At 41.8% G+C, this 57,671-nt stretch carries 46 protein-coding genes, 1 tRNA gene and 2 pseudogenes (2 of these 49 only partly in view); 35 read left to right on the top strand and 14 right to left on the bottom strand.

What is annotated here, in order from left to right; translation table 11 throughout:
* Nucleotides 1–2,297, bottom strand: the 5' portion of a protein-coding gene (gene leuS / locus KUL10_RS02840; RefSeq protein ID WP_110427368.1) for a leucine--tRNA ligase. The gene continues 325 nt to the left of window position 1, outside the view; the window shows 2,297 of its 2,622 coding nt (coding positions 1–2,297); its start codon is at nucleotides 2,295–2,297; its stop codon lies off the left edge, out of view.
* Between the two features lie 365 nt (nucleotides 2,298–2,662).
* Here leuS and KUL10_RS02835 point away from each other — a divergent pair, with 365 nt between their 5' ends.
* Nucleotides 2,663–4,993, top strand: a complete 2,331-nt coding sequence (locus tag KUL10_RS02835) for an AAA family ATPase (RefSeq protein ID WP_110427601.1) — start codon at nucleotides 2,663–2,665, stop codon at nucleotides 4,991–4,993.
* A 1-nt stretch (nucleotide 4,994) separates the two neighbouring features.
* On the opposite strand, the gene KUL10_RS02830 is transcribed toward KUL10_RS02835, so the two are convergent.
* Complete coding sequence (locus KUL10_RS02830; protein WP_110427367.1) at nucleotides 4,995–5,768, bottom strand: SDR family NAD(P)-dependent oxidoreductase; 774 nt, start codon at nucleotides 5,766–5,768, stop codon at nucleotides 4,995–4,997.
* Nucleotides 5,769–5,776: 8 nt separating this feature from the next.
* Nucleotides 5,777–6,073 carry a ribosome assembly RNA-binding protein YhbY gene (yhbY, locus tag KUL10_RS02825; protein ID WP_110427366.1) on the bottom strand — a complete coding sequence of 99 codons (297 nt, stop codon included), beginning with the start codon at nucleotides 6,071–6,073 and terminating at the stop codon, nucleotides 5,777–5,779.
* A 300-nt stretch (nucleotides 6,074–6,373) separates the two neighbouring features.
* Between yhbY and ftsH the strand changes: the two genes are divergently transcribed.
* From ftsH to KUL10_RS02795, 6 genes are all read left to right on the top strand, one after another.
* Nucleotides 6,374–8,320, top strand: a complete 1,947-nt coding sequence (gene ftsH, locus KUL10_RS02820) for an ATP-dependent zinc metalloprotease FtsH (RefSeq protein ID WP_110427365.1) — start codon at nucleotides 6,374–6,376, stop codon at nucleotides 8,318–8,320.
* A 162-nt stretch (nucleotides 8,321–8,482) separates the two neighbouring features.
* Complete coding sequence (gene folP / locus KUL10_RS02815) at nucleotides 8,483–9,319, top strand: dihydropteroate synthase (protein ID WP_110427600.1); 837 nt, start codon at nucleotides 8,483–8,485, stop codon at nucleotides 9,317–9,319.
* 22 nt (nucleotides 9,320–9,341) lie between these two features.
* On the top strand, nucleotides 9,342–10,682 hold the full coding sequence (gene glmM, locus KUL10_RS02810) for a phosphoglucosamine mutase (protein ID WP_110427364.1): 1,341 nt from the start codon (nucleotides 9,342–9,344) through the stop codon (nucleotides 10,680–10,682).
* Nucleotides 10,683–10,783: 101 nt separating this feature from the next.
* The gene (gene tpiA / locus KUL10_RS02805) at nucleotides 10,784–11,521 is read left to right on the top strand and encodes a triose-phosphate isomerase (RefSeq protein ID WP_110427363.1); all 738 of its coding nucleotides are present in this window, start codon (nucleotides 10,784–10,786) and stop codon (nucleotides 11,519–11,521) included.
* Between the two features lie 10 nt (nucleotides 11,522–11,531).
* Nucleotides 11,532–11,894 carry a preprotein translocase subunit SecG gene (gene secG / locus KUL10_RS02800; protein ID WP_110427362.1) on the top strand — a complete coding sequence of 121 codons (363 nt, stop codon included), beginning with the start codon at nucleotides 11,532–11,534 and terminating at the stop codon, nucleotides 11,892–11,894.
* A gap of 19 nt (nucleotides 11,895–11,913) precedes the next feature.
* Nucleotides 11,914–11,999: transfer RNA gene (locus KUL10_RS02795), tRNA-Leu, on the top strand.
* 51 nt (nucleotides 12,000–12,050) lie between these two features.
* Here KUL10_RS02795 and KUL10_RS02790 read toward each other — a convergent pair.
* Nucleotides 12,051–12,218: a DUF3012 domain-containing protein gene (locus KUL10_RS02790; protein WP_233499674.1), complete on the bottom strand. Its 168-nt coding sequence runs from the start codon at nucleotides 12,216–12,218 to the stop codon at nucleotides 12,051–12,053.
* Between the two features lie 146 nt (nucleotides 12,219–12,364).
* On the opposite strand from KUL10_RS02790, the gene KUL10_RS02785 reads away from it, so the two are divergent.
* On the top strand, nucleotides 12,365–12,838 hold the full coding sequence (locus tag KUL10_RS02785; protein WP_110427361.1) for a MarR family winged helix-turn-helix transcriptional regulator: 474 nt from the start codon (nucleotides 12,365–12,367) through the stop codon (nucleotides 12,836–12,838).
* Nucleotides 12,839–12,878: 40 nt separating this feature from the next.
* Here the strand turns inward: KUL10_RS02785 and KUL10_RS02780 are convergent, their stop codons facing one another.
* Nucleotides 12,879–13,220, bottom strand: coding sequence for an HPF/RaiA family ribosome-associated protein (locus KUL10_RS02780; RefSeq protein ID WP_110427360.1), 342 nt, complete (start codon nucleotides 13,218–13,220; stop codon nucleotides 12,879–12,881).
* Between the two features lie 131 nt (nucleotides 13,221–13,351).
* On the opposite strand from KUL10_RS02780, the gene nhaR reads away from it, so the two are divergent.
* The 5 genes and pseudogenes from nhaR (at nucleotide 13,352) to KUL10_RS02755 (ending at nucleotide 19,709) form a co-directional block, all read left to right on the top strand.
* The gene (nhaR, locus tag KUL10_RS02775) at nucleotides 13,352–14,254 is read left to right on the top strand and encodes a transcriptional activator NhaR (protein WP_110427359.1); all 903 of its coding nucleotides are present in this window, start codon (nucleotides 13,352–13,354) and stop codon (nucleotides 14,252–14,254) included.
* A gap of 279 nt (nucleotides 14,255–14,533) precedes the next feature.
* Nucleotides 14,534–16,644 (top strand): annotated as a pseudogene (gene pnp, locus KUL10_RS02770) (polyribonucleotide nucleotidyltransferase).
* 194 nt (nucleotides 16,645–16,838) lie between these two features.
* Complete coding sequence (locus tag KUL10_RS02765; protein WP_110427358.1) at nucleotides 16,839–17,153, top strand: DUF1244 domain-containing protein; 315 nt, start codon at nucleotides 16,839–16,841, stop codon at nucleotides 17,151–17,153.
* Nucleotides 17,154–17,288: 135 nt separating this feature from the next.
* Nucleotides 17,289–18,101 (top strand): lipoprotein NlpI, encoded by an 813-nt coding sequence (gene nlpI, locus KUL10_RS02760; protein ID WP_373415170.1) that lies wholly within the window; start codon nucleotides 17,289–17,291, stop codon nucleotides 18,099–18,101.
* A 15-nt stretch (nucleotides 18,102–18,116) separates the two neighbouring features.
* A complete protein-coding gene (locus KUL10_RS02755; RefSeq protein WP_110427356.1) occupies nucleotides 18,117–19,709 on the top strand; it encodes a sel1 repeat family protein in 1,593 nt (530 codons plus the stop codon).
* Here the strand turns inward: KUL10_RS02755 and cysZ are convergent.
* Nucleotides 19,706–20,458, bottom strand: coding sequence for a sulfate transporter CysZ (cysZ, locus tag KUL10_RS02750; protein WP_255417682.1), 753 nt, complete (start codon nucleotides 20,456–20,458; stop codon nucleotides 19,706–19,708). The genes KUL10_RS02755 and cysZ overlap by 4 nt on opposite strands.
* A gap of 132 nt (nucleotides 20,459–20,590) precedes the next feature.
* Here cysZ and smc point away from each other — a divergent pair, with 132 nt between their 5' ends.
* Genes smc through ligA form a run of 3 tightly spaced genes read left to right on the top strand, consistent with a single transcriptional unit; the run spans nucleotide 20,591 to nucleotide 27,601 of the window.
* A complete protein-coding gene (gene smc / locus KUL10_RS02745) occupies nucleotides 20,591–24,064 on the top strand; it encodes a chromosome segregation protein SMC (protein WP_110427598.1) in 3,474 nt (1,157 codons plus the stop codon).
* A gap of 20 nt (nucleotides 24,065–24,084) precedes the next feature.
* Nucleotides 24,085–25,554 carry a cell division protein ZipA gene (gene zipA, locus KUL10_RS02740; protein ID WP_110427354.1) on the top strand — a complete coding sequence of 490 codons (1,470 nt, stop codon included), beginning with the start codon at nucleotides 24,085–24,087 and terminating at the stop codon, nucleotides 25,552–25,554.
* A 19-nt stretch (nucleotides 25,555–25,573) separates the two neighbouring features.
* Entirely contained in the window at nucleotides 25,574–27,601 is a 2,028-nt protein-coding gene (ligA, locus tag KUL10_RS02735; protein WP_110427353.1) for an NAD-dependent DNA ligase LigA, read from the top strand.
* A gap of 5 nt (nucleotides 27,602–27,606) precedes the next feature.
* Here ligA and KUL10_RS02730 read toward each other — a convergent pair whose 3' ends face one another.
* Complete coding sequence (locus tag KUL10_RS02730) at nucleotides 27,607–28,125, bottom strand: DUF2062 domain-containing protein (RefSeq protein ID WP_110427352.1); 519 nt, start codon at nucleotides 28,123–28,125, stop codon at nucleotides 27,607–27,609.
* Nucleotides 28,126–28,165: 40 nt separating this feature from the next.
* Here KUL10_RS02730 and KUL10_RS02725 point away from each other — a divergent pair, with 40 nt between their 5' ends.
* The 5 genes from KUL10_RS02725 (at nucleotide 28,166) to kdsB (ending at nucleotide 34,471) form a co-directional block, all read left to right on the top strand.
* Nucleotides 28,166–30,604: a DNA internalization-related competence protein ComEC/Rec2 gene (locus KUL10_RS02725; RefSeq protein ID WP_110427351.1), complete on the top strand. Its 2,439-nt coding sequence runs from the start codon at nucleotides 28,166–28,168 to the stop codon at nucleotides 30,602–30,604.
* 89 nt (nucleotides 30,605–30,693) lie between these two features.
* A complete protein-coding gene (gene msbA, locus KUL10_RS02720; protein ID WP_110427350.1) occupies nucleotides 30,694–32,439 on the top strand; it encodes a lipid A export permease/ATP-binding protein MsbA in 1,746 nt (581 codons plus the stop codon).
* Nucleotides 32,440–32,441: 2 nt separating this feature from the next.
* Nucleotides 32,442–33,494 (top strand): tetraacyldisaccharide 4'-kinase, encoded by a 1,053-nt coding sequence (lpxK, locus tag KUL10_RS02715; RefSeq protein ID WP_110427349.1) that lies wholly within the window; start codon nucleotides 32,442–32,444, stop codon nucleotides 33,492–33,494.
* 10 nt (nucleotides 33,495–33,504) lie between these two features.
* Nucleotides 33,505–33,705: a Trm112 family protein gene (locus KUL10_RS02710; protein WP_110427348.1), complete on the top strand. Its 201-nt coding sequence runs from the start codon at nucleotides 33,505–33,507 to the stop codon at nucleotides 33,703–33,705.
* A 1-nt stretch (nucleotide 33,706) separates the two neighbouring features.
* Nucleotides 33,707–34,471, top strand: a complete 765-nt coding sequence (gene kdsB / locus KUL10_RS02705) for a 3-deoxy-manno-octulosonate cytidylyltransferase (protein ID WP_110427347.1) — start codon at nucleotides 33,707–33,709, stop codon at nucleotides 34,469–34,471.
* Here kdsB and rimO read toward each other — a convergent pair.
* Both rimO and KUL10_RS02695 read right to left on the bottom strand, forming a co-directional pair.
* Nucleotides 34,468–35,895, bottom strand: coding sequence for a 30S ribosomal protein S12 methylthiotransferase RimO (gene rimO, locus KUL10_RS02700; RefSeq protein WP_110427346.1), 1,428 nt, complete (start codon nucleotides 35,893–35,895; stop codon nucleotides 34,468–34,470). The two genes, kdsB and rimO, sit on opposite strands and share 4 nt — an antisense overlap.
* A gap of 144 nt (nucleotides 35,896–36,039) precedes the next feature.
* Complete coding sequence (locus KUL10_RS02695) at nucleotides 36,040–37,104, bottom strand: galactose oxidase (RefSeq protein WP_158525300.1); 1,065 nt, start codon at nucleotides 37,102–37,104, stop codon at nucleotides 36,040–36,042.
* A 387-nt stretch (nucleotides 37,105–37,491) separates the two neighbouring features.
* Here KUL10_RS02695 and KUL10_RS02690 point away from each other — a divergent pair, with 387 nt between their 5' ends.
* A complete protein-coding gene (locus KUL10_RS02690; protein ID WP_233499673.1) occupies nucleotides 37,492–37,965 on the top strand; it encodes a DUF2919 domain-containing protein in 474 nt (157 codons plus the stop codon).
* Here KUL10_RS02690 and KUL10_RS02685 read toward each other — a convergent pair.
* Nucleotides 37,962–38,369 carry a hypothetical protein gene (locus KUL10_RS02685; protein WP_110427344.1) on the bottom strand — a complete coding sequence of 136 codons (408 nt, stop codon included), beginning with the start codon at nucleotides 38,367–38,369 and terminating at the stop codon, nucleotides 37,962–37,964. The genes KUL10_RS02690 and KUL10_RS02685 overlap by 4 nt on opposite strands.
* A 29-nt stretch (nucleotides 38,370–38,398) precedes the next feature.
* Nucleotides 38,399–39,300 (bottom strand): annotated as a pseudogene (locus KUL10_RS02680) (LysR family transcriptional regulator).
* A 115-nt stretch (nucleotides 39,301–39,415) separates the two neighbouring features.
* Here KUL10_RS02680 and KUL10_RS02675 point away from each other — a divergent pair.
* Nucleotides 39,416–40,084 (top strand): hypothetical protein, encoded by a 669-nt coding sequence (locus KUL10_RS02675; RefSeq protein ID WP_110427343.1) that lies wholly within the window; start codon nucleotides 39,416–39,418, stop codon nucleotides 40,082–40,084.
* An 18-nt stretch (nucleotides 40,085–40,102) separates the two neighbouring features.
* Here the strand turns inward: KUL10_RS02675 and tcdA are convergent, their stop codons facing one another.
* A complete protein-coding gene (gene tcdA, locus KUL10_RS02670; RefSeq protein WP_110427342.1) occupies nucleotides 40,103–40,873 on the bottom strand; it encodes a tRNA cyclic N6-threonylcarbamoyladenosine(37) synthase TcdA in 771 nt (256 codons plus the stop codon).
* A gap of 126 nt (nucleotides 40,874–40,999) precedes the next feature.
* Between tcdA and KUL10_RS02665 the strand changes: the two genes are divergently transcribed.
* From KUL10_RS02665 to KUL10_RS02650, 4 genes are all read left to right on the top strand, one after another.
* Nucleotides 41,000–41,959 (top strand): glutathione S-transferase family protein, encoded by a 960-nt coding sequence (locus KUL10_RS02665; RefSeq protein ID WP_110427341.1) that lies wholly within the window; start codon nucleotides 41,000–41,002, stop codon nucleotides 41,957–41,959.
* 1 nt (nucleotide 41,960) lies between these two features.
* Nucleotides 41,961–42,791, top strand: coding sequence for a pirin family protein (locus tag KUL10_RS02660; RefSeq protein ID WP_110427340.1), 831 nt, complete (start codon nucleotides 41,961–41,963; stop codon nucleotides 42,789–42,791).
* Between the two features lie 173 nt (nucleotides 42,792–42,964).
* On the top strand, nucleotides 42,965–44,380 hold the full coding sequence (locus KUL10_RS02655) for a mannose-1-phosphate guanylyltransferase/mannose-6-phosphate isomerase (RefSeq protein WP_110427339.1): 1,416 nt from the start codon (nucleotides 42,965–42,967) through the stop codon (nucleotides 44,378–44,380).
* Nucleotides 44,381–44,449: 69 nt separating this feature from the next.
* Nucleotides 44,450–45,904, top strand: a complete 1,455-nt coding sequence (locus KUL10_RS02650) for a phosphomannomutase CpsG (protein WP_110427338.1) — start codon at nucleotides 44,450–44,452, stop codon at nucleotides 45,902–45,904.
* A gap of 95 nt (nucleotides 45,905–45,999) precedes the next feature.
* On the opposite strand, the gene KUL10_RS02645 is transcribed toward KUL10_RS02650, so the two are convergent.
* Together KUL10_RS02645 and KUL10_RS02640 are read right to left on the bottom strand one after the other, a co-directional pair.
* On the bottom strand, nucleotides 46,000–46,416 hold the full coding sequence (locus KUL10_RS02645) for a DUF3429 domain-containing protein (protein ID WP_110427337.1): 417 nt from the start codon (nucleotides 46,414–46,416) through the stop codon (nucleotides 46,000–46,002).
* Nucleotides 46,417–46,740: 324 nt separating this feature from the next.
* Nucleotides 46,741–48,018, bottom strand: a complete 1,278-nt coding sequence (locus KUL10_RS02640; protein WP_110427336.1) for a citrate synthase — start codon at nucleotides 48,016–48,018, stop codon at nucleotides 46,741–46,743.
* Between the two features lie 399 nt (nucleotides 48,019–48,417).
* Here KUL10_RS02640 and sdhC point away from each other — a divergent pair, with 399 nt between their 5' ends.
* From sdhC to sucD, 8 genes are all read left to right on the top strand, one after another.
* Complete coding sequence (gene sdhC / locus KUL10_RS02635; RefSeq protein ID WP_110427335.1) at nucleotides 48,418–48,792, top strand: succinate dehydrogenase, cytochrome b556 subunit; 375 nt, start codon at nucleotides 48,418–48,420, stop codon at nucleotides 48,790–48,792.
* On the top strand, nucleotides 48,786–49,133 hold the full coding sequence (gene sdhD, locus KUL10_RS02630; protein ID WP_110427334.1) for a succinate dehydrogenase, hydrophobic membrane anchor protein: 348 nt from the start codon (nucleotides 48,786–48,788) through the stop codon (nucleotides 49,131–49,133). Before sdhC ends, sdhD begins: the two co-directional genes overlap by 7 nt.
* Before the next feature lies 1 nt (nucleotide 49,134).
* On the top strand, nucleotides 49,135–50,913 hold the full coding sequence (sdhA, locus tag KUL10_RS02625) for a succinate dehydrogenase flavoprotein subunit (RefSeq protein WP_110427333.1): 1,779 nt from the start codon (nucleotides 49,135–49,137) through the stop codon (nucleotides 50,911–50,913).
* A gap of 14 nt (nucleotides 50,914–50,927) precedes the next feature.
* The gene (locus KUL10_RS02620) at nucleotides 50,928–51,638 is read left to right on the top strand and encodes a succinate dehydrogenase iron-sulfur subunit (protein ID WP_110427332.1); all 711 of its coding nucleotides are present in this window, start codon (nucleotides 50,928–50,930) and stop codon (nucleotides 51,636–51,638) included.
* 181 nt (nucleotides 51,639–51,819) lie between these two features.
* Nucleotides 51,820–54,648, top strand: a complete 2,829-nt coding sequence (locus KUL10_RS02615; protein WP_110427331.1) for a 2-oxoglutarate dehydrogenase E1 component — start codon at nucleotides 51,820–51,822, stop codon at nucleotides 54,646–54,648.
* A 9-nt stretch (nucleotides 54,649–54,657) separates the two neighbouring features.
* Nucleotides 54,658–56,136, top strand: a complete 1,479-nt coding sequence (odhB, locus tag KUL10_RS02610) for a 2-oxoglutarate dehydrogenase complex dihydrolipoyllysine-residue succinyltransferase (RefSeq protein ID WP_110427330.1) — start codon at nucleotides 54,658–54,660, stop codon at nucleotides 56,134–56,136.
* A gap of 182 nt (nucleotides 56,137–56,318) precedes the next feature.
* Complete coding sequence (sucC, locus tag KUL10_RS02605) at nucleotides 56,319–57,485, top strand: ADP-forming succinate--CoA ligase subunit beta (RefSeq protein WP_110427329.1); 1,167 nt, start codon at nucleotides 56,319–56,321, stop codon at nucleotides 57,483–57,485.
* Nucleotides 57,485–57,671 carry the beginning of a succinate--CoA ligase subunit alpha gene (gene sucD / locus KUL10_RS02600; protein ID WP_110427328.1) on the top strand. It continues 686 nt past the right edge of the window, so only the first 187 of its 873 coding nucleotides appear in the window; the start codon lies at nucleotides 57,485–57,487; its stop codon lies beyond the right edge, outside the window. Before sucC ends, sucD begins: the two co-directional genes overlap by 1 nt.

Raw genomic sequence — 57,671 nt, 5'->3', positions numbered from 1 at the left:
CCTTCGCGTAGCACTGCTAAATCGATATCGTCGTTAACTTCTGCTTTTTGCAAGCTATTTAAAAGTTCCATCACTCTTGCTACAGCTGTATTAAAAGTCTGTCTACGAGAAAGGTCATCTGTGACTTTTTCTATGGCCTGATGAATATCTCGGCGCAGCGCCTTTTGTTGCTTGTTAAGTAATGAAACCTCAACATTTACAAGCTTTCCTTGACTGGACTTGATGAATTCTTGAGCCAAACGCCAGAATCGACGCAAGAAGCGGTTCGCTCCCTCCACCCCTGATTCTGTCCACTCGAGCGTTTGTTCAGGTGGCGCGGCAAACATGGTAAACAATCTAATCGTATCAGCACCATACAAATCAATAACTGTTTGTGGGTCAATGCCATTATTTTTTGATTTGGACATTTTTATCATGCCCGCATGAGTCACTTTTTCACCATTAGATTTGAGGTGAGCACCAACAACACGCCCTTTCTCATCTTTTTCTACTTCAACATCTGCTGGGTTATGCCAAATTTCTTTGCCGTTTTCTGCCTTTGTAAAATAAGCATCTGCTAGCACCATTCCTTGGCATAGTAAACGTTTGAAAGGCTCATCACTTGCGACTAAATCTTCATCACGCAACAATTTATGGAAAAAGCGCGAATATAGTAAATGCAAAATCGCATGTTCTATTCCTCCAATATATTGATCAACAGGTAACCAATAGTTTGCTTCTTTGGGGTCTAACATTGCATTGTCAGGTGAAGATGCATAGCGAGCGTAGTACCAGGATGACTCCATGAAAGTATCGAAAGTGTCAGTTTCTCTTAGTACGGGTTTACCATTGTGAGTTGTTTTAGCCCATTCTGGATCTGCTTTGATTGGAGAGGTGACTCCGTCCATGACTACATCTTCAGGCAAAACTACAGGCAAATCGCTTGCATTAACTGCATGAGAGTTGCCAGCTTCATCATTTACAACTGGGATTGGCGCGCCCCAATACCTTTGTCTTGAAACACCCCAATCACGCAATCGATAATTAACACTCTTAGTGCCTTGCCCTAATGATTCAAGCTTGTTGGCGATGGCTTCAAATCCATCTTCAAACGAAAGGCCACTAAACTCGCCTGAGTTGATTAAGTTGTGCTTTTCACAATAGGCAGCCTTGCTTAAATCGAATTCGCTTTCGTCTTCGCGTTTTGGTGAAACGACTTGGATGATAGGTAAGTCGTATTTAGTTGCAAACTCCCAGTCCCTTTGATCATGCGCTGGAACTGACATGACGGCACCGGAGCCGTAACCCATTAGTACGAAGTTTGCTATCCATATTGGCATCTTTTCGCCAGTAAGTGGGTGGATGGCAAAAAAGCCTGTATCTACCCCTTTCTTTTCCATCGTTGCTAATTCAGCTTCAGCAGTTTTGGTATTCTTATTTTCTTCAATAAAAACAGCAACACTTTGATTGTTTTGAGCGGCAGCCAGCGCTATTGGATGCTGTGCAGCAACTGCCAAGTAGGTCGAACCGTATAGTGTATCTGGTCTAGTGGTATACACTTCGAGCGAATCAAGGCCGGCGATAGAGGTATGCAAGTTAAACGTTATGTCAACACCCTCAGAGCGCCCGATCCAATTTTTCTGAGCTGTTTTCACTTGCGACGGCCAATCGTCTAGTTTATCTAAGTCATCTAAAAGTTGGTCGGCATAATCGGTTATTTTAATAAACCACTGAGGAATTTCTTTTTGTTCGACAAGTGCACCAGAACGCCATCCGCGTCCATCGATTACCTGCTCATTTGCAAGCACTGTTTGATCGATTGGATCCCAATTGACCGTAGCGTTTTTCTTATATACCAACCCTTTATCAAACAAACGGGTAAAGAACCACTGCTCCCAACGATAGTAATCTTGTTTGCATGTTGCTAGCTCGCGACTCCAATCATAACCAAAACCAAGAGAATTGAGCTGTGTCTTCATGTACTCAATATTTTGATAAGTCCATTTCGCGGGTGCCGTTTTATTGTCAATCGCGGCGTTTTCTGCAGGTAAACCAAATGCATCCCAACCCATGGGTTGAAGTACATTTTTTCCTTGCATACGCTGAAAGCGACTCACAACATCACCAATTGTATAGTTGCGAACGTGACCCATATGAAGTCGGCCAGAAGGATAGGGGAACATGCACAGACAGTAGAATTTTTCTTTGCTGTCATCTTGCGTTGCTGTAAATACTTGTGATTCTTCCCAAAGTGATTGAGCGTTTTGTTCAACTATTTTTGGATCGTATTGAATTTCATTAACGTCAGTGTGCGCCATTTAGCTTTTATTCTCTTTTCTGGCCTGTTTCTTTTAACAAACAGTAATTTTAATCTAATAGCCTTATAGAATACATCGCTTGGCCTATATTGAACAATAGTCAAGCGCAATTAAACAGTAAAAGATACGCAGAGTATCGAGTGCTAGATACTGGATATACATGATTTGCCTGAAAAGCGAACAGTTGCCGCTAATTCTTGAGGATAAACACCTAGCCATAGTACGCTTGTTTGACGTAAGATTTGAAAAAAACAATAAGCTGTTGATACATGCCTCATAAAATCATACCTAAGCCAAAACAATGCAAGACCAAACAACGTTGCCAATTAAGCACGATTGACCTAACCGCTAATATTTCATCTGAAATGCTAGTTGAAGCAGATGAATTTGTTTCAAATGATGGCGCATTGATTGGTCAAGAACGCGCAAAAAAAGCGCTGAATTTTGGCCTGGGAATTGAGGCTAAAGGTTATAATTTGTATGTAATGGGCGAACAAGCAACCGGTCGTTTTACACTTGTTCAGGACTATATCAATAAAATAGCTAAAACCAAGGTATCACCAGACGATTATTGCTACTTAAATAACTTTGACGATGAACGACAACCAGTTGCACTTAAGTTAGCAAGTGGACATAGCACTTCTTTTGTGAAAGACGTCGAAAACTTGCTAGACGAAATTCTTGATACTTTTCCTGCTGTTTTCGAAAACCCTAGCTTTCAGCGTAAGAAAGCCGCCTTAGTGCGGGCAAATGAACAAAGGTATGATTTGGCGATTGATGAAGTTGAAAGCTATGCGCTTGAACGTGATATTTCGCTCATAGAAGAGAATGGGAGTATCAGTTTCTCACCGATTATCGATGGTGAACCCATTAGCGATAAAGAGTTCGCCAGTTTTGATGAGGCAAAAAGACAGTCGTATTATCAATTAATAGACAACTTAGAAACACGTTTGAATGAAGCCTTAATTGAAGTGCCTATGTGGCAACGAGAAACAGCAGAAAAAATACGCAATTTGAAGAAGAGTTCAGCTGAGCAAGCTATCAAACCTCTGGTTAAGCAATTAGAGCACAAATATAGAGACGATATTGCCGTTTTACAGTACTTGAAACAAATGAATACTCATTTAATTGATACTGTTATCGAGTTGATGGGTGACGAACCAAGCAAAGATGAAAAGGCTGACGAATACGATAAAAAAAGTGTCTTGACCGAAACATACGTTCCCAATGTTTTAATTAAAAATATCCCGCAAAATGGCGCGCCAATCGTTTACGAAGCGAACCCTAATCATCAAAATTTGTTTGGTAAAATAGAATACACAAGTGTTCAAGGGAGTGTTTATACCAATTATAGAATGATTGTTTCTGGCGCTCTGCATAGGGCAAACGGAGGTTATCTTTTACTCGATGCCGACAAATTATTGGAGCAACCCTACGTTTGGGAGTCTTTGAAACTTGCTTTAAAATCTAAGCAGCTAAAAATGGAGTTACCCCAACAAGAAGTGGGGATGTCAAATTCAATTACACAAACGCCACAATCTATACCTCTAAAGGTTAAGGTCGTGTTGATGGGTTCGAGAGAACTTTATTATGCATTGCAAGACTATGATGAAGAGTTCAAAGAGTTGGTAAGAGTTCTTGTGGACTTTGACACTGAAATTGACTTCAATCAGGCCAACGTTAATTCATTTGTTGCAGCGGCAAAAAAGCACAGCATTCAAATTGGTCTGGAATCGATCACACAATCCGCGTTGAAACGACTAGTAGAATATAGTTTTAGATTGGCAGAGCACCAAAGTAAACTATCAGCGAGAGTCGCTGATGTAATTGAGCTGATCAATGAGGCTCACTATTTTGCCTCGCAATCATTTTCTAACCTGCTTGATACTCAACACATTGAAGCGGCTCTTGAGGCGAAACGCAATAGAACAGGGCGCGCTAGCGAATCTTTGGTTCAAGAAATCAGCGAAGGGCATGTGTTAATTGATACAGATGAATTTGCAGTTGGTAAAGTTAACGGACTGACCGTTTTAGAGGTGGGTGATACCGCATTTGGAACGCCAGCTAGGATTACCTCAACAGTCTACGCCGGAGCATCGGGCGTGGTAGATATCGAGCGTGAGGTTGAGTTAGGTCAGTCTATTCATTCAAAAGGTGTCATGCTACTAACAGGCTATTTAGGAAATAAATACGCACAGAGTTTTCCTTTGACGGTGAGCGCGAATATTGCACTTGAGCAGTCGTACGGATACATTGACGGCGATAGCGCTTCATTAGGAGAGCTCATTGCCTTGATATCTGCATTAACAGATATTCCTGTCGATCAAGGGATAGCGATCACTGGGTCGATAAATCAATATGGTGAGGTTCAAGCTGTAGGCGGTGTTAACGAAAAAATAGAAGGCTTTTTCAGTCTTTGTTACTTAAGAGGACTCAACGGTAATCAGGGCGTAATTATTCCGCGTTCTAATAAACTGAATCTTGTTCTTGATAAAACTATAATTGACGCAGTAGCCAAAGGCGATTTTAATATCTTTGCAGTGTCTAATGTAGATGAGGCTATTGAAATTTTAATGAAACAAGAAGCGGGAGAGCTTAGTAGTAGAGGACGCTACCCTAAACGCTCCGTGCATTACCACGCTGTCAACCGTTTATACAATATCGCGAATATTGTAAACGGTTCGGACGAAGAGTGATTTACTTAGGCGGCATCCGTAATGCGCCGTCTAATCGAATTGTTTCTCCATTTAGATAAGCATTGTCAAGCATGTGAAGGACTAGTTTTCCAAACTCTTCTGGTAGACCCAAACGTTTCGGAAACTGAACGTTGTGAACAAGGGCATCTTGCACCTTGTCAGGCATCGCTAGAAGCATTGGTGTGCCCATTACACCAGGCGCAATTGTATTTACGCGAATCCCTAAAGGCGCTAAGTCTCGAGCCATTGGTAAACACAGCCCTATGATGCCACCTTTACTTGCCGCGTACGCAGTTTGGCCAATTTGGCCTTCATAACCTGCTACTGAAGCCGTATTTATTAGTAAGCCTCTCTCTTTTGCTTCACCAAAAGGTTCGTTCTTTGTCATCGCTTGCGCGAGTATACGGCAGACATTAAATGTACCCACTAGATTAATGTCGATAACTTGCTTAAAACTGTCTAACGGCGCGGCGTTTCCGTCTCTATCGAGTATTCGTTTAGCGGGCGCAACGCCTGCGCAGTTTACGCCTAAACGTATGACAATACCGTCATCAATTATCGCTTGCACCGCACTTTCAACGCTTGCATCGCTGGTTACATTTACTTTTGTAAAGCTTGCATTTTCTCGACCAAGAACATCAACGGCGTTCTGTCCGGCCTCTTCATTTAAATCGAACAAAGTTACATGGTAACCAGCTTGAACTAATTGGGTTGCTGTCGCAAAACCGAGGCCTGAACCGCCGCCAGTAACGATTGAGGTGATGCGTTGAGTCATAATTATCCTTACTTCTTTGGAATAGTGATTTTCTTTTCGTCACTGGTACGATAGATGACAAGAATATGACCAATTGCTTGAACTTTAAGCGATTTGGTTTCACCTACAATTGCATCCATGATCATTTCTTTTTCTTCACGATCATCGGTAGGCACCTTTACTTTAATGAGTTCGTGAAAGCTCAACGCATTCTCAATTTCTGCTAAGACGCCTTCAGTTAAGCCGTTTCCGCCAAGTTGGACTACAGGTTTAAGGGAGTGTGCAAGGCCCTTTAAATATTGCTTTTGTTTATTTGATAAATTCATTTGATATGTTTTGTAACGATTAGTTTGTGGTTTACACCTTGAAAACGAGTATTCTACTCTATATATCTATAACTTGCACAATCTCAAAACAAGGCAGTTAACTTTGCTTTGCAATAAAGAGCGTGTAAATTGATATTTTTATTGAACAAAGTTTTCAAATTCGCCGTAGCAATCAAGTATTGAACTTAAAAGTAAAAAACTTAGGTTTGAGGCGAGGTAAAATAGCAATAATAGGTACATTAACTCGTTAATGTGCTACCTTTTATAAAAGCGCTTTATTTTAAACAGAGGTGAGTAGCGTTGAGCGACATGGCAAAGAATCTCATATTATGGCTCGTCATTGCAATTGTATTAATGATGGTCTTTCAAAACATATCCGGAGGCGATACTCAGCGTACTGCGATGCCTTACTCGGTGTTCTTGCAACAAGTCGATAGAGGCGATATCCGAAAGGCAACTATCGATGACTCAAAAAACGAAATTCGTGGAGAACGTCGAAACGGCGAAACGTTTGTTACCTACATTCCATATTTAGATATGAAGCTTATGGACGAGTTACTAGAAGGTAATAAAGTCGCAATAGTCGAGGGTAAACCAGCTGAGTCGCAATCTTTACTCGCTTCTATTTTCATTTCTTGGTTCCCAATGTTGTTGTTGATTGGTGTGTGGATATTCTTCATGCGTCAGATGCAAGGTGGCGGCGGAAAGGGTGCAATGTCATTTGGTAAAAGCAAAGCGCGTCTTTTGGGTGAAGACCAGATTAAAACAACGTTTGCTGACGTTGCTGGTTGTGATGAGGCCAAAGAAGACGTGACTGAGCTTGTCGATTTTCTTCGTGATCCCAGCAAGTTTCAAAAGCTTGGCGGCAAGATTCCTAAAGGCGTGCTAATGGTAGGGCCACCAGGAACGGGTAAAACGCTTCTTGCAAAGGCGATAGCAGGTGAAGCCAAAGTGCCATTCTTTACAATCTCAGGATCTGATTTTGTTGAAATGTTTGTTGGGGTAGGCGCATCGCGTGTAAGAGATATGTTTGACCAAGCTAAAAAGTCATCTCCGTGCATCATTTTTATAGATGAAATTGATGCGGTAGGAAGACAGCGTGGTGCAGGTTTAGGTGGCGGTCATGACGAACGAGAGCAAACGCTTAACCAAATGCTTGTTGAAATGGATGGTTTTGAAGGGCACGAAGGTATTATTGTCATTGCAGCAACTAACCGCCCTGATGTATTAGACCCAGCTCTACTTCGTCCAGGACGTTTCGATAGACAGGTAACGGTTGGTTTACCTGATATTAGAGGCAGAGAGCAGATCCTTAAGGTGCACATGCGTAAGGTACCATTAGGTGACAACGTTGAAGCTTCAGTCATTGCACGAGGAACACCTGGGTTTTCTGGCGCTGATTTGGCCAACTTAGTTAATGAAGCCGCGTTGTTTGCTGCTAGAACAAATAAACGCCATGTCGGTATGGACGAATTTGACAAAGCAAAAGACAAAATAATGATGGGCTCAGAGCGCAAGTCAATGGTGATGTCTGAAGAAGAGAAAACCATGACTGCTTATCATGAAGCGGGACACGCAATTGTCGGTCGACTCGTGCCAGAACATGACCCCGTATATAAAGTTTCAATTATTCCTCGCGGTCGAGCCTTGGGTGTAACGATGTATTTACCGGAACAGGACCGGGTTAGTTACACTAAACAGCACCTAGAAAGTATGATTTCTAGCTTATATGGTGGTCGTCTAGCCGAACAAATTATCTACGGCGATGATATGGTCACCACAGGTGCATCTAATGATATAGAGCGCGCAACAGATATTGCTAAGAAGATGGTCACGCAGTGGGGATTGTCTCCGAAAATGGGACCTCAACTTTATGCAGAAGAAGAAGGGGAAGTTTTCTTAGGGCGTTCGATGAGCAAAGCGAGTCATATGTCTGAGGATACGTCTAAAGCAATTGATGAGGAAATAAAACTGTTTTTGGATAGAAATTACCAGCGCGCAGAAAAAATCCTTAACGATAACATAGATATATTGCACTCTATGAAAGACGCATTAATGAAGTATGAGACAATTGATGCGAAGCAAATTGACGATCTAATGGAAAGGCGAGAAGTTCGTCCTCCTGCAGATTGGGTTCGCGATGGCAAGGTGGACTCTGATAATCCTTCTGGTGGTGCATCTATCAATGTCGGATCAGAAGAGAAGAAATCAGACCCCGATGCGGATACATCTGACGCGACTCATTAATATCGGTTCGATTTGATTAATATAAAACGCCGGCATTCAAGCCGGTGTTTTTATTTGTAGTAAATGAAAGTCATTTGATCTAGCTCAATAAAATTTATTTGCTATTATCGTAATATGTTCTACGGCGGAGTGTAAATTATTAGTAGGCTACCCAATCGTATGATGGTCTTTAGAGACACAAAAGTAGTATTCGATACTCCCAAAGTAATGGGTATATTAAATGTTACTCCTGACTCATTCTCGGATGGGGGACAATACACCAAGATAGATGACGTGCTTTTTAAAGCAGAGTCAATGATTACCTCTGGTGCAACCTTTATTGATATTGGTGGTGAGTCAACACGCCCAGGTGCAAAGTCAGTCTCAGTTAATGAGGAATTAGATCGTGTTGTTCCAGCCATTGAGGCAATACACGGTAAGCTGGAAACGCTCATATCAATCGATACGAGTAAGCCTGAAGTTATGCAGGCAGCCGTTGATGCGGGTGCATCATTGATTAATGATGTTAGGGCTTTAAGTTTGCCAAACGCACTTGAAGTTGCATCTAACTTAGCGAAAACTCATAATGTCCCAACGTGTCTAATGCACATGAAAGGTACACCTCAAACTATGCAGAATGAGGCTATTTACAGTGACATTTTGTCGGAAGTTACAGATTTTTTTGAGAGTAAAATAAAGCGTTGTACCAATGCTGGTTTCACCTACAAACAACTACTTCTAGACCCCGGTTTTGGGTTTGGGAAGACAATTGAGCACAACTATCAGCTTTTGAAACACCTTGCTGAATTTTCACAATTTGATATGCCTATTATTTCGGGGACCTCTCGAAAATCGATGATTGGTAATCTATTGAACAAACCTATCGATCAACGATTAACTGGAAGTATCGCAACCGCAACCCTTGCCGCGATGTCTGGAGCGAGTATAATCCGCGTACACGACGTAGAAGAGACCATGGACGTGGTCAAAATAGTCGCTAAAACACTTTCAGTCGACTAAAAATTATACTAAAGGAAGCTTTATGACTCACCGAGAATATTTCGGCACTGATGGTATCCGCGGCAGAGTGGGTGCCAGCGAAATCAATCCTGAATTTGTAACAAGGCTTGGCTACGCTGCGGGTAAAGTTCTTGCAGGACAGGGAACAAACAAAGTACTCATTGGAAAAGATACTCGTATTTCTGGCTATATGCTTGAATCTGCTCTAGAAGCTGGGCTCTCAGCAGCTGGCATCAATATCGGTCTACTCGGTCCCATGCCAACTCCCGCTATTGCTTATCTAACCAAAACTTTTCGTTCTGAAGCGGGTATCGTAATTAGCGCATCTCACAATCCATATTATGATAATGGGATAAAGTTTTTTTCGTCTACTGGGCACAAGCTTGACGACAGTATCGAGCTTGCAATCGAAGCTCAAATGAAACTGCCAATGACGTGTGTAGAGTCAGACAAGCTTGGCAAAGCAATGAGAATTAATGATGCTGCAGGGCGTTATATTGAATATTGCAAAGGTACCTTTCCATCTGACCTCTCACTGAAAGGTCTAAAAATTGTGGTTGATTGTGCGCATGGTGCGACGTATCACATTGCACCTAATGTGCTAAGCGAACTAGGAGCAGAGGTGATTGAAATTGGCACCAAACCCGATGGTTTAAATATTAACCATCAGGTCGGAGCGACTTCAATGCGAGCAACCGTGCAAGCTGTGAAAGAGCACGACGCCGATCTTGGTTTTGCCTTAGACGGAGATGGCGATCGAATTATGATGGTTGACGAGCGCGGTAAAGTGATCGACGGTGATCAAATTATTTTTATTATCGCTAGAGACGCGCTAAAGGCAGGTGAACTTCAAGGTGGTGTTGTAGGCACAAAGATGAGTAATCTAGGGATGCAAAAAGCACTCGAACAGTTGAGTATCCCTTTTTTACGCTCCGATGTGGGTGACCGATATGTAATGGAATTGTTATTACAAAATAAGTGGCACATTGGTGGTGAAAACTCGGGTCATGTCTTAAATCTTCGTTACTCGTCAACGGGAGATGGTATTGTTGCTGGTCTTCAAGTGATCGCAGCAATGTTAAGGTCACAACTGAGCCTGAGCGCATTAAGTGCTGGGTTTGATAAGTATCCTCAAACGTTAATTAACGTAAAATACAATGCAACCAAGCTTTCGCCACTCGATGACAATAGTGTTAAGTCAACAGTCGAACTCGCTGAATCAACAATGGGTGATTCTGGGCGAGTTTTATTGAGAAAAAGTGGAACCGAACCCTTGATTAGAGTCATGGTAGAAGCCATAGATAAGGATATGAGTCAGTCATGGGCTGAAAAAATCGCGGATGCGGTTAAAAATCAAGCATAAAACACTAACTTATCTCAGTTTGAGCGCTTAAGCGCTTGTATATTACTTGTCGGTTGGTTAATATCACCGCCGCTTATAGCGAGGCAGGGGAGCTTTGTAGGATGGAATGTAGCAGAACACCTTTAGTAGCTGGAAATTGGAAAATGAATGGCGACTTGCAACTTGTTGATAGCTTTGTTAACGAGTTAAAAATTGACTCTGGCGTTGACATAGTTATTTGCCCACCGGCTTGCTTCATAGCAAAGTTTGAAAATGCTCAATTTAGTATCGGTGCTCAAAATGCCAGCCAGTTTGATAAAGGCGCATATACCGGTGAGCAGTCTTTCGATATGCTAAAGTCGCTAGGAGTGACTCATGTTGTATTAGGGCACTCAGAAAGAAGAGAGCAACATGGCGAAACAAATGATGTTGTAGCGCTAAAAACTAAAGCCTGTTTAGACGCAGGTATGACACCTATATTGTGCATAGGTGAGTCGCTTGAAACCAGACAGTCGGGTGACTTGTTTGCTTTTCTTAAAGGGCAGATAGATGCTGTTTTAGAGGCTTGTGGAACACAAGCAATGCCTACTCTAGTAATCGCATATGAGCCGATTTGGGCAATTGGAACAGGAGTAACAGCTTCTCCTGAGCAAGCGCAAGAGGTTCATGCGTTCATAAGAAGTGAACTGAGTCAGCTAGATGCTGAAAAAGCATCGAAAACCAGAATTTTATACGGTGGCAGTATGAATGCAAAAAATGCATCAGAGCTACTTGCCCAAAATGATATAGATGGCGGCCTTATAGGCGGAGCCAGTCTTAAAATTGAAGATTTTACAACAATCTGCAACGCAGCAGGTTAGTGAGGGAAGAATGTTATACGAAGTACTGTTAGTGGCATATTTAATTGTAGCCTTAATTTTGATTGGTTTCGTACTTATCCAACAAGGCAAAGGTGCTGATATGGGTGCATCTTTTGGCGCTGGAGGTTCAAACACAGTATTTGGCTCCTCAGGCTCTGGTAATTTTATGACAAGAACAACAGCGATCTTAGCGACTTTTTTCTTTGTTATAAGCTTGTTGTTAGGCAGCATGACTGCAAATCGCGTCGAAAAAGTAGATGAGTTTGAGAATATTCAGGTTCCGACTACTAATGATTCTGTTCCTAGCGTCCCTGCATCGAACGATGTTCCAGCGATTGGAAATGAAGCACCGACAAGCGATACACCTAACTAGCGTTTTTTTACAAGTTTATGCGGAAGTGGTGGAATTGGTAGACACGCCATCTTGAGGGGGTGGTGAGCTATGCTCGTGCGGGTTCAAGTCCCGCTTTCCGCACCAATTAAAAGGACCACTAGATGTGGTCCTTTTTTCTGAACTATCATAAACAGATTAAAAAACGCAGTGTTTGGCGTAATCAGTAGCCTCGTTCGCAGTCCAATCTCCCTTCGCCTTCTCATCCATATCTTTACACCATTCTTCACTTCCAATTTCCGGAGAGCATGCAGAAATAGCAATTAGGGTAAAAAAGATAAAGGCTATTTTTTTCATATGTTTCATTGTTTTATACTCATTTTAATAGATTGCTAACCTGACTAGCTTATACCAAGCGCTTCATTCTTTCATATGATTATTTAATGTTTACCTTCAATAGGCTATCATTAATCAGTTTGGGAAGATCCCCGTATCAGAAGTAAAAGTAAAACATGACAAAAGACGAAGAACTTTTAATTGCACTGCGCAAAATAATCAGATCGATAGATATGCGTTCACGAGAGCTAAATAAACAAGTTGGCCTAACTGGACCTCAGTTACTTATTCTACAAAAGGTCGGAAAGCAGCCTGGTGTTATGGTTCGCGAGATAGCTGAAGACATTACTCTTAGTGCAGCAACCGTCACCAGTATTCTTGATCGTATGGAATCACGGGATTTAGTGCAAAGAATTCGCAGTACTGAAGATAAGCGCAGAGTCGGAGTTTTCTTGACAGACCATGGTATGACATCGCTAGCTTCTGCACCTTTGCCTTTGCAAGAGCATTTTCGGAAGAGCTTCTCGGACTTAGCTGAATGGGAGCAAAGTCAAATGGTGGCAACGCTGCAAAGACTTGCAAGTATGATGGGAGCCGAGAACATGGATGCTGCACCCGTTTTAGAAGTCGGAAGTATTGTAGATAAATAATAAATAGTGATGGTGCTAAAAACAGAAGTGCAATCGCGTATTATTTCTCTATTACTCCGTGATTCTGGTATGTGTTGCAGTTAAACATTAATTTTCTATGCCTTTCTAAGTTGCGCTTTATTCGTTGAACGGCACTTTCTAGGGCTTCTTCTTCACTGCTAGCACTTATATCCGCCTTCAAGACCTCTCCCGTTTGCAACGCTATTTCAATTGAACAGTTTATACGCTGTGAGTTAAATGAATCTTTTGTCGTAGATAAAGCGAGGTTAACACTATCAAACATTTGTCCAAACCTACTTAACGCGAGCTTCAATTTATTTTCTATTTCCACTCTTTTTTGAGGCGACAACGCTTGTATGGCTTTAGTGATGTATACGTTCACTCAACTGATCCCTCAATAAAATTCTTACCTATTCAAAACATTATCAATTAAAAGTGAACAATAATATTCGTTTAAAAGTATAAAGAATCATCGAAAAATATGAATGACAAGCTGTAAGGAAATAAACACAGATGTCAGAAAACCTTAATTATAAGCACTTACACTACTTTTGGGTCGTGGCAAGCGAAGGGAGCATAGCGAAAGCTGCTGAAAAGCTCTTTATCACTCCTCAAACAATTAGTGGTCAACTAAGCATGCTTGAAGAACGAATTGGTCAGCCTTTGTTTGACAGGGTGGGGCGCCGCCTTAGACTAACTGAGACTGGACGGTTGGTGCTTAGATATGCAGATGAAATTTTTGAGCTTGGTAAAGAGCTAAGTGATGTGCTGAGAGGCGCACCCGTTGTTGGCGCTTCGGAATTTATTGTAAGTGCTGCAAGTGCACTTCCCAAAACTATTGTTTACAAAATTTTGGAGCCTGCTTTACTGGTCGCACAAGATGTTAACTTAGTTTGCAAAGAGGGGCCGGTTGAAGCCATCTTAGCTGAGTTAGCCATCCATGAAGTCGACATGGTACTTACTGATACACCATTAAGCAGTGTGTTTAGTGTACGAGCGTTCAACCACTATTTAGGTCAGTCCGGCATATCATTTTTTGCAGCGAAGAGCCTCAAGGATAAAATGGCGGGTGGCTTCCCAGATTGTCTTCATCAGGCACCAATGCTTTTACCGACCAAGCAATATGCAATTAGACAGCTTTTTGATAAATGGTCTCATGACAATAATATTTTTCCTATTATTAGAGGGCAATATGATGACAGTGCGCTGATGAAGTCATTCGGTGAGCAAGGCTTTGGTGTGTTTTTTATGCCGACTATAATCGAAAAAGAGGTTTCTCACGCATATAACGTTGAGGTCATTGGTCGTTTGAGCGACATCAAGCAAAAGTTTTATGCGATATCAGCTGAGCGAAAAGTAACTCATCCGGCGGTTGCGGCCGTATGCAACTCTGCTAGAGACGTTATTTTCAAATAGTGATGGTCGGATGGTATAAACACCGCTATATTGCTGAAAAAAAACCGTCATCGCGTTAAGCAATGAGATGGCGGTGATGTAAAGTCCAACCTACGCCAACGCTCGAACAAGCCACAAGTCTAAAATTCAAATCTGATTTGGTGCTTTAATACTCAAAACTCCTTATTTGTTGAAAATAAACCATTTATTTGTGTTGCTTACATTGGTATTAACTGAATTTCATCGCTATACTATGCGCGCATTTAAAAGCATAAAATATATACAATTAAAGGATAGAGTGTGACTCCTATTACAAAAACATTTCAGTATGGTCAGCATACTGTCACCCTAGAGACTGGTGTAATTGCCAGACAAGCCACTGCTGCTGTTATGGCAAGCATGGACGATACAACTGTTTTAGTCACGGTTGTAGGTAAGAAAGAAGCTAAGCCAGATCAAAGTTTCTTCCCGTTGACTGTTAACTACCAAGAAAAAGCATACGCTGCTGGTAAAATTCCAGGTAGCTTTTTCAAACGAGAAGGGCGCCCGAGTGAAGGCGAGACACTAATTGCTCGTTTGATCGACAGACCAATCCGTCCATTGTTCCCAGACGGTTTCAAAAACGAAATCCAAGTCGTAATCACTGTAGTATCTGCTAACCCAGAAATTCCTACTGATGTTATCTCGATGATCGGTACATCAGCTGCTTTATCAATTTCTGGTATTCCGTTTAACGGACCCATTGGTGCTGCACGCGTTGGATATAAAGACAACGAATACATTTTAAATACACGCACTTCTGAGCAAGAAACAAGCGAGTTAGATCTTGTTGTTGCAGGCACACAAAGCGCAGTATTGATGGTTGAATCTGAAGCTAATATCCTTTCAGAAGAAGTGATGCTTGGCGCAGTTGTGTTTGGACACGAACAATCACAAGTCGTTGTTAACGCAGTTGCAGAATTTGCGGCTGAAGTTGGTACCGAAGCTTGGGATTGGACTCCTCCAGCTCAAAATACTGAATTAAAAGCAAAATTTCTGCTCTTGCACTTGAAGACATGTTAGCTGCGTATCAAATCGCTGATAAGATGGAAAGAAAAGACGCAGTAAATGCCGTTAACGAAAAAGCGATGGCTGCTTTGCTAGAAAGCGATCCAGAAGTGGATGCTGAAGAAGCTCACGGTTTCCTTCATGACCTAGAAAGCGAAGCGGTACGTTCTCGTATTCTTGCGGGTGAAAAACGCATTGATGGTCGCGATCCAGAAACAATACGTGCACTTCACGTAGGCACGGGTATATTACCAAGAACCCATGGTTCTGCATTGTTTACACGTGGTGAGACGCAAGCGATTGTTGCTGCGACCCTTGGTACGGAGCGTGATGCTCAGATGATTGACGAGCTTGGTGGCACGAGTAACAGCCGCTTCATGCTTCACTATAACTTCCCTCCATACTGCGTTGGTGAAACGGGTATGATTGGTTCACCAAAACGTCGCGAAATCGGCCATGGTAAACTTGCTAAGCGTGGTATCCAAGCAGTTATGCCTTCTGCTGAAGAATTCCCGTACGTCGTGCGTGTTGTTTCTGAAATCACAGAATCAAACGGTTCATCTTCAATGGCGTCAGTATGTGGTACTTCATTAGCATTGATGGATGCAGGTGTGCCAATTAAAGCATCTGTTGCGGGTATTGCGATGGGTCTTGTTAAGAGTGATGAAAACTTTGTTGTCTTGTCTGATATCTTAGGCGACGAAGACCACCTTGGTGACATGGACTTTAAAGTAGCAGGTACAACTAACGGTATCACTGCTTTACAAATGGATATCAAGATCGAAGGTATCACGCAAGAAATCATGCAAATTGCGCTTAAGCAAGCAAAAGAAGCGCGTTTACACATTCTAGGCGTAATGGACCAAGCGATTGGTGGACACCGTGAAGAGATGTCTGAATATGCTCCGCGTATTTATACATTGAAAGTTGACCAAGATAAGATTCGTGACGTTATCGGTAAAGGCGGGGCGATGATCCGTTCTATTACTGAAGCTTCAGACACTAATATCGAAATCGAAGACGACGGTACTATCAAAATATTCGCTACTGAAAAAGCTAAAGCTGATATTGCGATTGATAAGATTAAGCAAGTGACTGCTGAAATTGAAGTCGGTACCGTATACAACGGTAAAGTAATGCGTATTGTTGATTTCGGTGCTTTTGTTGAAGTATTACCTGGCAAAGAAGGCTTGGTGCACATTTCTCAAATCGCACATGAGCGTGTTAATAAGGTCACTGATTATCTTAGCGAAGGCCAAATGGTTGACGTAAAGGTAATGGAAATTGATCGTCAGAACCGTGTTCGTCTTAGCATGAAAGAATTAATTGAAAAGCCAGCTGCCGAAGAAGGTAACGCTGAGTAGGTAATGCAGGTTATTGCCTAACTTATGGTGTTGATTCATCTCATAAAATAGAAAAAGGAGCTTCGGCTCCTTTTTTAATTTGAATTAGATATTTTGGGCATATTTTTTTGAACATCCTTGTAATTTCGTTTAACGACCTTACACCTATTAAATAAATTATAAGTGACAATAATCATCATTATATTAGGACAACAATGAACGACACATTCTCAAACCAAGAAGTAGAGGCCCAAGCGGCTGTTTTTCGCAAATTAATCAATCATCTCGATGCACATAAAGAAGTTCAAAATATAGAACTTATGTTACTGGCTGACTTTTGCCGTAACTGCTTATCAAAATGGTATTTAGCGGAAGCTAAAGCGCGTGATTTAGATATTAATGATGAGCAAGCTAGAGAATTTGTGTACAAAATGCCATATAGTCAATGGAAGGCAGATTTCCAATTGCCAGCAACTGAAGAACAAATGGCGGCTTTTAATGCAAAACAAGCCGCAAAGAAAAATAATTAGTAGTTTTGGTCTTTTGTTTGCATTGAGAGTAAACTGAGTTGGTAATCCTATTTTAAGGACAATAGTTTGAAAAAAAATGCCTTGTTAAGTATATGTTTATTAGCTGCAATCACCGTGCTTGGTGGTTGTGCTTCGATGAACTCTCAACCCTTAGGTATGGGAAGTTTACTCTTAGCTGAGCCAGAACCCATTAACGCTCGCTCACAAATGGCTATCGCGCGTTACAACCATATATTGAATCAAGCTCCGTTAAAAAATGAAGAGCGAGCTGAGCTCCTATTTCAGCGTGGCATGCTCTATGACAGCGTTGGCTTGGCGGGATTGGCTCGTTATGATTACTCACAAGCGCTAGAACTTAAACCTGATATGGCTGAGGCTTATAACTCAATTGGAATTCACCACATTCAACAAATGGATTTTAATCAGGCCTATGAAGCTTTCGACTCTACTTTAGATATTAACCCTGAATATGATTTTGCGATACTTAATCGTGGTATTGCCCTTTACTATGGCGGACGACCTGAACTAGCAGTTAGTGACATCGATGCATTTTACCAAATCGATAGAAACGACCCTTATCGTGTTTTATGGGCTTACATAGTTAATATGAAGGTTTCAAAAGAAGTAGCTCAAGATCAATTAGTTCAAGCTCTTAAGGAACTAAATAATGAACAATGGGCAACAAAGATTGTCGAATTTTACCTTGGTAAAGCTACGGAAGCAGATGTGATTGCACGCTTGCTAGAAGACGTTAAAAGTCAAAAGCAACTAAATGATCGTCTTTGTGAAGCGTACTTTTATCTGGGAAAGTTTAATAGCTTAAACGGGAACAAGGTTAAAGCTTCGAACTATTTCAAACTTGCATTGAGCACCAATGTCTACGAATACGTCGAACATCGTTATGCGCGTCTCGAATTATCTCGTTTAAGAACACAAGATATAAACTAGTCAAGCATTGATATTATGATTCGTGCGCTTATAAAGTGGTGCTGCGTTTTTGTATTTTTGACATTTCTGAGCAGTGATTTAAATCGCTCATATTCGTATGCGTCTAACGTAATCTCTACAGCGTTAAACACAGCTGATAAAAGTAGTATAAATAATCGAGTACCACTGCAAGTTTTTCTCACGCTTCAGGCCACTACTCAGCCAAATGAACGCAGTTTTCTCGTCACTTCTTTGAGTGAAATAGCCATAAAGTACGATCTTAATTACTGGCTTGAAGTGAGCGGTACATTAGGTAGTGCCGATGCATTATTTGCCAAGGCATTACAGATTTCAAATCAACGAGATCGTTTAGTATTACTAAACAAAGCTGCTAATCTTGGTCATGCACAAAGCCAGTTTGAAATCGCATTAAACTCGCCCAGCCAGACCAAAACACGATTGTTTAACGAATCTGCAAAACAGGGCTACCTTCCTGCAGTCATCGCATTAGGCAAGTTATATTATGAATCAGGTGATTTAGCCCTTGCACAAAAGTGGCTTAGTCAATCAGCTAGTATCGATGGCTTGAGCGCGTTTAAACTCGCCAAGTTACACTGGCAGCAACATGAGCCTGAACAAGCATTGAGTTTGTTTGAGCAGTCAGCGCTACTTGGTTACACCAAGGCCAAGGAGTACTTGACTGCCTTAAATACGTTCACCCAGATGGAATTTGTTGAGTGGCATCAATCTGCCTTCATTGAACCAGGCAATGGTCAAAACTCTTTTAATGAATTGCCTTTAACGTCATTAATTTCACGCACAAGAGATCAATACGCAAAATGCGATCAAACCATTGAAGTTGTTGCAACATCTCTAGAGTCATTAGTTCAAGCCAATTTATTCATTAATAAATTCAAACAGGATGAACGTTTAAAAGGGTTAAATATTTGCTTTAACAAACCGGTATGGCTTAGTTCTGATAGTTTTGTCTGCGAAAGCGGCACAAAAGATAATGATCGATTGGTGTGCGATCTAACTTACTTATCTAGTGCCAAGCGAGTTCCTATGTTTAGCAACTTGATTATCTTTGAACAAGAAGGAAAAGCTAACGTCAATAACGGCATCATGTATATTGATATGGCCGATCAATACTCAGTTTTTGTTCATGAGTTGGCTCATTTTGCAGGTTTCGTCGACGAATACGCGCTCCCTAAACATCTAGCGCACTACCATTGCGAACGTGCAAAGGCACCTAACCTTATTTTGTTAGGCGAAATCAGCTATTCGCCAATGTTACAAGCAAAAAACTGGCAAGAAAAACTATCAGAGCTCAAGATGCTCGATCCTAGCGATGAGCGCATTGGTTTCTCTCAAAGTAGCACCTGCATAAAAGCAAAAATGCGTGCGTTCAAACCTTCAAAAGCTATGACTTTTATGGAGTTTCACGATGTTGAGTACATTCCTCGTATATATGTTGAATTGTGGCAAGAAGTGATAGAGAAGCAACGAAATAACAAACCGATTCTGACTAATTTAGCAATTTCGGCTTATGAAAATGAGAATGCTGAGATGGCTTTGTACTGGGAAAACGTACAAAGCCAACTGGCTGCAATGTTAGCTAAGCGCTAGTCTAGTTTACGCTCACTAAGTTCATCGACCCACATCGCAGTTGCACCACAGATCGCGACCGGCATGACTAAAAAGTTTAATATGGGGACTAATGAAAATAAGTTAACCGTAATGCCAAAACTAAAACTCTTTGACTTGTAGTAGTTCAAATCGCGTCGCATTGTTTTAAATGGCACTTTATGATTATCGTATGGGTAATCACAGTATTGGATTGCCATCATCCATGCACTGAATAAAAACCAAATGATTTGACCAATTATCGGAAGGATGAAGAACAACAGTAGAAAGCCAATTGCACGAGGAATGAAATAAAGCATTTTTTCAAGCTCACGACTCAGCGTTCTTGGAATATCTTTAACGGCGCTTAACAGGCCTTCATCACCCATGTCTTGTTGGCGCAAATGCCTCTCTACCTTTTCGCTCAGTAGCCCGTTGAAGGGGGCTGCAATCCAGTTAGCTAATGAACCAAAAATTAAGGCAAAGCCAAGCAAAACAGTCAATACCGCAATGGGCCACAAAATGTAAATAAGCGCATCTTTTAACCAACCCAAAAAGTCGGGCACAAAACTCAAGATGTAATCAACACCCACCTGAATTTGACCAATGACAAAATAGAATGCAATCGAAAATAACAACACATTAATTGTCAGGGGCACAAAAACAAAACGCTTTAACCCCTTTGTTTTGATTAGATCAAATCCTGCAAAAAAATAGCTCATTCCTGAACGGGGAGTGACTTGTCTATTGATAATACTCTTCCTTTATTGCTGCTTTATTTATTCTAAGTAAGAAGTATAAACTGGTGTTCTATGAACACAACGATTCAATTGTTACAAAGCTTTTTTATTGTGACATGTTTGAGTGTGACTTATAGTACGCATATGCGACTAAAAAAAATAAAACTCGCTGGCTTCAAGTCATTTGTTGATGCCACAAGCATACCTTTTCCTGGAGACATGACCGCAGTTGTTGGTCCTAATGGCTGTGGTAAATCAAATGTCATCGATGCCGTTCGATGGGTACTTGGTGAAAGCTCGGCTAAGAATTTACGCGGCGATTCTATGACCGACGTTATTTTTAACGGTTCGAGTGCGCGCAAAGCTGTGTCGCAATGTTCTGTTGAGTTGGTTTTTGATAATGCTTCAGGGCGCATCGGCGGCGAATATGCCAATTACGCTGAATTATCTGTCAAACGCATCGTCACAAAAGATGCAACCTCAAGTTATATGCTAAATGGCGCTAAATGCAGACGCAGAGACGTGACCGATCTATTTTTGGGTACCGGCCTTGGCCCTAGAAGTTATGCGATTATCGAACAAGGCATGATTTCTAAATTGATAGAATCAAAGCCGCAAGAACTGCGAGTATTTATTGAAGAAGCAGCGGGTATTTCAAAGTATAAAGAAAGACGCCGAGAGACAGAAAACCGAATCAAACATACAAAAGAAAATCTCGAACGTTTGGATGATGTCAGAGCAGAATTAGGGCAGCAGTTATCAAAACTTCAGCGTCAAGCCAGCGCAGCAAAGCGATTCACCGAATTAAAAGCAGATGAAAGGCGTTTAAAAGCGCAATTGGCAGCGGTGCGTTGGTTAAAGCAAAGTGAGCAACAGGCAGACAGTCACGATAAAATTAGTAACTTACAAGTCAACCTTGAAGAGGTGCTGTCTCAACAAACTCAAGATGAATCGAGTTTGATCATCTTAAGAGAAGAGCAAGCAACGCTAAAACAAGGGATTGATGATATCCAACAAAACTTGTTTAAAATCGGTACGGATATTACCAAAATTGAGCAATCACAGTTATTTACAGCAAAGCGCAAGGCTCAAATCCAAACTGAAATGGCGCAACTTCAATCAGCCTATCAAGGGGCGCAACTTGAGTTAGAAACGCTTAACGAGCAGTTATTAGAGGTGCAAGAGCAAGTTGTCATCTTTGAACCTCAAAAATTAGAATTAGAAGAAGCCCTAGAGCAAGCTCAAATCGACAAACAAGTTTCTGACGAGGCTTTATTCGATTTTAATCGAGATAACCGAGAAGCAGAACAGACGGTAATGCGCACTCAGCAGGCTATTCAACGTTGTCATAGTCAGATTCAAGCAACGATGGAGCTTCAATCTCGCACCGAATCACAAATAGCTGATTTGCGCCGCAGTTTGGAGCAGAGCGAATTAGCGCAGGCAAAAGAAGATCTCAGTTATTATCACGAACAACAAGAAGAAATGGCGCTTCAAGTAGAAGAATGCCAAATTAAAAAGGATGATGTGCTTGAAAACTTGCATCAAGCAAAGTCTTCACTTGATGAAAAGCGATCTCAGCTCGACACCACTAATCAAGAATACTTGTCACTAAAAGCAGAAATTACTGGATTAACATCTCTTCAAACTAATGAAGCGGACAACCAAACTAGCGATACGCTAGCAGATATTGATACCGTGCCGTTATGGCAATATCTACAAGTAAAAAAAGGCAGTGAGGCCTTGTTTGAAAAAGTGCTAGCTTATTTTCCTAATGCACAAGTTATCCTGAATAAAACAATAAGCGAATTAAACTCAGAAATATGGCAAAGCAAAAGCGCGTCGTCGTTTTGGTTTGAAGGTTCTTTTAGTGCTGAAAAACAGGATGGTTCGCTTGCAATGTTACTTGATAATACTGGTGTCCCTAATGAATTTAATAGGGTGTTTATTGTCGATAACGAGTTAACAGCAGTCTCTCGATTGCGCGAATTACCCGCTGATGCATCGGTGATTACACTGGAAGGGAAGTGGCTATTCAATGATAGGTTTTTTACAGGTAATAGCGCAGGTAACGGAAATATCCAAAGAGCCGCGCGTATTAATCAACTCAAGGAAAGTATTGAAATCGTTCACGTCAGGCTATTAGAGGCAGAAGAGCTTGTATCAACGGCAAATGATCACTTTATTGCGACACAGAGTGCTGTTAATGAAGTTGAAAGTCAGTTAAATGGGCTCAAGCAAAGTCTTTTTGAACATAAACTAAGAGCTGATAATGCATCACAAAAAGTAAAGGAATTTGCCGCTAACGAAGAGAAATATAGAGCAGATATTGAACGCCTTGACATGACCTTAGCATTAGAGGAAGAAAAGCTAGAAGAGTTAAACGAACAAACCTCAGAATTGTCTATTCAACTGTTAGAAGCAGAAGGGCAAGTTGAGGGGAATGAACAACTTAAAACAAGCTTAGAGAGCGATGTTCAAAAACACAGCCAAAGAATCAACGAGCTTAATCAGCAACGGCACCAAGTTGAGCTTGCTACTCAACAGGTTAAAAATCAGTATTTGTTATTAAATGAAAAGAAAACTCAGTACTCTAATCAACTAGAAGAAACTAATGAAAAGCTTTTACTGTTGCGCGAAGAAGCAGAAGAGTTAGAAATGCCCATTGAAGACCAAGCCGAGCGATTACAAGCGCTACTTGAACAAAAACAAATAGGCAAAGCAAAGCAAGATGAGCTCAACAATCGTTTAGCAGAAATTCAAGAGTCATTATTATTAGTTGAAAAAGGCCAAGCGGGTATCAATCAAAAAGCTGACAAAATCAAAGCCGAAATTGAGAGCGAACGTTTGATTGCCGAAGGTTGTAGAGTAAGAGCGCAAGGGTTTTTATCCCAGTTAAGCGATATGCAGCAAGCAATCAAGCCTATTTTAGATGACTTACCCGATGATATTGACGAAGAGGTGTGGCAAGCTGATCTAGATAAAGCGCAGGCCAATATTGCGAGGCTAGGGGCCGTTAACCTTGCCGCGGTTGATGAGTTTGAACAGCAATCCGAACGCAAACAGCACCTTGATACCCAAAACGAAGATTTGTGTCAGGCTTTGGATACCTTGGAATCTGCAATTAGAAAAATTGATAAAGAAACACGCTCACGCTTTAAAGCTACTTACGATCAAGTGAACAATGACTTAAAAATGCTGTTTCCAAAAGTGTTCGGCGGCGGAAGTGCCTACTTAGATCTAACTGATGACGATCTTCTAGATACTGGGGTAACCATCATGGCAAGACCTCCAGGAAAGAAAAATAGCACGATTCACTTACTTTCTGGTGGAGAAAAGGCGCTAACCGCTTTATCATTAGTGTTTGCGATATTTAGGTTGAATCCAGCGCCATTTTGCTTACTTGATGAAGTCGATGCGCCACTGGACGACGCCAACGTGGGACGTTTTTGTAAATTAGTGTCAGAAATGTCAAAAACGGTTCAATTTATATACATTACACATAACAAAGTTGCGATGGAAATGGCGACTCATTTAACAGGTGTTACCATGGCTGAACCAGGCGTTTCACGCATGGTAGCAGTAGATGTTGAAGAGGCGCTTGCCATTGCTGAATAAAAACAAACGAGTAGTAATAAATGGATGATTTACGCCTTGCCTTTTTGGTGTTCGGTGTCTTAGCTATAGTGGGGATTTTACTCCACGGTCTTTGGACGATTCGAAAAAATTCAAAGATCAAACAACGTCGTGTTGAACCTAAATCTGAGTTTCAAAGTGCCATTGGTGGCTTTGAGCAAAACACTGATGTTGCATCAAATGATTCCCTATCAAGCAATTCAGCCTTTGACCAAGACGGAGTTGGCCAAGTTCGCGTGCTCAAAAATGAAGAGCCTGCAGCACCTATTAAGTTAGATATTCCTTCATTTACCAGTAAAAATGATGCGACTGCAATTCACGCTGAAACAGACAATACGCAAACTCAAGAAGACAATGAGAGAGCTGAAGCGATTCAGCATGCTAACCAACACGAAGACAAAATTTTAAGCTTCGGTCCTCATTTTATTGATGGACAAGTCGCGCCTTCAGATATCAAACTTGATGAACAAGCAGATAAAAAGGACGTGTTAGAGGATTTAAGCCTCGAAAGCTCAAATATGACTTTCACTAACACCTCTGCGACGACAAGTGCTGAAGAAACAAAACCCTTATATGGAAATGTGGTTACGCAACCTAAACCCGGTTTTATGCAGCAAAGTAACCAAGCCGAGTCATCAAGTACTGATGTGCCAGAGCCACCTGCATATTTGCTGAAACAAGGCGAAGAGCAGGCATTAAATCAGGTTGATAAGCCAGTTACTGATGCACAACTTGAATCGCAAGTAGAAACAAGCGTAAATGAGAAATTAAAGACTGAACCAACACCAATAAAAGTGGCAGCAACTACAAAAACGCAAGCTCCTGAACCAGTGCCCGAACCAGAGCCTGAGCCAAAAGGTTTGGCCGCACAAGCCAGAAGACTAGTATCAAGAAGACGTAAGAGCGTCGCTGATAAAATAAGAAAAGAGCCTAAGCTCAAAGCTGAAATTGATAGTACCGAAGAGCAGATGAAAATCGATTTTGATGGCGCTAACAAGCAGACGGCTAGTAATGCAGCGAATGACAAGCCAAAAACCAAGCCGGCACAGCAAGAAGTGTTAGTGTTGCATGTTAGAGCGCCCGACGACTTGCCTATTCAAGGAAGTGCACTGCTTCCGATGTTACTTACTTTAGGCTTTAAATTTGGCGAGCAAGATATCTTTCACCGTCATGTTAATACCAACGGCAAAGGCCAAGTACTGTTCTCAATCGCTAATATGTTTAAGCCCGGGCATTTCGATATCGATGCTATTGAAACATTCACTACTCGCGGTTTGGCTTTGTTTATGATGTTGCCGATTGAAGGTGATCCACAACAAGTCTTCAATATGATGCACAACGCAACGCGCAAACTAGCTGAAGAGTTTTCTTGCGAAATTCTAGATGGTTCTCGTCAACCTTTAAGCAAACAAGCCTTGCAAAAATATTCGGAAAAAATTCGTGAGTTTGAGAAGCAATCTCAAGGTGGATGATATCAAGGTGGATAACAACATGACCGATCTTGCTGAAGTTGAAAAGCAAATCAATGATTATCGTCAAACCTTAGAAAATTATAATTTTGAATATTATGTAAACGATAATCCAACCGTGCCTGATGCTGAATATGACCGCATCATGAAGGCGCTTATTGCGTTAGAAAAGCAATATCCCCAATTGATAAGTGCAGATTCACCCAGTCAAAAAGTAGGTGGCGCCGCGCTTGATAAATTTGAACAGGTTACGCATGAAGTGCCAATGCTTTCGTTGGATAATGGTTTCGATGAAAGTGATTTGTTTGCTTTCGAAAAACGAGTCAATGACAGGTTAAATAAATCTGAAAATATTGAATTTAGTTGCGAACCCAAATTAGATGGACTTGCGGTTTCTATATTGTATGAAAATGGCGTGTTAGTGCGTGCGGCGACGCGTGGTGATGGTCAAGTGGGTGAAAACATTACCCAAAACGTCAAGACTATCGCTAATGTGCCTATTAAATTACGCGGTGATGACATTCCTGAACGACTTGAGGTGCGTGGTGAGGTGTTTATGCCGAAAGCCGGTTTTGAGCAACTCAATATCGAACAGCAAAAAAAAGCGGCAAAGGTTTTCGCTAATCCGCGCAATGCAGCGGCGGGAAGCCTACGTCAGTTAGATTCAAGAATTACAGCCAAACGTCCACTGTTGTTCTATGCCTATTCAACTGGTTTGGCAAGTGAAGACGCGTTTAAATCTTTGTCGCGGCATAGCGAACGTCTATCAAGTCTGGCCAAATGGGGTTTGCCCTTGTGCAAGGAAGTAAGCACTGCGACGGGCGCGCAAGCATGCGTAGACTATTTCAATAAGATAGGTCAAATTAGAAACGATTTGTCGTATGACATTGACGGCGTCGTGTTTAAAGTCAATGACATGGCACTTCAACAAAGGCTTGGGTTTGTAGCAAAGGCGCCTAGATGGGCGATGGCTCAAAAATTTCCTGCTCAAGAAGAAATGACACGTCTTCAAGATGTTGAGTTTCAAGTAGGGAGAACTGGCGCAATTACACCGGTTGCCAGACTTGAACCAGTATTTGTTGGTGGGGTGACGGTTTCAAATGCTACCCTGCACAATCAAGACGAAATAGACCGCTTACAGGTGAAAGTGGGCGATACCGTTGTGATCAGACGCGCCGGTGACGTAATACCTCAAGTGGTGTCCGTCGTTACGGCCAAACGAGATGGTAGTGAGCGCGATATTCTTTTCCCCGAAACCTGTCCAGTATGCGAATCTGCTGTTGAACGATTAGATACTGAAGCAGTGGCAAGGTGCACAGGTGGATTAGTTTGTAGCGCTCAAAGAACGCAAGCAATTATACACTTTGCATCTCGTAAAGCGTTTGATATTGATGGCTTAGGTGACAAAATCGTTGAGCAGCTAGTCAACGCTAATCTGATTCAGAACCCAGCTGACTTGTTCAAATTAGACCTTCCCAAGTTAATTGGGCTGGAGCGAATGGGCGAGAAATCAGCCGTCAACCTTTTAAGGTCATTAGATAAGGCCAAACAAACCACCTTAGCTAAGTTCTTATATTCGCTGGGTATTCGTGAAGTAGGTGAGTCTACCGCGCGCAATTTAGCGCTTCATTTTTACACGCTTGAGGCGATTAAACAGGCTGATATAGATGCACTTCAAGAAGTACAAGACGTGGGGAAAGTGGTCGCAGAGCATTTATTTAATTTTATGCAAGAGACTCATAACCTTGAAATCATCGATAGCTTAATCGAATGCGGTGTATCTTGGCCTGATATTGAAAAGGCAGATGAGTCAAAGCAACCGCTTTTAGGTAAAACTATCGTGTTAACCGGCACTCTATCTCAGATGGGGCGCAGTGAAGCAAAGGCTAAACTACAAGAATTGGGCGCAAAGGTGTCTGGTAGCGTTTCAGCTAAAACGGACTTACTGATTGCTGGTGAGAAAGCCGGTTCAAAACTAACAAAGGCCCAAGACTTAGGGATTGAAACATGGGACGAAACTGCCATGCTTTCGTTTTTTGAATCGCTCTAACTTATCTAACGTTTTTCACGAGCTTGGCGATTTTTCCAAGCTCGTGCCACGGACCAGCGCCAGACACCGTCCATACCGAAATAACCTAATATTCCAGCTACTACAGAGCAAATTGCGCAGCCTAATAAAAAGGCTGGGCCGATTGTGACAAGCGATTCACCTAACCATTGCCAGCTTAATTCAAACTCAAAATCGGACATTTGCGTCCCAAGTACAGTACTACCCACTAAATAAGCGCAGTAAAATATGGGTGGCATGGTAAGTGGGTTAGTTATCCATACAGTCGCCACTGAGAGTGGCAAATTGACGCGAAGTGGAATGGCCGCAGCGGCAGAAAATATCATTTGAAAAGGCACTGGCCAAAACGCAAAAAACAAACCCACGCCAAAAGCACCCGATGCAGATTTGCGGTTTAGTAACCATAAATTTGGATCGTGTAAGAGATCGCCAAACAGCTTCAGATACTTTTGTTCTCTGACTGCTTTGTGATCAGGTAAATACCGTCTAATAAACTTTTTTGGCATCGCATTTTTGCTTCAAGGTTACGTCTCTAGAAGGAGCATCATGCTTGTAAATTACTCGAGAAATATTACAAGCGTGGTGTTAATGCTCATTTCTTTTATCTGGTGGCAGAGTTTACCACCAATTTACTTCGTAGGGGTATGCGCGTTTGTAACTTTAGTATTGTTTTTTGTACTTAAAAAGCATCTTTACTTGGCTTTTATACTTTTGAGTATTGCTTGGTTAGGAGGAGTGGGGCACTTATATAAATATTGGATGCCATCAACCCTGATATATAGTACACCAGTGCTTGTGCATGCAATTGTTAGCGATGTGCTTTTAAATCAAACACCTCAATCTAGCAGTAAACCCTTTACAAATATTCGCTTTAACGCACACATATCTAAAGTAGGTAAAAACACGCTGTTGCTCAAACCATTGGTGCGTATTTCTTGGCGCAGAGAGTTGGGCGATCGACAAAAGCATGAGTCAATTAAGCAGGGGGATATCCTTAAACTACTCGTTGTAGTGAAACCGCCATCAGGACTGGCTAACCCTGATGGTTTTCAGTATCAAAAGTGGCTAGCCTCAAAAAATATAGTAGCAACCGGATATGTCAAACCCAGTCCAAGTAATGAGTTATTGTCCAGTCAACCATCATCGAGACAACAACTTTTAGACAAAATGCAGCAACTAAAATTAACGCATCAAGCAGAACTGATGGCCTTGTCTTTAGGGGTAAGGACTGCAATTACTCAGGAAGCATGGTCATTGATCCAACAAACCGGAACAGCTCACTTGTTTGCTATTTCAGGCTTACATTTAGGTGTGGTAAGCATGTTTGCCTTCTTTTTATGTAAGCCACTCGTAGCGAGTGTCAGTATGGGGTTAGTTTGGCTTTCTAGAGCACGAGTGCAATATAGCAGTGTGACAAGATCTACGCATAGTTTACTCACTTCACAACATAGACAAACTCGTCATTTCTCATTCAAAAAGTCATTTAAACAGCACAGAATCAATCATATCAGCCTTATTATTTGTTTTCTTATTTCGGCGCTTTATGCACACATTGCAGGATTTGAACTACCGGTCACTCGGGCATTGGTTGCCGTGAGCCTAATTACCATATGCGCGTGCTTACTTCTGCATTGGAAGGCAAGTACGAGTTTAATTTACTTGGTATTTCTGTGTTTAGTGCTAATGCCATTATCTGTTCTTAGTATAAGCTTTTGGTTGTCGTTTAGCGCAGTCTTTATCATCTTTTTTATTTTGTGGCGTTTAAGGAACAGTCAAAACAGCACAGTTGATAAATTTATTCATGCGTGCAAAGTGCAATTAATTTTATGTCTGTTGACCTTACCCATTGTTGCGTATTACTTTCAGATAGTTTCTTTGGTTTCACCCATGGCAAACTTTATCGCAGTGCCCGTGGTGAGCTTTTTGGTGGTGCCACTATGCCTGCTTGCTACTATTTGCCTAATGTTCGACTGGCAGAGTATTTCGTTTTTGTTGTTTCAGCTGGCAAATGAAACGATCGATATTCTGTTTATGGGCTTACAATGGGCTTCCTCCTTCGAATTTGCGGTGTTTGAGATTTCAAAAATTCGCTTTGGGGCAATCTGCCTCTTTGTGTTCGCTATGTTTTTTCTATTTTTACCCTATGCCCCATACAAAAAACGTGTCTTACTTTTATTACTGGTGTCTTTTATCAGCTACTTTTTACCAACAAAACACAATATGGTTTCGCTTGATGTCTTTGATGTCGGGCATGGTTTAGCGGCCTTTGTCAGTAGTACAGATACGACTATTCTATATGACACTGGTGCGTCATATCCCTCCGGTTTTAGTATTGCCAGTTCTGTTATTCAGCCATTTTTGAAAGCGAAAGGGGTCGCTAAAATTGACCATGTGTTTATCAGTCACGATGATATTGATCACTCAGGCGGTCTTATATTGTTGAAGAAAAATAAGTTATTTTCTAATCTGCATAGGCCAGCGAATACTTGTAACCAGGACTCAAGCCAATTAGTTAAAGATATGTTTATTTCGTTTGAAGTAGACATTTTGTGGCCAATTACAAAAGTTTTAAAGGCTGAAAACGATGACAGCTGTGTGTTGAAATTAACGCATCGCTTAAGTCAGACTTCTATTTTATTTGCTGGCGATATTGAAAAGAAGGCAGAACAAGCCTTGGTTGAGCTGGATAAGCAAAACGCTATTAGTCTAAGCTCGGATATTCTGATTGCACCGCACCACGGGAGTAAAACATCTTCAAGCCCAGATTTTGTTAAAGCGGTTTCGGCAAAGTATGTTGTGTTTAGTAGTCGTTACAATGGTCGCTGGAAGCTTCCTAACCAAGAGGTTATTAATCGCTATCACGCAGCAAATGCCGTTATTTTGCACACCGGAGAGCATGGGCGTATCCAATTTGAGATAGACAAACAAATTGTGGTGAAACGATATCGTCAGGATGAAGCGAATTATTGGTACTTAAAACCCTAAGTGAGATTCTTGGGACACTGATAATAATGGGTTTTTTTATTTAAAAAAGGTTACAATTTACGTGTTTCCGAAAAGTCTTATAAGGCGATATGACAAGTTCAAACAATGATAAAAGCACCGTTAGGCGCTTTTTAAAGTATCTTTCTCCATTCAAACTGCCGTTTTTCGTCGCTGTGGTTGGCATGATGGGATATGCAGGCGTCGACACCTTTGTTTTTTCTCAGCTCCAGCCACTGATCGATGATAGTTTGAATAGCGGTGATTCGGCGTTTTTGCGGATTGCGGCGATGGTTATCGTTCCTTTGTTTATTTTACGTGGCATCTGTAATTTTCTAGGGACATATACCCTGTCGTGGATAGGTGGTCAGGTTGTGATGAAAATGCGTCAACAACTGTTTCAAAAATATATCCACCTGCCTGTAGAGTTTCATGATAACCATTCTTCTGGTGTATTAATCTCAAAAATTATTTACGACACCGAACAAGTTTCAAATGCAGCGGGTAAGGCTTTCTTGACGCTGATACGCGAAGGTACTTTTGTCATTGGCTTGTTGGCAGTGATGTTTTATCACTCGTGGCAGTTATCACTAATTTTTATTTTGATTGGGCCTTTGGTCGCGATTATCGTTTCTTTTGTCAGTAAACGCTTCAGAAAAGTCAGCAAAGCAATACAAGAATCCATGGGCTCGCTAACCACAGGTGTCGAACAAGCTGTCAAAGGCCATAAAGTGGTACTTATGTTTGGTGGACAAAAACTTGAAGACGAACGTTTTCATGATAAAAATAACCACAACCGTCAGCAACGAATGAAACTGGTCAATTCACAAATACTCAGTGTCTCTAGTATTCAAGTGATAGCGTCTATTGCACTCGCTTTCGTGCTATATGTTTCTAGCTTAGACGGCATGATTGAAGGCTTAACTCCTGGGGTGTTTATCAACGTGGTGGTGTGCATGGTGATGCTGCTAAAACCACTAAAACAATTAACTACCGTTAATAATGAATTCCAAAAAGGCATGGCTGCATGTACTAGCGTATTTGATATTCTCGACCAAGAAAATGAGCCTGATACAGGAACATTAAAAATAGAGCGTGCTAGAGGTGATATTAGTTTAAAAGATGTTACGTTTACTTATCCTAGCAAAGACGAGCCTGCTCTAAGTCATGTGAGTTTTGATATAAAGGCGGGTCAGACAATCGCGTTGGTTGGACGTTCCGGAAGCGGAAAATCAACACTTTCTAACTTGTTGACTCGTTTTTACTCCCCTGACTCTGGCTCTATTAGCTTAGATGGCCATGAATTAAATGATATTGAGTTGTCATCACTTCGCCAACAATTTGCCTTGGTGTCACAGCAAGTCACCCTTTTCAATGACACGATTGCCAACAATATTGCATATGGTAAAGAAGGGAAGGTAACACAAGAACAGATCAAACAAGCCGCAGATGTGGCACATGTGACCGAATTTGTTCAACAGCAATCCAATGGTTTTGACACCTTAGTGGGCGAAAATGGCCTGATGCTCAGTGGTGGTCAGCGTCAACGTATTGCTATTGCCAGAGCTATTTTGGCAGACTCACCGATTTTGATTCTTGATGAAGCGACATCTGCGTTAGATACAGAATCTGAGAAATTCATCCAACAAGCCTTAGATGAGTTGCAAAAAAATCGTACGAGTATTGTCATTGCGCACCGTTTATCAACAATTGAAAATGCCGACCTGATTTTGGTTGTTGAACAAGGAAAGGTAATCGAGATGGGCAACCACGGAGAGTTGTTATCAAAGGGCGGGATGTATTCGCAGTTACACAGTATGCAGTTTCAGCAAGGCTAGATATGAAACTACAAACCTTGTGGTATCAACAACGCAACGGTGTGTATCCGATATGGTATTGGTTACTTTACCCCTTGCAATTACTGTTTTGGGGATTGTCGGCACTTCGACGACTTTTGTTCAAAATAGGCTTGTTGAGTAGCCGCAAACCTGATGTTCCAATCATTATTGTGGGTAATATTACCGTTGGGGGAAATGGCAAAACTCCACTGGCATTGCTCATTGCACAAATTGCGCTGGGTAAAGGAAAAAGACCAGGTGTACTCTCTCGTGGATATGGCGGAAATCAAACTGTATTTCCTCATCGGGTTTGCCAAGACGATACTGCTGATAAGGTAGGTGATGAGCCTTTATTAATAGCCAGTCGCTTAGATATTCCGGTTGTGATTGATCCCAAAAGAACGCGCGGGGCAGATTACCTTGTTGAGCATTGTGATTGTGATGTCATAATTTGTGATGATGGCCTTCAACATTATGCTTTGCAACGCAGTTTTGAAATCGTTGTGATGGATAGCAGAGTAGCAGGCAATCAAAGATTATTGCCGATGGGCCCCTTGCGAGAAGGTATTTGGCGACTTAATACAGTAGACATGATTGTGCGTAATATCGGCGTGGTAGAGTCTGCTACCGCAACGTGTGACAAATTGACAAATGCCTTTGATTCAGCTTATGAAATGACCTTAAAACCTTCGCATTGGGTCAACGTGAGGAGTCACGAGAGACTGGGCGTTAAGGAATTTGAAGAACAGATATTATCAACTAATCAACAGAAGGTGACTGCGATTGCAGGAATTGGTTCGCCTTCTCGTTTTTTTGATACCCTAAAACAATTAGGAATAACACCAGAACAGACATTAGGATTTGATGATCATTATCAGTACTCAATCAGCGATTTACCTGATGGTTTAGTGTTAATGACCGAAAAAGATGCCGTAAAATGCAGGGCGTTTAACAATGCGCAACATTGGTATCTTGAAGTTTCTGCAGTGTTACCGCAGACATTTGAATCAGCAATAGATGCGGTGTTAACTCACACCGCATCACCAAATAATTAAAGAGAAAAGCATGGCTTTTGATAGACAACTACTCGATATTCTTGCGTGCCCAGTGTGTAAAGGGCAGCTTTCATTAGAGCCTGAACTCAATGAATTAATTTGTCGCTTTGATAGGCTTGCCTATCCAATTAAAGACAATATTCCCGTGTTACTCGAAACCGAAGCTAGAAGCTTGAGCTTAGATGAACTTGATGCTTTAAAGGCAAAGTAGCATGAATTTTAGCGTAATTATCCCAGCTCGTTATGGGTCTACAAGGTTTCCCGGAAAGCCATTAGCACTGATCAATAATAAGTCAATGATTCAACATGTGTTCGAGCGTGCTCAAGAGTCAGGTGCAAAACAGATTATTGTGGCAACTGATGATCAACGCATTGCGGATGCTTGTCATTCATTTGGTGCGCAGGTATGCATGACCGCTGACGATCATGAATCGGGGACGAGTCGATTGGCAGAAGTGATTGCCAAAGAAAATATCGATAAAAAGCAAATTGTGGTCAACGTACAAGGTGATGAACCCTTCATTCCTGCTGAAAATATTATCCAAGTAGCCAAAAATTTAGCTGAAAATCCCCATGTCCCGATGGGAACACTCGCTCAAGTTATTACAGACGTAGATGATATTTTGAACCCTAATATAGTAAAAGTAGTGACCAATGCTAAGAATTTAGCCATGTACTTTTCTAGAGCAGTTATTCCATTTGATAGAAATGCAATGCTATCCAATGATTTGACTGAGCTTAGTCTTGAAGATCTACCGGGGGAATACCTTCGACATATTGGCATTTATGGATATCGCGCGGGTTTTGTGAGCCAATACAACAAATTGGCAAGCACTCAGTTAGAAAGCATCGAGTCCTTAGAGCAATTGCGCGTGCTATGGCATGGTTATAATATCCATGTTGATGTCGCAGCAAAGACGCCACCGCATGGCGTCGATACTCCTGAAGATTTAGCGCGTTTGATGGCTGCTAGTTAATCTTCGTCTGTTACGGGCACCGCCCAAAGGTCGTGTTGATCGGTATGGATAATTTCAACCCAAAGCCGTTCGCCGACCTTAACGTCAAATACATCGTTTAAGTGCACAACGCCGTCGATTTCGGGCGCATCGCCAAAGGTTCTGCCTACTGCACCCTCTGGTGTGATTTCGTCTATAATAACGTTGTATTCACTGCCAATTTTGGCTTGTAGGCGTTCGTAACTAATCGCTGATTGTACTTCCATGAATCTGGCCAAACGCTGTTCTTTGACTGATTCGGGCACTGGGTCAGGCAAGTCGTTAGCTTTTGCGCCGTCTACAGGTGAATACTTAAAGCATCCTGCACGGTCGATTTGCGCTTCTCTTAAAAAGTTGAGTAACTCTTCAAACTCTTCTTCTGTTTCACCAGGGAAGCCAACGATAAACGTAGAGCGAATGACAAGTTCAGGACAGATTTCTCGCCACTTCTTGATTCTTTCTATAGTGCGATCGGCACTTCCTGGTCGCTTCATCAGTCTAAGAATGCGTTTGTTAGCGTGTTGAAACGGAATATCAAGATAAGGCAATACCTTACCTTCAGCCATCAGTGGAATTAGCTCATCAACATGAGGATAGGGATAGACATAGTGAAGTCTTACCCACATATCCATTTCACCTAGTTTTTCACACAATTGTTGCATGTGCGTTTTAACTGGCATGCCGTCCCAAAAATCGGTCTTATATTTTACGTCTACCCCATAAGCGCTCGTATCTTGAGAAATGACGAGCAGCTCGTTAACACCAGCCGCTTTTAAACGTTTTGCTTCACTCAATACTTCACCCACAGGGCGGCTCACTAAATCACCGCGCATGGACGGAATGATGCAAAAAGTACAGCGATGGTTACAGCCCTCTGAAATCTTTAGATAGGCATAGTGCTTGGGTGTAAGTTTCACGCCATGATCAGGCACCAAATTCAAAAACGGGTTGTGTTGTGGCTTGGGTAGGTGTTCGTGCACTTGTTCAACGACAGACTCGTATGCATGTGGGCCTGTAATTGATAAAACATTAGGGTGGACTTCGCGAATTTCATCTTCTTTGATGCCTAAACATCCCGTCACAATGACTTTTCCGTTTTCAGCTAGTGCTTCGCCGATAGTGTCTAAGGATTCTTCTACCGCCGAATCAATAAACCCGCAGGTGTTGACAATCACAAGCTCTGCGTCGTTGTAGCTTGAGACAACATCGTAGCCTTCGGTTCTAAGTTGAGTCAGTATGCGTTCAGAATCAACTAGGTTTTTTGGGCAACCAAGGCTGACGAAGCCAATTTTTGCACCTGATGTGGTGGATGATTGCGCGTCAATCACCTGAGTAGGTATTTCTAAGGTAGTGGTGCGCCTATTCATATCACTAGGAGAACTAGGGGTAAACTTTTCGACTGTCATGCTCACTCACTGTAATGTTGTCGCCTTTGCGCTACGCAGGTTTAAACGCAACTGCCTTCAGGCCGCTCTAAATTGACGCGCGATTATACATGAATGAAAATCTTTATGAAATCCTTGCGACAACTACATTTGGTCTGTCAAATGTTAGTGCATTTGCGCCCATGCAGACGGCAAATGAATTGCCTCTATGCTTGTCAACTCTGGGCCACCGCCGCGATTTCCGCTACCTGATGCGGTATAAAGTGTGTCATCAATGATGACAGCACCAGTGCCGTGGCGACCCAATAGCGAATTCGGCAACGCGCTCCATGTTCGATTGACTGGGTTATACACTTCAACCTCTTTATGAGATGCAACTTGTTCACCGCTTTCACCTCCTAAAATAATCAGATGATCGTTATATACAGCAACAGAGTTTCCGGCTCGTTTAGTGGGGATATTTGTTGACTCATTGACGGCCTCCCATTCACCCTTTTTAAAGTCATAAACATCACCTTTTAATACTGTTAAGGTCATCGCTTGATTAGTGGCATGAGAGGTGGTTCTGCCAGCAAAGGCATATAATTTATGATCAATGACTGCCGTTTGAAAGTGGTCACGTGCGTGGGGGGCATCATGCAGTGTTTTCCATTCGCCTGTAGACGGGTCGTATTCATCTAGCCATGGTTTAAAACCGTCCATATGACCATGGGTAATGCCACCCACAATATAGAATTTATCGTTATAGACGACTACGCCTGCGCCACCTCTTTGGCGATCTTTGGGTATAGCGTGAGTGAATTCATAAGTGTCGGTTTTTGGATCATATACAATCACTCTATCAATAGGTTTTTCATTTGGGAAAGGACCTGTCATTGCGCCTATAATATAAATTTTGTTTTGATAAGCGACGGGTTGCAAGTGATGAATTTCGATCGGCGTTGGGCTTAGCTCAGTCCATGTATTGTCAATCACGTTGAAACGATTAGTTGGATTTAAACGTCGTCCACCCAACAAGTAAATATCCTTGTTAATTGCGACTAAACCGGCTTCGTGACGGGGCGTTGGTTTGTTTACGGCGGAGACTTCTTGCCACTTTACATTTTCCGTTTGTTCACGCGTTTGCTCTCTTGCAATAGATGTAGCGTTTGATAAACATCCGCTCAATGAAACACTTAAGGCAATCAATATATAATAGAAGCAACGGTTTTTGCGATAAAAATAATTCATCTTTATTTTCTTATATCTGTCATTCGAACGGTTAAAACAAAGGCGTATTGCTCCTTGTCCCATGATTTTGTAGCAAAGAGCAGATATTACAAGGTTAACAGCCAATGGTAGTGCTTACAAATATCTGTTTGAATTGTCCCGTTATTTATGGACTATTACTTGAGTTTTCAATAAATAACCTCAGTATGTACTTAAGGGACAACGAGTCGCTTCCTTTAAGTGGACGCGCCAAGTTACATAATAGCCGGTGACACACTGTTTAGGCACATAACTTGCTGAAGTGATTTGAATAGATATGTTTGCATGCCGATATTAAATGTCGTTATTCAAAACCAAAAGTAGTGTTAAACCTACAGAGTACCTTACGATTTAATTATGGATTAAGTTATGATGAAACTGATGTTACCCCTTGACAATTATGATGAAGCGGGCAGGGTGAAGCCACCTTCGTTGCTTTTTGCTGCTTTAGTGTTTTTGTTAAGGCCGATGATTGTCTTTATTGCTTCGGTAACGTTTAGAGAAGATCAAACTAAGCTATTAAGTCTGTTTTATCCAGATAAATACCAATTCTACATGTCGCTTTCACACGCAGTGCCCGCTTTAATCATTCTTTTGATTATGAGTTTTAGAGAAAAAATTTGGGATGCAAACAATTATTCTGTTATTTCTATGATCCCTGTTTTATTGGTGTTTGCGTTTATAAGCGACGCATGCGTGCAAGTCTATATTCTTCAAAGTGAAAACTTTGGTTTCTCATGGCCACACGCATTTTCATTTATTGGGCTACTGTTATTTGGTCTTTATACCTTCAAGAGCCAGCATCTGCGCGTGATGCTAGCGGATTGGAAAAAGCCGGTTTAGTGAGTGGCAAAATTTAATGCAAGATCAAAGTACTTCTTAACACTTACACTACTATCTTTGATAAGTCTTTCGTAGCAAATGCCTGCAAACGCGAAAGACTTGTCTTGATAGTGAAGTAAGACATTTGGCGCATCAGGGTCTGAATCGTCATAAACCCAATGCCCACCTGCCGACCGCTTGAATACCTCACCCACATAGGAACCAAACATGTGGCAAACCGTAAAAATTGTTTTTTGATCAAGTGTTTGTGATTGATAGTTATCTAGATAGTGACTGATAAGTCTATCGATGTGCATGACGCTTTCATTTGAATAATCTAGTTCAATACCTAATTGTTCTTTTGCATTTTCAACCGCATCTTGTGCGGTGTCTTTCATTAAGGTTGCGAGTTCTAGTTGATCCATTCTTATATTTTCATTGGTAAGTCATATAGTTAAGACGACGGTAAATCAATTTCGCGGTGTTGTAAAATAAGTTTTTCGAGAAGTTTTGTGCCTGGGCCTTGATTATCAGGTGTTGGTGATATCAAGTAAGCAGTAAACTGTTTAAAGTAGCTACCCTCTACAGTTAGAGATGTTAACTTTCCTGTTTTAATTAATTCGCTCACGGTGTGTTCTGGCAACCAGCAAAAGCCAATACCCTGTAGAAGCAACTCAATGGCGTAGTCGAAATGACTGACTGTCCAACGATTTTCTGATCTCAACCATCCCGTTTTTTCTTCCGGTGTTTTAGCCGAGTCTTTAATCACTATTTGAAGTTCTTGTGCCAAAGCATTTGGATCTAGAGGCAGTGATAATTGAGTGAGTGGGTGATTAGGCGCGCATACAAGGATAAATGAGATAAATGCAATCGGTTCACCCAAAAAACCTTTGGGAATTGATGTATTGATGACTAAGTCTGCTTTGTGTTCTGTAATAGCAAGGTCTGCACCTGTGAGTACTTCGTCAAGAATCCTTAAGCGACTGCCTCTTGATTCAGGTAAAAAAGCTTTTAAAGGGGCTAATAATTTTCTTTTGGATAGGCTAAATCAACGACTAATGTGATTTCGGGTTCCCAATCCTGATTAATATTTATTGCTAATGATTCTAGGTTTTCAACATCTTGAGTTAAATAGCGTGAGCGTCGAAGCATCACTTCGCCAGCTTCCGTTAGCACAGCCTTTCTACCGATAACTTCTAATAGTTGAACTCCCAACATTGACTGAAGTTTAGCGACTGCGTGATTGAGTGAAGACTGTGACTTATTTAGCTTTTCAGCTGCGTGAGCATAGCCACCATAATCAACGACAGCCTGTAAAATTCGCCATTGTTCTAATGTTGTCTTTGGTCGGTACAAGATTTTTTCCTAAAAGTAAAAGGTGATAAATTAATAATTCTTAATAGAATTTCTTGCGCTTATTAACTATGTTAAACGTAAATCATAGTACACACTCAATATTTTGAACCTAAACATGAAATACGCTTCATTTTTACCCTTTACTGCGCTGTTTGCGTTATCTCTAATTTCAGTCTTAGTCACTTTTGAAATAATTCCGCCTGGTGACCAAATTCTAGGATACTTGGAGGATAGTAAAGGTGAATATTTTTACTTAGTTATTTTTGCCATTATTTTATTAGAGTCCATTGTTTACGTTGGTTTTTATTTTCCGGGGCAATTCTTTGCTGTGATTTTAGTGGTAGGCGCTAACCCCAGACCTTTGGATATCTTGTATTTGACACTTGTAATGGTCATTGCGGCAACTATTGGTTCTTTGATTAATTATCAATTAGGACGCTTTTCAAATCGGGGAACATCGCACACTGCCCGAGTGAATGCCAAGACTGAGGAAACCAAAACCAAACACCTTTTACTCGCTATGATCCACATGAATTCGCTCGCGTTCTTCATGTTTGCTCAAGGCGCTCAACGAAAAGCGATGCGTGTTGTTGGTTTAGCAGGGTTGTTGAATCTACCATATTATCTATTACTCATCGCAGGTACTGCAGTGCTAAGTGAGCAAGTCATGCAGATGGCTGAGAACACTGTTCTGTTGTTTAGTCTTATTGGCATATGGCTATTTATTGCCGTGATTATCGATGTTAGACGCTATCGACAACGAGAAGCTAGCGCAAGTATTTGATGATAGAGCAGTAGCAAGCTATTTTAACAAATGACGAATGGCTCGACTTGCCGCAATCATACCAAAGTTACTCGTGACACCGACAAAAGAGCCAAAACCACTGCTACAGTCCATCTTTCCAGCGCCTTGTTGTGCTTGTTTTTCATAACCGACAGAGCCATCAGCTTTGGGGTAGCGGAGTTGTTCAGTGGAATAAACACACTCAACACCAAAGTTTCTCTTGGGGTTTTTGCTGAAGTTAAATTTTCGTCTAAGCTCCGAGCGCAATTTTGCTGCCAAGGGATCTTGAATCGTTTTTGCAAGGTCGCTTACGGTAATCTGCAAAGGGTCTATTTGGCCACCTGCGCCGCCAACCGTGATTATTTTGATTTTGTTGCGTTTACAAAAAGCAATCATCTCTGCTTTAGCTGAAATACTGTCAACTGCATCGATGACGACATCACATTGAGTATTAATATATTCACTCACTGTCTCGCTGGTCACAAAATCTTCAATCGCGTGAACCTTGCACTCGGGGTTAATATCAAGAATACGCGTTTTCATAATATCGACTTTAGTGGCTTCAATTGTTGAGTGCAGGGCATGTAATTGTCGATTAATATTACTTTTTGAGATGTCGTCTAAATCAATCAGTGTAATAGCACCTACTCCTGTCCTAGCCAAACACTCTGCTGCCCACGAGCCAACCCCTCCAATACCAATCACTACCACATGTGAATGTGAGAGTTTTTCATAGCCTTGCAAGCCATATAGCCTTTGTATGCCAGAGAAAACGGGGTGAGTATTCATATTGCAAACCTTTCTAAAAAATCGAATTAAACATGCTAGTTTTAGCGAGTTATTTTCTTGTTTATAAGTGCTTTAATACATCCATCAAGTTAATACATTGACAATACGGTTTGTAAGGAGTCAAAAATGGGTTTATTAGTTGAAGGTGTTTGGAAAGACCAATGGTACGACACTAAAAAGAGTAATGGCAAATTTGTCAGACAAGATTCTATGTTTCGAGATACGATTTCGTCTGAGGCTGATTCAAAATTTAAGCCAGAGAAGGGTCGATATCACTTATATGTTTCTTTGGCATGCCCATGGGCACATCGAACACTTATTTTCAGAGCATTAAAAGGGCTTGAAGAATACATCGATGTGTCTGTTGTAAGCCCTGATATGTTAGATAAAGGTTGGGTATTTGATGGGTATGAAGGCGCATCCAAAGATCATCTTTTTGGCTTTGATTATATGCATCAAGTTTATACAAAAGCCAAAGCAGATATCACCTCCAGAGTGACCGTGCCTGTATTGTGGGATAAAAAACACAATACCATCGTCAATAACGAGTCTGCCGAGCTGATTAGAATATTCAATTTCGCTTTTAATGAGTTAACAGGTAACACTCAGGATTACTACCCTGAGCATCTTCGCGAAGAAATAGATGAAATTAATGAGTACGTTTATCACAATGTCAATAATGGTGTTTACAAAGCAGGGTTTGCGACCACTCAAGAGGCCTACGAAGAAGCTGTTAAAGCTTTGTTTGATGCATTGGATAAACTTGAAGAAAGGCTTTCAACTCAGCGCTATTTAGTGGGTGACACATTAACAGAAGCAGATTGGCGGCTATTTACTACCTTGATTAGGTTTGACCCCGTCTATGTTGGGCACTTCAAATGCAATTTAAAACGTATTGCTGACTACCCAGCGCTGTCTAATTATGTAAAAGAGCTATATCAAATGGACGGTATTGCTCCGACAACCAACTTCGATCATATAAAAAGGCATTACTATTTTAGCCACACGATGATTAATCCTACACAAGTGGTTCCAAAAGGGCCTGTGATGGATTTGAAAAGCCCATATAACAGAGGAGCCATTTAACATGACAACGATTAAACAAATTGTGAACGGTATGCCAGCTTCTGATGGTGCTGGCGTAAAATTAAAAAGAGTGCTCGGCCAGCCTTTGCTTAAGCGTTTAGATCCATTTTTAATGCTTGATGAATTTGGGTCAGAGGAGGCTCAGGACTATATTGCAGGATTTCCGCAGCATCCACATCGCGGATTTCAAACCGTGACTTATATGCTAAATGGCAAAATGGGACACAAAGACTCAGTGGGCAACACTGGAATAATTGAAGATGGCGGCTTGCAATGGATGAACGCAGGAAAAGGGATCATTCATGAAGAAATGCCTCAACAAACCTCGGGTAAAATGAGAGGGTTTCAGTTGTGGGTAAATCTGCCTGCGGATCAAAAAATGTCGATGCCAGGGTATCAAGATATCCCAAGCACGGAGGTACCTGAAGTTCAATTGGACAATGGTAATTTAGTGCGCGTATTGGCAGGAGAGTTTGATTCGGTAACAGGTGCAGTGACAACGCAAGCGGTTAAACCCTTGTTTTTGGATGTCCATTTGACAGCATCAGGCAATCAAAGCATCGAGTTATCTCAAGATCATAATGGGTTTATCTATGTCTACGAGGGTGAGTTAACGATTGCAGGTAAGACGCTTTCGAAAGGACAATTAGGTGTGCTGGATATTGATGGTAAGTTGGCTGTTGAGAATAACAATGAAAATGAAGCTCGGCTCATTGTTGTTACTGGGAAACCGATCAACGAACCTGTCGTGCAATATGGTCCTTTTGTGATGAATACTGAAGCGGAAATTAATCAAGCTTTGAGTGATTTTCGGACGGGAGCCTTGGCTTAGCCTTTAAGCACCAATAATAGAAATCCAGAACGATGTGCTTACTAAGTGTGTGTATAATGTTTGCATAGTGTGATATCGACGTTAAATAACGTCGATATCACCGATTATTGATTGAACAAACACTTTGCTTTAATTACTATCTTTCAAATTGATTTTTGTAAAAAGGATATGTAATGAAACCAGTCGTACTTGCTGGCGGCACTGGAAGCCGTCTTTGGCCAAAATCTCGCTCTGCCTTGCCTAAGCAATTTCTAGCGTTAACTTCAGAAAATACTATGCTGCAAGACACTATCTTGCGCCTTCCAGCGGAAAAGCTAGATTCCCCCGTTTTCATTTGTAATGAAGATCATCGCTTTTTAGCCGCTGAGCAACTTCGAGTTGCCGACATCAATTACGACTCAATTATCCTTGAACCTTTCGGGCGCAACACTGCACCTGCTATTGCGCTTGCTGCCTTACAGGCTCTAAAAAATGACCAAGACCCAGTTCTTTTGGTATTGGCTGCAGATCATTTAATTGAAAATGAATCGGCGTTTCACAGTGCTATTGAGCAAGCTGAGTTACTTGCAGAAAAAGGCAACTTAGTGACCTTTGGTATTGTGCCAACGCAAGCTCATACTGGGTACGGATACATTAAGGCGGGTTTGAGTATCGATAACTCTGGTTTCAAAGTGGCTGAGTTTGTTGAAAAGCCAGATTTGAGTACTGCTGAAGAATATGTCGCGTCTAAAGATTACTTCTGGAACAGTGGCATGTTTATGTTCAAAGCCAGTGTTTACTTAAATGAATTAAAAACGCATCAACCCGAAATTTTTGCAGCATGTGAAAAAGCAATGGATGCCCCTGAATCCGATATGACGTTTATTCGCATAGATGCTGACGAATTTGCAAAATGCCCAGATGACTCTATTGATTATGCCGTGATGGAAAAAACAGCACATGCTTGCATGGTGCCGCTTGACGCCGGTTGGAATGACGTGGGCAGTTGGTCTTCGCTTTGGGAAACATCAAAAGATAAAGATGCGAGCGGTAACGTGACCGTCGGTGACGTGATGTTAACTGGTGTCAATAATAGCTACGTTAACTCTGAAGGACGTTTAGTATCAGTGATCGGTTGTGATGACTTAATTGTGGTTGAAACTAAAGACGCAGTGATGGTGGCGCATAAAGACAAAGTCCAAGATATCAAAAAGGTGGTTAATCAGTTAAAAGCCGAAAAACGCTCAGAGTTTCAGTTTCATCGCGAAGTTTTCAGACCTTGGGGGAGCTACGATTCAATCGATAATGGCGAACGCTATCAAGTTAAGCGAATTACCGTTAAGCCTGGCGAAAAGCTTTCAGTTCAAATGCACCACCACAGAGCTGAGCACTGGGTCGTCGTTTCTGGTACCGCAAATATCACAATTGGCGATAAAACAGAGTTAGTCACCGAAAACGAATCTGTATATATCCCAATTGGCGAAATCCACGCATTAGAAAACCCAGGTAAAATCCCACTAGAATTAATCGAGGTTCAATCAGGAAGCTACCTAGGCGAAGACGACATTGTCCGCTTTTCGGATCGCTACGGCCGAGCGCCAGCGAAATAAAGAGAGGCCGAGCGCCAGCGAAATAAAGAGAGGCCGAGCGCCAGCGAAATAAAGAGTAAAGAACAAAACATGACTAAAATTACATGCTTTAAAGCATACGATATTCGAGGCAAACTAGGCGAACAGCTAAGTGAAAATGTTGCCTACAGAATTGGACGCGCTTTTGCCGAGGAGTTACAAGCTAGAACGGTGGTTCTGGGTTCAGATGCAAGAAAGACTTCTCTTCCCCTAAAGTTAGCCTTAGCGGCAGGTATTATTGACGGTGGAGCCAAAGTAAGCGACATAGGCTCGGCAGGAACTGAAGAAATATATTTTGCCACTAAACACCTAGGCGTTGATGGCGGAATTGAAGTGACCGCCAGTCATAATCCAATTGACTACAATGGCATGAAAATGGTGAAAGCTGGATCAGTGCCTATCAGCGGAGATAGTGGTTTATTTGCTATACGCGACCGCGCTGAAAGCTATGACGATTTAAATGTGCAAGCGCGTTTAACCTATTACGGTCGAGGCGAGATTATTTCTCAAAGCGATTTTGAAGCTGGTGGTGCTACCGTGAAGGAAATTGTGTTACTCGGCACTGAAAATTATCAACGTGTTTCGTGTTTAAATGATTATGTGCTTCACTTGGCTGAATACGTGAACCTGCAAAATATTACACCACTTAAGCTAGTGGTTAACGCAGGAAACGGCAGTGCAGGGCATGCACTAGACGCAATTGAACTGTTGTTTAAACACCAAAATGTACCTGTTGAGTTCATCAAAGTTCATCACGAACCCGATGGCAACTTTCCTAATGGTATTCCTAACCCATTGTTGCCCGAAAACAGAGCCGATACTGCTAAGGCCGTGATTGAACACAAGGCTGATATGGGCATTGCATGGGACGGTGATTTTGATCGTTGCTTTTTGTTCGATGAAAACGGTGAGTTTATAGAAGGATATTATATTGTCGGTCTACTTGCTCAAGCGTTTTTAGACAAAGAGAAAGGTGCAAAAATCATTTATGACCCACGGGTTTTTTGGAATACCGAAGACATAGTTAAAAATGCGGGTGGAAAGCCAATTAAATCCAAAACGGGACACGCATTCATTAAAGAAAGAATGCGAAAAGAAGATGCCGTTTACGGTGGCGAAATGAGTGCTCATCACTACTTCAGAGATTTTGCTTATTGTGATTCTGGTATGATCCCATGGCTGCTAGTGGCGGAATTACTGTGTACGAAGAAACAAAGCCTTTCCAGTCTTGTTTCGCAACGAATAAAAGCGTTCCCATCATCTGGAGAGATTAATTCGACAGTTGAAGATGCAGGGCAAACAATCAAGAAAGTGATTCAGCATTACGAGGGTGATGCGGAAGTGGTAGATAAAACCGACGGGATTGGCATGGAATTCGGCTCGTGGCGGTTTAATCTGCGCAAGTCAAACACTGAGCCGGTGATAAGGTTGAATGTTGAGTCGGTTGCTGATATCCCGCTTATGGAAGAGAAAACTGCCGAACTAATATCGCTTATTCGCGCTTAAGGTAAAAAAGCTCTCCAACTCTAATAACCCAAATATTAATAGCCCAAATACAATAGACCTGTGTATTTGGGCATCCCCACACAGTATTTATACAACTAGATTAAACTCATACCTAAATGTGATAGCACCACTACCGACGTGAGCATCACTCTTAATTTTGTGTAGTCTACAATCATTTGTGGACTCAGTTTTAGTGTGAACTTGTCATACATCAAAATCGCTATATAACCCAGAGAAAGCACCATTAAGAGCATCTTTCCGTCTAAAAAGACTATACTTAACCAGGCAACGATACTTGGAAACATTGCGACGTAGACTTGGTGGTTAATTTTATTTTCTGAGATTGCGTTGAACCAGTGAACACCACCGAAAAAAGACAAGATAACGGCAGAGTATTGGACGAAATGGATATACGCTTTGAGATAAGGGACAAGCTCAAAATACGCTGCAGGTGGCAAAAATACAAACGGAATGAGCCCTGCTAAGCCTAAGAGTTTAAATTGAACATGCATAATATACCGACCGTTTAAATTTTAAATTCGAAATAGGTTTTGATTATCCACCATCTTAATAAAAATAAGCTGATTTTAATCACCGATTTTCTTTTCATTCTTGAATTTTTATTCATTTCTTAAATGAAAAACTAGTCTATAACTCTCAATAACGCGTTTTTATTAGTGTTTATTTGAGTTATTTATTTCAATAAGATCTAAAAAAGCGTGTATTTAAACAACTTTGAAATTGTGAGCTGATTAAAATTTGAGCGCATTTGTTACTTTATAAAAATAAAAAAAGAGCGCACTAAGCGCTCTTTGTTCAAACTTTAAATACTTAAGCTACTTTAAAGGCTGGTATTTTCTTTGCTCGCTGCCTGTATAGAGCTGACGCGGTCGACCAATTTTCTGACCAGGTTGGCTAAGCATTTCGTGCCAGTGAGAAATCCAACCAACGGTGCGAGAAAGTGCAAAGATACAGGTAAACATATTGGTTGGAATACCAATCGCTTTAAGTACTATTCCAGAGTAAAAATCGACATTCGGGAAAAGTTTCTTCTCAGCAAAATACGGGTCGCTAAGCGCAATTCTTTCAAGCTCCATGGCTACGTCTAGCAATGGGTCATTAAGGTTCAGCTCAGAAAGTACTTCATGGCAGCTTTCACGCATCACAGTCGCTCTTGGATCATGATTTTTGTAAACGCGATGCCCAAAGCCCATTAACCTGAACGGGTCGTTTTTATCTTTAGCACGTGCAATAAACTCTGGGATTCTGTCTACTGTACCGATTTCTTCGAGCATATTTAGACACGCTTCGTTAGCGCCACCATGAGCAGGACCCCACAAAGACGCCACGCCAGCAGCGATACATGCATAAGGATTAGCACCTGATGAACCAGCAAGTCTAACGGTTGATGTAGAGGCGTTTTGCTCATGGTCAGCATGAAGAATAAAGATTCTATCCATTGCACGCTCAACAGCAGGGCTGATGACGTATTCTTCAGCAGGAACAGAGAACATCATGTTTAGGAAGTTACCGGCATAACTAAGGTCATTGCGAGGATAAACAAAAGGTTGACCGATGCTGTATTTGTAACACATGGCAACAAGCGTTGGCATTTTAGCGATTAGCCTGTGTGCGCTGCGTACACGTTGATCTTCTTGACTAACATCTAAATCACTATGGTAAAACGAAGACATTGCACCTACTGTTCCGCATAGCATTGCCATAGGGTGCGAATCATTTCTGAAACCATGGAAGAACATGTTTATTTGTTCGTGAACCATTGTGTGGCGGGTGATCGTGGCTTTGAATTCATCGTATTGTTCTTTGCTAGGAGCATCGCCGTGAAGCAGCATGTAGCATACTTCTAGGTAGTCTGAGTCACGAGCAAGTTCGTCTATTGGAAAGCCTCTATGTAGCAACACACCTTCGGCTCCATCGATGAATGTTATTGACGATTCGCAGGAGCCCGTTGCCATAAAACCTGGGTCGAACGTGAAGTAACCGTTTGCGCCTAAACTTCTGATATCGATAACCGGATGTCCAGCCGTTCCTTCCAAAATTGGTAATTCGACTTCTATATCACCTGCTTTCAAGATGGCTTTGTTGTCTGCCATGAATTGCTCTCCTCATAAGTTTTCTGTTTTAACGTTACAAGTGTGGAAAATGTTCATAACGTCAAGAAAAGTGGCCGTAGTTGTACTGTTATTGTAGTGATAAGTCAATTCAAATGCACATACGATTAATAAATATTCAACATTTGACGATATTTGTATGTCTATCAAGATTTGTTTACGACTAAAGGCTTAATGCACAACAAAAAATTGTAATTGGCATGGCTGATTGATATATTCCTTGGGCGTTGATTGGTAAACCATTTGGTTCATCAATTTAGCAGAAATATGTTCACAAAAAATTAACATAAATAGCGTGAACAGTTAACACACACAACTATGATTGAGCGAAGTTTTAACTGAGCGTTTCGAACAATCAAGAATGACAACAGGCAAATTATTGTGAAGAAACAAAGACCCGTTAATTTAGATTTAACCACAATCAAATTACCGCCCGCTGGACGCGCTTCCATTTTGCACAGAGTGACTGGTGTTGCGATGTTTTTCGCATTGCTTTTCGTCATCTACGCATGGGCAATCTCAATCTCTTCTGAAGAAGGGTTCAATAGCGTTATTCAAGCAATGGATGCTTGGTACGGTAAAATTATCTTAATCGGCACAGTGTCGGCGCTGCTATATCACATAATTGGTGGTATTCGTCATGTGATTATGGATATGGGGTATTGGGAAGAATTAGAGTCAGGAACGTTATCTGCAAATATTGCAATTGGTTCTTGGATCGTTATATCAATCGCGTTAGGAGTAATATTGTGGTAACTAATCAAGCATCAATCAAACGCGATGGCATTCAAGATTACGTATCCATCCGCGCAACAGCTGCCATTATCTTGGCTTTCACAATTTTCATGACATATTTTTTTGTGTCTACACCAAACATTACGTTTGAAGTATGGCAGGGTCTTTTTTCTGGCGTACTTATGAAGGCTTTTACGCTCGCGACACTGATCGCAATCATGATCCACGTCCGTATAGGTCTGTGGCAAGTCTTAACTGACTATGTAAAAGCAACTGGATTACGCGCTGGTCTTCAATACGTTCTTAACCTGATTGCATTCGCGTACGTGGCAGTCGGTTTATTTGTACTATGGGGAGTTTAAGATGAGTTCATCATTACCCGTTCAAGAGTTTGATGCGGTAGTTATTGGCGCTGGCGGCGCTGGTATGCGAGCGGCACTTCAGATTTCACAATCTGGAAAATCATGTGCATTACTATCTAAAGTATTCCCAACGAGGTCACACACTGTATCTGCTCAAGGGGGTATTACAGTTGCGCTTGGTAATTCCCACGAAGATAACTGGGAATGGCACATGTACGATACAGTCAAAGGGTCTGACTACATCGGCGACCAGGAAGCTATCGAATATATGTGTAAAACCGGACCTGAAGCCATTATCGAAATGGAAAATATGGGACTTCCTTTCTCACGCTTTGAGAATGGAAAGGTTTATCAGCGTCCATTCGGCGGGCAGTCGAAAAACTTTGGTGGTGAGCAAGCTGCTCGTACGGCAGCTGCAGCTGACAGAACAGGTCACGCTTTATTACATTTGCTTTACCAACAAAATGTAAAAAACAAAACGAAAGTGTACAGCGAATGGTACGCGCTTGATTTAGTTAAAAACCAACAAGGTCAGGTGGTGGGTTGTACTGCTATCGATATCGAGTCTGGTGAAGTGGTTTACTTCAAATCAAAAGCCGTTGTACTTGCTACTGGTGGAGCGGGCAGAATTTATGCCTCTACAACGAACGCTCACATCAACACGGGTGACGGTGTTGGTATGGCACTTAGAGCGGGCGCGCCTGTTCAAGATATGGAAATGTGGCAGTTCCACCCAACAGGTATTGCTGGCGCGGGCACACTTGTAACGGAAGGTTGTCGCGGTGAAGGTGGCTATCTTCTCAATAAAGACGGCGAGCGCTTTATGGAGCGTTATGCTCCGAATGCGAAAGACCTTGCGGGCCGTGATGTTGTTGCACGTTCAATGATGACCGAGATTCGTGAAGGTCGTGGTTGTGAAGGCCCTTGGGGAACGCATATCAAACTTAAGTTAGATCACTTAGGTAAGGATGTTCTTGAATCACGTTTACCTGGGATACTAGAGCTATCTCGGACGTTTGCTCACGTTGATCCAGTGAAAGAACCAATTCCAGTTATTCCAACATGCCATTACATGATGGGCGGAATCCCCACTAATGTTGATGGCCAAGTTATTCAAATCGATAAAGACGGCAACGAGAAGCCGCTAGACGGACTATTTGCGTGTGGTGAAATCGCTTGCGTATCAGTGCATGGTGCTAACCGCCTTGGTGGTAACTCATTGCTTGATTTAGTGGTATTTGGTCGTGCGACAGGTCTTCACCTCGGTAAGAGCATTGACGAGATCGATATTAAATCAGACGCATCGCAAACTGATCTTGATTTAGCAATGTCTCGATTTAATCGTTGGGAATCTTCAGAAGTAGGTAAGGGCGAAGACCCAGTACAAATCAAAAAAGATATGCAGCAGTGTATGCAACTTAACTTCTCTGTATTTAGAGAAGGTGAGGCGATGGCTGAAGGACTTAAAGAATTGTCCGAAATCCGTGAACGCCTACAAAACGCACGTCTTGATGATAAGAGTAGTGATTTCAACACACAAAGAATCGAATGTTTAGAGCTTGATAACCTGATGGAAACTGCTTACAGCACGGCTGTAGCAGCAAACTTCAGAACTGAAAGCCGTGGTGCTCATAGTCGTTTCGACTTCCCGGAGCGTGATGACGATAATTGGTTGTGTCATTCAGTCTATGTGCCTGAAGACGAATCAATGATTAAGCGTGATGTAAATATGTCGCCGAAAATTAGAGAGGCATTCCCTCCTAAAGCGCGTACATACTAAGAGGAGTATCGAAAATGCAATTAACTTTCTCAATCTACCGTTATAACCCTGATGTTGATGATGCACCTCGCATGCAAGACTATCAGTTAGAAGTAGAAGAAGGCCAAGACATGATGGTGCTTGATGCACTTATTGCGCTTAAAGAAAAAGACCCTTCTTTATCTTTCCGTCGTTCTTGCCGCGAGGGTGTTTGTGGCTCTGACGGTATGAACATGAACGGCAAAAATGGCCTAGCATGCATTACACCGTTATCTGCACTTGGAAAGGGAACGATTGTTGTTCGCCCATTGCCAGGCTTACCAGTTGTCAGAGACCTTGTTGTTGATATGACTCAATTCTATACTCAGTATGAAAAGATTAAGCCATTCTTAATTAACGATGACAAGCAGCCTCCTGCGCGTGAGCATTTGCAGTCGCCTGAGGAGAGAGCGAAGCTTGACGGCTTGTATGAGTGTATACTGTGTGCGTGTTGTTCGACATCGTGCCCGTCATTCTGGTGGAATCCTGATAAGTTTATCGGCCCAGCTGGCTTGCTTCATGCATACCGTTTCTTGATTGATTCAAGAGATACCGCTACTGACGAACGTTTAAATGAATTAGACGATGCATTTAGCGTATTCCGTTGTCACGGAATCATGAACTGCGTTAGCGTTTGTCCCAAAGGACTTAACCCGACCAAGGCAATCGGTCAAATAAAATCGATGTTATTACAACGGGCTGTTTAGTTATAACTATTCATATATAGTTGTTACTTAATATACTAAATAGCTGCTCTAATTGGGGTGGCTATTTTTTTATAAAATCCTTTATAATTAAAGGCTTGTTATACCACTATAGTGGTATAACGATACAAAATTGTTACAACATCGAATAGAATGTTAAAAATTTAACGATCAAGGCTAAAGAATGCAAGAAAGCGTGATGAAAGCATGGTGGGAATCATCCCCAATGGCAGGTGGCAACGCTGCCTATGTCGAAGAGATGTATGAGGCCTATTTAGAAGACCCGAATAGTGTTTCACAAGAATGGAAATCTACTTTTGATAAATTACCAAAAGTAGATGGAGTAGAGGTCGAAACCAATCACACGCACATTAAAGCTGAGTTTAAGCATTTTGCTTCTTTAGGCCCTGTTGCTCGCTTTGCCTCTGGTGCATCAACATCGAGCAGTGATGCACCATCAGATGATCGTCAAGTTAAAGTCCTTCAAATTATCAATGCGTATCGCTTCCGTGGACATCAACATGCTAATTTAGACCCGCTTGGGTTATGGCAGCAACCGCGTGTCCGCGATTTAGAGCTTTCTCATCACAACCTATCACAGACCGATTTTGATACAATTTTCAATGTTGGCTCGTACGCCATCAAAGAAGATAAAATGGCATTGGGTGAATTATTCAAATCATTGAACCGAACATATTGTGGTTCAATTGGTGCTGAATACATGCATATCACAGATACTGAGCAAAAGCGTTGGTTACAACAACGTATTGAATCTGTAGAAGCAAAGCCTGTCATTGATAAAGAGCAAAAGATTAAAATTCTTAAAGGTTTAGTCGCTGCAGACGGAATGGAAAAGTACTTAGGTGCTAAATTCACTGGCGCCAAACGCTTCTCGCTTGAAGGTGGTGACGCACTTATTCCTATGCTAAAAGGATTAATTTCTGAAGCTGGTTCTGTTGGCGTGAAGGAAGTTGTGGTTGGTATGGCCCACCGTGGTCGCTTGAACGTATTGGTTAACGTGCTCGGTAAAAACCCATCTGTGCTATTTGATGAGTTTGCTGGCAAGCACGACAAAAGTTTGGGCGCAGGTGATGTTAAGTATCACGCTGGCTTTTCCTCAGACTTTGCAACGCCTGGCGGAAATGTACATTTAGCCTTAGCATTCAACCCCTCTCACCTTGAAATCGTTAACCCTGTTGTTATGGGGTCGGTACGAGCAAGGCTTGCTCGTCGCAATTGTGAGGATGGTTCGGCTGTTCTCCCCATCACTATTCACGGTGATTCAGCAATCGCTGGACAAGGTGTTGTTCAAGAAACCTTTAACATGTCACAAACTCGCGGATTCGCAGTGGGTGGCACGGTAAGGATTGTTGTTAACAACCAAGTTGGCTTCACCACATCTAAAACAGAAGATACGCGTTCAACACAATACTGTACCGATATCGCAAAAATGGTACAGGCACCTATCTTCCATGTGAATGCCGATGATCCCGAAGCTGTCATGTTTGTGACCAAGCTTGCTTTGGACTATAGAAATCAATTTAAACGTGACGTTGTTATTGACCTTGTTTGTTACCGACGTCATGGTCACAACGAAGCTGATGAGCCGAACGCGACACAGCCGCTCATGTACCAAAAAATTAAAAAGCATCCTGTTCCGCGTCAAATTTATGCTGATCAATTAATTGCAGAAGGTGTATTGCAAAAACAAGAAGTGGATAAGTTAGTATCTGACTATCGTGCAGCGTTAGATCATGGTGCATGCGTAGTTGAAGAATGGCGTCCGATGACTGAGCACTCAGTGGATTGGAGCCCTTATATTGGTCACGATTGGGATGTTGAATATGACGCGTCACTTTCTGTTGATGAGATCAAAAAGCTCGGCAACGCGATTATTCAATATCCTGAATCACACAAACTTCAGTCGCGCGTTAATAAGCTATATCTAGATCGCCTAGCGATGGTAAATGGCGAAAAGCTTATTGATTGGGGTATGGCTGAAAACTTAGCATATGCTTCAATATTATCTGAAAAAACCAATATCAGAATTACTGGGCAAGATTCAGGGCGAGGAACCTTCTTCCATCGTCATGCAGTGTTGCATAATCAGGTAGATGGTACTGACTACATTCCTTTGCAGCACATCAGTTCTGAGCAAGGTAATCTTGAAATTTACGATTCTGTATTGTCTGAAGAAGCCGTGATGGCGTTTGAATATGGCTTTGCAACAGCAGAACCTTCTTGTCTAACAATTTGGGAAGCTCAATTTGGTGACTTCGCAAATGGTGCTCAAGTAGTATTCGACCAATTTTTATCGTCAGGCGAAGCCAAGTGGGGACGTTTGTGCGGCTTAACCGTGTTACTTCCTCATGGTTACGAAGGGCAAGGCCCAGAGCATAGCTCGGCTAGATTAGAGCGATTCTTGCAGATGTGTGCAGACCACAACTGGCAGGTATGTGTGCCAAGTACGCCTGCTCAAGTCTACGCCATGTTGAGACGTCAATCCGTTCGTCCTATGCGACGTCCGTTGATAGTCATGTCTCCCAAATCGCTATTACGTCATCCGCTAGCAGTAAGTTCTCTTGAAGATCTATCATCTGGTGTATTCCATAACGTGATAGACGAAATAGACGACCTAGATCCGAAACAGGTTAAGCGCGTGGTGATGTGCTCAGGCAAGGTTTATTACGACTTGCTTGAACAGCGTCGTAAAAATGAACAAAACGATGTTGCTATCGTGCGTATTGAGCAATTGTATCCTTTCCCTCAAGCTGAATTCCAGGCAGAGATGGAAAAATATGCTCACGTGACAGATTGGGTATGGTGCCAAGAAGAGCCTCAAAATCAAGGCGCTTGGTATTGTTCACAACATCATTTTTGGCAGTCTATTCCACAAGGCGCTAAACTTACTTATGCAGGGCGCGAGGCGTCAGCTTCTCCTGCAGTTGGCTATTTATCAGTTCACAACCAGCAACAAAAAGCACTGGTTGAAAACGCACTCACTTTGAAATAAGGAAACAAAATGACATTAGAAATCAAAGTGCCAGTATTACCCGAATCAGTTGCAGACGCGACTGTGGCAACTTGGCATGTAAAAGCTGGTGAGACGGTTACTCGCGACCAAAATCTCGTTGATATTGAAACTGATAAAGTGGTTTTAGAAGTAGTTGCACCTGCTGACGGTGTGTTGGCTGAAATCTTAGAAGATGAAGGTGCGACAGTATTAGGTGAACAGGTAATAGGTAAGGTTGAAGAAGGTGCTTCAGCTGCACCTGCGACCAAAGCGCCTGAAGCACCTGCGGCAGCGCCAGCCGCATCTGGTGAAACAACCGCGATTAAAGTGCCAGTGTTACCAGAATCGGTTGCAGATGCAACTATCGCAGCTTGGCACGTCCAACCTGGTGAAGCTGTAACTAGAGACCAAAACCTAGTTGATATTGAAACTGATAAAGTGGTACTAGAAGTTGTTGCTCCCGCTGACGGAAGCTTGACAGAAATTCTTGCTCAAGAGGGCGAAACTGTTTTAGCTGAAGCTGTTATTGCTCAGTTTGCTGAAGGCGCAGCTGCGTCAAGTCCAGCGCCTGCAGTAGCTGAAGCTAGTAGTTCAGAATCTGATACTGACGCGCTTAGCCCATCAGTAAGAAGACTTCTAGCTGAAAAAGGCATTGATGCAAGCCAAGTTAAAGGCACGGGTAAAGGCGGTCGAGTGACCAAAGAAGATGTTGAAAAACACCTTAAAGCGCCTGCTCCAGCAGCCGCTGCTAAGACCGAAGCGCCAGCACCAAGCATGCCAATGGGTGAACGTTCAGAAAAACGTGTACCAATGACGCGTCTTCGCAAAACCATTGCAAACCGTTTGCTTGAAGCTAAAAACTCTACTGCTATGTTAACTACGTTTAATGAAGTTAACATGAAGCCAATTATGGACCTTCGCAAGCAATACCAAGAGAGTTTTGAAAAGCGCCACGGTATTCGTTTAGGTTTCATGTCGTTTTATGTGAAAGCTGTGACTGAAGCACTGAAACGTTTCCCTGAAGTCAACGCTTCATTAGATGGAGATGATATCGTTTATCACAACTACTTTGACATCTCTATTGCTGTTTCGACGCCTCGTGGCCTAGTAACACCAGTGTTAAAAGACACTGATATGCTAGGTATGGCTGGCGTAGAGAAAGGCATTAAGGGACTTGCGCTTAAAGGCCGTGACGGCAAGTTATCAATGGATGATTTGACTGGTGGTAACTTTACTATTACCAACGGCGGTGTATTTGGCTCACTAATGTCGACACCAATCATCAATCCACCACAAAGCGCTATTTTGGGGATGCATAAAATCCAGGATAGACCCATGGCGGTAAATGGCAAAGTTGAAATCTTGCCAATGATGTATTTAGCGCTTTCTTATGACCATCGAATCATTGATGGTAAAGAATCGGTTGGCTTCTTAGTTACTGTAAAAGAAATGCTAGAAGACCCAACTCGCTTATTATTAGACGTTTAACCAAAACACACTAGACATTGGTCTAAACGTACTCAATTTAGATGATACTCAAGCATTTCTGAGAGTATCATCTTTTTTATGTGGGAAAAGTAGTTCAATTTTATGTTACTATCCCGCGCGGTAATTCAGGGTCACAACACACAATAGTGACCTTCCTTCAAAACACAATCGGATAAATCACCATGAATTTGCATGAATATCAGGGTAAACAATTATTCAAAGAATATGGTTTACCAGTATCTGACGGATACGCAGCTGATACCCCAGAAGCAGCAGCTGAAGCTGCCGATAAAATCGGCGGAAGCGAGTGGGTAGTTAAATGTCAAGTACACGCTGGCGGACGCGGAAAAGCGGGCGGCGTGAAACTAGTTAAAGATAAAGCAGACATTAAAGCGTTTGCTGAAAAATGGCTTGGCAAAAACTTGGTGACCTATCAAACAGACGAAAACGGACAACCGGTAAGTCGCATTTTGGTTGAGTCTTGTACTGATATCGCACAAGAGTTATATCTTGGCGCAGTTGTTGACCGTACGTCTCGTCGCATCGTTTTTATGGCATCTACTGAAGGTGGTGTCGAAATTGAAACAGTTGCAGAAGAAACACCAGAAAAAATATTGAAAGCTGAAATCGACCCGCTTGTAGGTGCTCAACCTTTCCAAGCTCGCGAAATTGCTTTCAAATTAGGTCTTAGTGGCGTTCAAGTACGTCAATTTACTAACATCTTCATGGGCTTGGCCAAGATGTTTGAAGACTTAGATCTTGCGCTTATCGAAATCAACCCGCTTGTCATTAAAGAAGACGGTGATCTTCATTGCCTTGATGCAAAACTAGGTGTTGATAGCAACGCTTTATATCGCCAAAAGAAAGTGGCTGCAATGAACGATCCTTCACAAGAAGATGCTCGTGAAGCGCACGCTGCAGAATTTGAACTTAACTACGTAGCCCTAGACGGAAACGTTGGTTGTATGGTCAACGGTGCAGGCTTGGCAATGGGTACGATGGACATCGTAAACTTGCACGGCGGTAGCCCAGCAAACTTCCTAGACGTAGGTGGTGGTGCGACAAAAGAGCGCGTTGCAGAAGCATTCAAAATCATTTTGTCTGATGCAAACGTTAAAGCTGTACTTGTTAATATTTTCGGTGGGATTGTACGTTGTGACATGATTGCAGAAGGTATCATTGGCGCTGTTAAAGAAGTCGGTGTAAACGTGCCAGTTGTTGTGCGTTTAGAAGGTACAAATGCTGAATTAGGCCGTGAAGTACTAGCCGGTTCTGATTTAGATATCATCGCTGCAGAGTCTTTGACTGACGCTGCGCAAAAAGTTGTTGCTGCTGCGGAGGGCAAATAATGTCAGTATTAATTAATAAAGACACTAAAGTTATCTGCCAAGGTTTTACCGGCGGTCAAGGGACTTTCCACTCTGAGCAAGCAATTGCTTACGGTACCCAAATGGTTGGCGGCGTAACACCTGGTAAAGGTGGGACAGAGCACTTAGGTCTACCAGTATTCAATACTGTTAAAGACGCCGTTGCGG

It is taken from the genome of Glaciecola sp. KUL10 (genome assembly GCF_003203515.1).
In the GTDB taxonomy this organism is placed as follows: Bacteria; Pseudomonadota; Gammaproteobacteria; order Enterobacterales; family Alteromonadaceae; genus Glaciecola.
Note: the sequence above shows the minus strand (reverse complement) of the source record. Positions and strands in the feature narration are given on the sequence as shown.

Excerpts from the sequence above, each read along its gene's own strand:
- KUL10_RS02835 (WP_110427601.1), top strand. The coding sequence starts at position 2,663 with ATGCTAGTTGAAGCAGATGAATTTGTTTCAAATGATGGCGCATTGATT.
- KUL10_RS02830 (WP_110427367.1), bottom strand. The coding sequence starts at position 5,768 with ATGACTCAACGCATCACCTCAATCGTTACTGGCGGCGGTTCAGGCCTC.
- yhbY (WP_110427366.1), bottom strand. The coding sequence starts at position 6,073 with ATGAATTTATCAAATAAACAAAAGCAATATTTAAAGGGCCTTGCACAC.
- folP (WP_110427600.1), top strand. The coding sequence starts at position 8,483 with ATGGTCTTTAGAGACACAAAAGTAGTATTCGATACTCCCAAAGTAATG.
- glmM (WP_110427364.1), top strand. The coding sequence starts at position 9,342 with ATGACTCACCGAGAATATTTCGGCACTGATGGTATCCGCGGCAGAGTG.
- tpiA (WP_110427363.1), top strand. The coding sequence starts at position 10,784 with ATGGAATGTAGCAGAACACCTTTAGTAGCTGGAAATTGGAAAATGAAT.
- secG (WP_110427362.1), top strand. The coding sequence starts at position 11,532 with ATGTTATACGAAGTACTGTTAGTGGCATATTTAATTGTAGCCTTAATT.
- KUL10_RS02790 (WP_233499674.1), bottom strand. The coding sequence starts at position 12,218 with ATGAAACATATGAAAAAAATAGCCTTTATCTTTTTTACCCTAATTGCT.
- KUL10_RS02785 (WP_110427361.1), top strand. The coding sequence starts at position 12,365 with ATGACAAAAGACGAAGAACTTTTAATTGCACTGCGCAAAATAATCAGA.
- nhaR (WP_110427359.1), top strand. The coding sequence starts at position 13,352 with ATGTCAGAAAACCTTAATTATAAGCACTTACACTACTTTTGGGTCGTG.
- KUL10_RS02765 (WP_110427358.1), top strand. The coding sequence starts at position 16,839 with ATGAACGACACATTCTCAAACCAAGAAGTAGAGGCCCAAGCGGCTGTT.
- nlpI (WP_373415170.1), top strand. The coding sequence starts at position 17,289 with ATGAACTCTCAACCCTTAGGTATGGGAAGTTTACTCTTAGCTGAGCCA.
- KUL10_RS02755 (WP_110427356.1), top strand. The coding sequence starts at position 18,117 with ATGATTCGTGCGCTTATAAAGTGGTGCTGCGTTTTTGTATTTTTGACA.
- smc (WP_110427598.1), top strand. The coding sequence starts at position 20,591 with ATGCGACTAAAAAAAATAAAACTCGCTGGCTTCAAGTCATTTGTTGAT.
- zipA (WP_110427354.1), top strand. The coding sequence starts at position 24,085 with ATGGATGATTTACGCCTTGCCTTTTTGGTGTTCGGTGTCTTAGCTATA.
- ligA (WP_110427353.1), top strand. The coding sequence starts at position 25,574 with ATGACCGATCTTGCTGAAGTTGAAAAGCAAATCAATGATTATCGTCAA.
- KUL10_RS02730 (WP_110427352.1), bottom strand. The coding sequence starts at position 28,125 with ATGCCAAAAAAGTTTATTAGACGGTATTTACCTGATCACAAAGCAGTC.
- KUL10_RS02725 (WP_110427351.1), top strand. The coding sequence starts at position 28,166 with ATGCTTGTAAATTACTCGAGAAATATTACAAGCGTGGTGTTAATGCTC.
- msbA (WP_110427350.1), top strand. The coding sequence starts at position 30,694 with ATGACAAGTTCAAACAATGATAAAAGCACCGTTAGGCGCTTTTTAAAG.
- lpxK (WP_110427349.1), top strand. The coding sequence starts at position 32,442 with ATGAAACTACAAACCTTGTGGTATCAACAACGCAACGGTGTGTATCCG.
- KUL10_RS02710 (WP_110427348.1), top strand. The coding sequence starts at position 33,505 with ATGGCTTTTGATAGACAACTACTCGATATTCTTGCGTGCCCAGTGTGT.
- kdsB (WP_110427347.1), top strand. The coding sequence starts at position 33,707 with ATGAATTTTAGCGTAATTATCCCAGCTCGTTATGGGTCTACAAGGTTT.
- rimO (WP_110427346.1), bottom strand. The coding sequence starts at position 35,895 with ATGACAGTCGAAAAGTTTACCCCTAGTTCTCCTAGTGATATGAATAGG.
- KUL10_RS02695 (WP_158525300.1), bottom strand. The coding sequence starts at position 37,104 with ATGAATTATTTTTATCGCAAAAACCGTTGCTTCTATTATATATTGATT.
- KUL10_RS02690 (WP_233499673.1), top strand. The coding sequence starts at position 37,492 with ATGATGAAACTGATGTTACCCCTTGACAATTATGATGAAGCGGGCAGG.
- KUL10_RS02685 (WP_110427344.1), bottom strand. The coding sequence starts at position 38,369 with ATGGATCAACTAGAACTCGCAACCTTAATGAAAGACACCGCACAAGAT.
- KUL10_RS02675 (WP_110427343.1), top strand. The coding sequence starts at position 39,416 with ATGAAATACGCTTCATTTTTACCCTTTACTGCGCTGTTTGCGTTATCT.
- tcdA (WP_110427342.1), bottom strand. The coding sequence starts at position 40,873 with ATGAATACTCACCCCGTTTTCTCTGGCATACAAAGGCTATATGGCTTG.
- KUL10_RS02665 (WP_110427341.1), top strand. The coding sequence starts at position 41,000 with ATGGGTTTATTAGTTGAAGGTGTTTGGAAAGACCAATGGTACGACACT.
- KUL10_RS02660 (WP_110427340.1), top strand. The coding sequence starts at position 41,961 with ATGACAACGATTAAACAAATTGTGAACGGTATGCCAGCTTCTGATGGT.
- KUL10_RS02655 (WP_110427339.1), top strand. The coding sequence starts at position 42,965 with ATGAAACCAGTCGTACTTGCTGGCGGCACTGGAAGCCGTCTTTGGCCA.
- KUL10_RS02650 (WP_110427338.1), top strand. The coding sequence starts at position 44,450 with ATGACTAAAATTACATGCTTTAAAGCATACGATATTCGAGGCAAACTA.
- KUL10_RS02645 (WP_110427337.1), bottom strand. The coding sequence starts at position 46,416 with ATGCATGTTCAATTTAAACTCTTAGGCTTAGCAGGGCTCATTCCGTTT.
- KUL10_RS02640 (WP_110427336.1), bottom strand. The coding sequence starts at position 48,018 with ATGGCAGACAACAAAGCCATCTTGAAAGCAGGTGATATAGAAGTCGAA.
- sdhA (WP_110427333.1), top strand. The coding sequence starts at position 49,135 with ATGAGTTCATCATTACCCGTTCAAGAGTTTGATGCGGTAGTTATTGGC.
- KUL10_RS02620 (WP_110427332.1), top strand. The coding sequence starts at position 50,928 with ATGCAATTAACTTTCTCAATCTACCGTTATAACCCTGATGTTGATGAT.
- KUL10_RS02615 (WP_110427331.1), top strand. The coding sequence starts at position 51,820 with ATGCAAGAAAGCGTGATGAAAGCATGGTGGGAATCATCCCCAATGGCA.
- odhB (WP_110427330.1), top strand. The coding sequence starts at position 54,658 with ATGACATTAGAAATCAAAGTGCCAGTATTACCCGAATCAGTTGCAGAC.
- sucC (WP_110427329.1), top strand. The coding sequence starts at position 56,319 with ATGAATTTGCATGAATATCAGGGTAAACAATTATTCAAAGAATATGGT.